We start from the raw sequence: 55496 nt of genomic DNA, 5'->3' as shown, positions 1-55496 counted from the left end.
AGCGCTTCGCCGGGCACCCCGACGTCGAGCCGGTCCGGCTGACGGACGGCACACGCGTGTGGCGCACGGGACGGGACGAGGAAGCGGCCCGGATCACCGTCCGGGGCACCGGGGCCGACCTGCTGGGCTGGCTCGCCGGGCGACGCACGGGATCCGCGCTGACCGTCGAGGGCGGCGCCCTCCCGAAGCTTCCGCCGCTCTAGCCGCCATGGGGGCGGCCGGACTTCTCCGGCGTCGGGGCCGCTTGCCGTGAGCCCCCGCTATAGGCTGCCGCCATGACGTACAGCGGACAGGTGACGGTCGGTGGCCCCGCCGACGTGCACGAGCTCAAGGACCTGATGATCACCAAGATCGCGGTCGGTCCGATGGACAACAACGCCTATCTGCTGCGCTGCCGGGCCACGGACGAGCAACTGCTGATCGACGCCGCCAACGAGGCGGACACCCTGCTGGGCACGATCGGTGACGACGGCATCGCGTCCGTCGTCACCACCCACCAGCACGGGGACCACTGGCAGGCCCTCGCCGCCGTCGTGGACGCCACCGGCGCGCGCACCTACGCCGGACGCGAGGACGCCGACGGCATCCCGGTCCCCACCGACGTCCTCGTCGACGACGGCGACGTCATCCGGGTGGGGCGCGTGGAGCTCACCGCGCGCCACCTGGCCGGGCACACGCCGGGTTCGATCGCCCTCGTCTACGACGACCCGCACGGGCATCCCCATGTGTTCACCGGCGACTGCCTCTTCCCGGGCGGTGTGGGCAACACCCGCAAGGACCCGGAGGCGTTCGCCAGCCTGATCCACGACGTCGAGACCAAGATCTTCGACGTGCTGCCCGACGAGACCTGGGTCTACCCGGGGCACGGGAACGACACCTCGCTGGGCGCAGAGCGTCCTCATCTGCCGGAGTGGCGCGCCCGCGGCTGGTGACGCACGGCCCAGGCGTTCACCGCGCCACGGTGTGCGCCCCTTGCGCGCGCCCCGTGTGAACGCCGCGCACGCGGTGGAGCCACGCGTGCGCTCCCGGCGCACGACGGCGCGCGGTCCACTGGAGTCAGCCCCGCGCAGGATGACGGCTCCTGAGCGGAACGGGCCGCCGGTCTTTCCATCCCCGCCCTCGGCCGGCGGCCCCGGCGAGCCGCCCTGTCAGGTGCCCGCCCTGCCCTCCCCCACCAGCGCCGCGACGCGCTCCACGCCGAACGCGTACCCCTGCACACCGCACCCCGCGATGACGCCGTCGGCCCGCAGGGAGACGTAGGAGTGGTGCCGGAACGACTCCCTGCGGTGGATGTTGGAGATGTGGACCTCCAGCACGGGCAGCCCGTCGCAGGCGTTGAGGGCGTCCAGGATCGCCACGGAGGTGTGCGAGTAGGCGCCCGGGTTGATCACGATCCCGCAGTGGCCGAGCCGTGCCTCATGGATCCAGTCGACCAGCTCGCCCTCGTGGTTGGACTGCCGGAAGTCGACGGTGCCGCCGTGCGCGGCCGCCGTCCTGGCGCACAGGGCCTCCACGTCCGCGAGGGTCTCGGAGCCGTAGATCTCCGGCTGACGCTGCCCGAGCAGGTTCAGGTTGGGGCCGTTCAGGATCATGACGGGGGCGTCGGCGAGGGTGCGGGGCACGTTTCCTCCGGTCTGTTCGGGGTCGTGCGGTGCGGGAGCCACCGCTGCTCGGACCCCGGTTTATCACGGTGCGGCCCGCGCGCCCGCCCCTCTACCCTCTGGGCATGACCATGATCGCGTACCCTCCGAAGCCCTCCCCGGGCGACCGTGTCGCCGTCATCTCGCCCGGAGCCGGTCTGCCCGGCCTCTTCCCTCAGCCCTTCGAACTGGGACTGAAGCGGCTGCGCGAGGACTTCGGGCTCGTACCGGTCGAGTATCCGGCGACCCGCACGATGGGGTCCACGCCGAAGGAGCGGGCGGACGACATCCACGCCGCCTTCGCCGACCCGGACATCAAGGCGGTCATCGCGTCCATCGGCGGCGACGACCAGATCACCGTGCTGCCGTACCTGGACCGGGAGTTGATCCGGTCGAACCCGAAGCCGTTCTTCGGGATGAGCGACAACACGAACCTGTTGATGTTCCTGCGCAACACCGGCATCGTCGCCTACCACGGCACGAGCGTGATGGTCGAGCTCGGCCGCCCCGGAGCCATGAACCCGCGCACCGCCGACTCCCTGAGGGCCGCGCTGTTCACCTCGGGCGAGTACACCCTCATCCCTGCCGAGCGCTGGAACGACGTCAACCGCGACTGGGCCGATCCCGCGACCTTCGAGTCGGAGGCGGAACTGCGGCCCGCCGGCCCCTGGAGCTGGGTCAACGCCGACCGCGTGGTGGAGGGCCGCACCTGGGGCGGCTGTCTGGAGATCCTCGGCTGGCTGCTGATGGCCGACCGCGAGATCGCCCACGACCTGACCGAGTACGACGGCGGGGTCCTGCTGCTGGAGACGAGCGAGGAGATGCCGACCGGCGAGGAGGTCTTCCGTACCCTGCGGAACATGGGCGAGCGCGGGCTGCTGCAGCGCTTCTCTGCGCTGCTCATGGGCCGGGCGAAGACCTGGTCCTTCGAGCGTCCCAACTCCCCGCGGGAGGCCGCCCGGTACGCCGCCGCGCAGCGCGCGGCCGTCGAGCGCGCGATGCGGGCGTACGCCCCCGACACGACGATCGTCTTCGACGTCGACTTCGGGCACACCGACCCGCAGCTCGTGATCCCCTACGGCGGCACCGTGCGCGTCGACGGTCCCGCCCGGCGCATCACCGTCACGTACTGATCACCCCCGGAGCGCCCGCGCGCCCCCGTAACCGGCGATCACGCTGGGTAGTTGATCCGGTATGCGCGATGCACGCACCGTAAGGGCGCCCTCCATGCTGCGGCTGGCCGGCGCTTCGCTCGCCGGGACGGCCATCGAGTTCTACGACTTCTTCGTCTACGGGACCGCGGCCGCCCTCGTGCTGGGGCCGTTGTTCTTCCCCACGTTCTCGCCTCTGGCGGGGACGCTGGCCGCGTTCGCGACCTTCGGCGTGGGGTTCGTGGCGCGCCCGCTGGGGTCGGTGCTGTTCGGGCACATCGGGGACCGGCGGGGGCGGCGGCCGGTCCTCGTGGCGTCGCTGCTGCTGACCGGGGCGGCCACGGTCGCGGTCGGCTGTGTGCCCACGTACGGGACGATCGGTGTCGCCGCGCCGCTGCTGCTGCTCGTGCTGCGCTTCCTGCAGGGGCTGGGGCTCGGCGGCGAGTGGGGCGGGGCGGTGCTGCTGGCCGTGGAGCACGCTCCGGCCCACCGGCGCGCGCTGTGGTCGAGCTTCCCCCAGGTCGGTCCCGCGCTCGGCTTCCTGCTGGCCAACGGGGTGGTGCTGGGGCTGTCGGCCGGGCTGTCCGAGGAGCAGTTCGCGGCGTGGGGGTGGCGGGTGCCGTTCTGGGCGGCCGGGGTGCTCGCCGTGGCGGGGCTGTGGCTGCGGTCGTCGCTCGCCGAGAGCCCGCGATTCCTGGAGATCGACGACCACGCGCGCGTGCCGCTCGTCGAGGTGCTGCGGGACCACTGGCGGCTTCTGCTGCTGACGGCCGGGGCGCTGTCGGTCGGGTACGCGATCTTCTACGCGGTGACGACCTGGTCGCTCTCCTACGGCACGGAACGGCTCGGGGCGAGCCGCACCGTCATGCTGACGTGTGTGATGGGCGCGGTGGTGGTGAAGGCCGCGCTCACCCCGGTGATGGCGCTCCTCGGCGATCGGTACGGGCGCCGGCCCCTGTGCCTGTCCGGATGCGCGGCGGCCGCCCTGTGGATGCTGCCGATGGTGGCCCTGCTCGCGACGGGCCGGCCCCTGCCGATGTTCTTGGGGTTCACCGGCGCGCTGATCGCGTTCATCACCATGTTCGCGGTGATCGCCGCGTATCTGCCGGAGCTGTACGAGCCCCGGGTGCGCTGCACGGGTGCCGCGGTCGGATACAACCTCGGCGGGGTCCTGGGCGGCGCTCTCACCCCCATCGTGGCCACCGCGCTCGCGGGGCAGGGCGGCAGGGTGCCCTGGGGCGTGGGGGCGTATCTGACGGGGATCGCGCTGCTCAGCCTGGGCTGCTTCGCGCTGCTCCCCGAGACCCGCCCGGTGGTGGCGGTGACGACGGCGGCGGAGCCCGCCACCGGATGACGGGGGCCGGTGGCCGAGCCCGCCACCGGTTGGGGAGCCGGTGGCGGGCCGCGCGGCCGGCGCGGGCTCAGGGGTTGATCGCGAGTTCCAGATACGCCGCGAACAGGACCAGGTGGACGCCGCCCTGGAGCGGGGTCGCCCGCCCCGGGACCACCGTCAGCGAGCTCACCACCACCGTCAGGGCGAGCAGCACCATGTGGGTGGGGCCTAGTCCGAGGACGAGCGGGCCGGAGAGCCAGAGGGAGGCGAGCGCCACCGCCGGGATGGTGAGGCCGATGCTGGCCATCGCCGATCCCAGTGCCAGGTTCAGGCTGGTCTGCACACGGTCCCGGCGCGCGGCGCGCAGGGCGGCGATCGTCTCGGGGAGCAGCACCAGCAGGGCGATGACGACACCGACGACGGCGTGGTGCAGCCCGGCCGCCTCGACACCGGACTCGATGGTGGGCGACACGCCCTTGGCGAGGCCGACGACGCCGACGAGGGCCATGCCGAGCAGTCCGAGGCTGGTCAGCGCGGCGCGCTTGGAGGGCGCGTCGGCATGGGCGTCGGAGGTGATCACCTCCCCTTTCCGGCTGACGGGCAGGAAGTAGTCGCGGTGCCGGACGGTCTGGGTCGTCACGAACAGGCCGTAGAGGATCAGGGACGAGACCGCGGCGAACGACAGCTGCACCGTGGAGAACTCGGCGCCGGGCTTGCTGGTGGTGAAGGTGGGCAGCACCAGGCTCAGGGTGGCGAGTGTGGCGACGGTCGCCAGGGCGGCGCCGGTGCCCTCGGCGTTGAAGACCGCCGTGCGGTGCCGCAGGGACGCGACCAGCAGAGACAGACCGACGATGCCGTTGCAGGTGATCATCACGGCTGCGAAGACGGTGTCCCTGGCCAGGGTGGAGCTCTTGTCGCCGCCGTCGATCATCAGGGTCACGATGAGGGCGACCTCGATGATCGTGACAGCGACGGCGAGGACGAGGGAACCGAAGGGTTCACCCACCCGGTGGGCGACCACCTCGGCGTGGTGCACGGCGGCGAGGACGGCGCCGGCCAGGACCAGCGTGACCACCGCGACCAGCGCACCGGGCAGGGACCGCCCCCAGGTGAGGACCAGCAGCACGACCGCGAGCACCGGCACGACGGTCGTCCACCGGGTCGCGAGCGGTCTGAGCCGATCGATCATGGAGCGATCGTCGCAAAGGCTGTTCGGGTTCGCATTGTCTGTGTGGTGCTCGGGCGGCCCCGCGGGTCCCTCGTGGACCGGGGGGCTCGACTGTCCGGTGTCATGGTGCGAGATCGGTCATCTCCTGTACGTCGCGGTCGGGGGCTTTCGCCCCGGTGGGCGGTCGCCCGTACGCCGGGAGCGGCGCCCGGCGCTGTGCCGGGCACCGCTCCCGGTGTCGGTCCTTCGGCGTCCTGCCGCCGGGCGGCGGTCAGACGTCGACGCGGTCCTTGGGAGTGCCTTCGCCGCCCGGCTCCACGGCGCCGGCCGCCGCCTGCTTCCGGGAGGCCCGGAGGCTGGTGATCGTGGTGACGATCAGGACGGAGCAGATCACGCCGAGCGAGACGGGGATGCTGATCTCGGGCACGTGGACCCCCGACTCGTGCAGGGCGTGCAGCACCAGCTTCACGCCGATGAAGCCGAGGATGATCGACAGGCCGTAGCTCAGGTGGACCAGCTTGCGCAACAGGCCGCCGATGAGGAAGTACAGCTGCCGGAGGCCCATCAGCGCGAAGGCGTTGGCCGTGAAGACGATGTAGGGGTCCTGGGTGAGGCCGAAGATCGCGGGGATGGAGTCCAGGGCGAAGAGCACGTCGGTCGTGCCGATCGCGAGCATCACGACCAGCATCGGGGTCATGACCCGCTTGCCGTTCTCCTGGATCCACAGCTTGGTGCCGTGGTAGCGGTCGGCGACGCCGAACCTGCGCTCGGCGGCCTTGAGCAGCTTGTTCTCCTCGAACTCCTCGTCCTCCTGGTCGGCGCGGGCCTCCTGGATGAGCTTCCAGGCCGTCCAGATGAGGAAGGCGCCGAAGAGGTAGAACACCCAAGCGAAGCTGGCGAGGATCGCGGCGCCGGCGGCGATGAAGATCGCCCGCAGCACCAGGGCTATGAGGACGCCGACGAGCAGGACGCGCTGCTGGTACTGCGACGGCACCGCGAACTTCGCCATGATCAGGACGAAGACGAAGAGGTTGTCGACGCTCAGCGATTTCTCGGTGATGAAGCCGGCGAAGAACTCTCCGCCGGCCTGTCCACCGCCGAAGAGCAGCAGGCCGACTCCGAAGAGGCCGGCCAGGGCGATCCAGACGACCGTCCAGATTCCGGCTTCCTTGATCGACACGTCATGCGGCTTGCGGCCGATGAAGAAGTCGACGGCGATGAGGGCGGCGAGGCCCACGATGGTCAGGACCCACAGGGTCGTTGAGACTTCCACTGCGCCTCCGGCAGTCGTAACGGCAGATTTCAGCGTCGTCGCGCGCCGGAGGTCTCTTCCACCCACGATGGGCCGACGCCCCGGGATCTGGCCTGATCCGTATTGACGGGTACGCCGCAGCAGACAGGGAGTACTCCCCTCCGTGGGATCAACAGTAACCAATCACCAAGGGAAGGTAAAGCGCTCAGCAAAAAAATCACCAAGTGCGCAGGTCAGGAACCCTTTACCAATGCTTGGCCCGGGCCTCGGCGACCTTGGTGAGCACCTGCTGGAGCACCTGGCTGCCGGGCGGCACGAGCGGAGGCTCGTAGGTCCAGGCGTGCCCGACCCAGGGGTCGGCCAGGTGATCGTCGGGTACCGGGGTCAGGCGCAGCAGCGCCCGCCACAGCGGGTCGAGGAGCGGCCCGTAGGCCGAGGCGTCCTCACGGTCGGCCACCATCATCAGATGGACGCCGACGGCCGGGCCCTCGTCGGCGAGGTAGCGCAGCTGGTTCACGGCACGGTCGTCGAAACCGTGCGGGAAGTCGTTGACGATCAGCAGTTGCTGGGAGGTGTCGAAGCCGGGCGGGAGGGACTCGGGCGCCCCGCCGCGCAGCGCCATCTGCACGAGGTCCACGCGCTGGGTGAGGCGGGCCAGGACGTCCGCCATCCCGGCGGCGCCCGTGGCGGGCGGGCCCGCGAGCACGCCCGTCCGCACCAGCGGGTCGAGGGCCTGGGCGCCCGAACCCGCCGGGTCGATCACGTGCACGGTGAACTCGCCCGCCGGATAGACCGCCAGGAGCCGGGCCGCGTGCGCCACGGCCGTCTCCATCGCGAGGCGGCGCATGTCGTGAGCGTCGGTGAAGGAGCCGTCGAGCGACGCGCCGCGTCCGCTGTCGATCCACAGGCCGCGCTCCAGCGGCAACCGGATCAGCATCGGGATGCGCAGGTCGGCGCACTCGGGCAGATGGAGGTCGCCCAGGCGCAGGGCCATGGGGATCTCCATCGGGACGCGGTAGCCGTGCCAGGCGGGGTTGTCCCAGCGCGCGAACGCGGGCGGCAGCGCGGGCTCGACCACCTCGGACTCGGCGGTCAGCTGGGCCACGTCCCGGTCGAGAGCCGCCTGGGCCTGGTTGACCAGCTCGGTGTGCCGGGCCTGTGCCGCCTCACGGGCCGCGTCGCCCTGACCGCCGATCCTGCTGCGGGGGTCCGACAGGACCTGGTCGAGTTCCTTCTCCATGCGTGACTCGGCGAAGTCGACCGCGCTGCGGTAGGCGGCGGTCGTACGGGCCAGGTCCTCGAACATCCCCCAGACCTGGTTGTAGAGCCGCTCGTCCATGGACCAGCCGGTGGCGTCACCGGCGACGGGCTGCGCCGGCCTGCCGGGCTCGGCCGGGGGCGCGGTGGGCGGCGGTGGCGGCGGAGCGGAGGTCTGCCGGCGCGGGTGGCTGTAGTCGATGCCGCCGCCGGAGGTGGGTGCGGTCGGTTGGACGCCCTCACCGCCCTGGTACGGGGGCTGCGGCGCGGGCTGGCCCGGTATCCCCGGCGTCTGCGTGCCGTACGGCGACCCCGGCACCGGGCCGGACCCCCCGGCGGTGGAGGCGGACCCGCTGGTGGTGGAGGTCGGGCCGCCCTGGTCCGGGCCGAGGGCCGGAGCGGCCGGCTGCCGGGAGCGGTCGCCGTCCGGGCGGGGCGGGGGTGCCGGTACCGAGCGCGCCAGCCCTTGGGCCACCGCCTCGTGGATGCCGCCGGCGAGTTGGCGGGCCTCCGCCAGGCCCTGGTCGGTGAAGAGGTCGGCGAGACCGCCCGCGTAACCCTGGCCGATGGCCCGGACCTTCCAGGCGCCCTGGCGGCGGTAGAGCTCCAGCGCGATCACGGCCGACTCGGAGTCCAGGCCGGCCACGGTGTAGCTGGCGATCCCGGTGCCGTCCAGGCCGGTGACCGCGACGAAGGGGGCGGGGACGGCGCCGAAGCGCGCCGGTCCCCCGGCGCCGGTCGGCAGGGCGAGCAGCACACTGATGCGGTGGACGGCTTCGGGCATGGCGTCCAGGTCCACCGCGAGACGGTGATCGGCGGCCGCCTGCCGGGAGACCTCCAGGCCGGGCAGGGTGGGTGTGCCGGGATGGGCCACCCACTCCACCCCGTGGATCTTGCCAAGCTCGTCGCCGAGCGTGGCAGCCGCCACCATCGGCGTGCCGGCCGAGACCCTGATCTCCAGACGGGACTGGGGAAGCGGGTGGTTCTGCCCCCGCACCAGCTCGGCCGTCATGCCCTCGTCCCCCTGTGTCGCTTGTCGTGTCGTGTGCTGCTCGCCGCGTGGGCCTACAGGTGCGGCAGGATCGCCGGCATCAGGTCCTGGAAGGTGCGGCCGTTGGCCGGGGTACCGAGCGCGGTCATCGTCCAGCCCGTGCCCGAGCGGTGGACCTTCGCCATGATCTGGGCCGTGTAGGCGCCGCCGCCCGCGAGCGTGTAGCGGGCCAGCTCCTGGCCGTTGGTCTCGTCCACGATGCGGCAGAACGCGTTCTGCACCTCCTGGAACGTCTGGCCCGTGAAGGAGTTCACGGTGAAGACGATCTGGTCGATGTGGACCGGTACCCGCGCGAGGTCGACGAGGATGGCCTCGTCGTCGCCGCCCTGGCCGACACCGCCGACGAGGTTGTCGCCGGTGTGGCGGACCGAACCGTCGTCGCTCACCAGGTGACGGAAGAAGACGACGTCGACCGGCTGCTTGTCCGCGAAGAGAACCGCGGAGGCGTCGAGGTCGATCTCCCGCGTGCGCGAACCGAACAGGCCGCGCCGGGGAGCCGCCTGCCAGCCGAGACCCATGCGCACCGCGGTCAGGCTGCCCCCGTCGTTCTTCTGCAGACTGATGGCCTGACCCTTGGTCATGTTGACGGTCACGTGCTGATTCCCCTCTCGAACAGTCCCCTGTTGCCCGCGGGCTCCGCGGATGACGAGAACCCTACGCAGGGGCACTGACAGTGACGTACCCCGGTCCCCACTTTGTGTCGGTCTTGCAACACTGCGCGTACGCGCGGGACGGGTCGTGGGCTCAGGATGTGGGCCGGTCAGGCGATTCCGGCCTCCTTCATCTGACGCAGCTCCTTCTTCATCTCGGACACCTCGTCACGCAGGCGGGCCGCGATCTCGAACTGGAGATCCGCGGCCGCGGCGCGCATACGCTCCGTCAGATCCTCGATCTGCTGGGCGAGTTCGGCCGCCGGCTGGTCGGTCGGGACCGTCTCCTTGGCCTTGGACCTGCCCATGGCCGGCTTCGCGGCCTGCGCGGCCTTGCCGCCGAGCGACGGCACCGGCGCCTTGGTGCCCCGGCCGTCCTTCTTGGCGCGGTAGCCGGTGCCGAGCAACTGCTCGGTGTCGACGTCCTCGCGGGCGATCTGCGCGACGATGTCGTTGATCTTCTTGCGCAGCGGCTGCGGGTCGATGCCGTTCGCCTCGTTGTACGCGACCTGCTTCTCACGACGGCGGTTGGTCTCGTCGATGGCCTTCTCCATCGCCGGGGTGATCTTGTCCGCGTACATATGGACCTCGCCGGAGACGTTGCGCGCGGCGCGGCCGATGGTCTGGATGAGGGACGTGCCGGAGCGCAGGAAGCCCTCCTTGTCCGCGTCGAGGATCGCCACCAGGGACACCTCGGGCAGGTCGAGGCCCTCACGCAGCAGGTTGATGCCGACGAGGACGTCGAACTCGCCGGCGCGCAGCTCGCGCAGCAGCTCGACGCGGCGCAGCGTGTCGACGTCGCTGTGCAGGTAGCGGACCTGGATGCCGAGTTCCAGGAAGTAGTCCGTGAGGTCCTCGGCCATCTTCTTGGTGAGCGTCGTGACCAGGACGCGCTCGTCCTTCTCGACGCGGACGCGGATCTCGTGCACCAGGTCGTCGATCTGGCCCTCGGTGGGCTTGACGACGACCTGCGGGTCGACGAGGCCGGTGGGGCGGATGATCTGCTCGACGTGGCCGTCGGAGCGGGACAGCTCGTAGGTGCCGGGGGTCGCCGACAGGTAGACGGCCTGGCCGATGCGCTCCTGGAACTCCTCCCACTTCAGCGGCCGGTTGTCCAGGGCGGAGGGCAGGCGGAAGCCGTGGTCGACGAGGGTGCGCTTGCGGGAGGCGTCGCCCTCGTACATGGCCCCGATCTGCGGCACGGTGACGTGCGACTCGTCGATGACGAGCAGGAAGTCGTCCGGGAAGTAGTCCAGCAGCGTGTTCGGCGGGGAGCCGGGCTCGCGGCCGTCGAAGTGCATCGAGTAGTTCTCGACGCCGGAGCAGGTGCCGATCTGGCGGAGCATCTCCAGGTCGTACGTGGTCCGCATGCGCAGCCGCTGGGCCTCCAGGAGCTTGCCCTGCTTCTCCAGCTCGGCGAGGCGCTCGCCGAGCTCCTTCTCGATGTCGTTGACGGCGCGCTCCATGCGCTCCGGGCCCGCGACGTAGTGGGAGGCCGGGAACACGTACAGCTGCTGGTCGTCGCTGATGATCTCGCCGGTGAGCGGGTGCAGCGTGGACAGCGCCTCGATCTCGTCGCCGAACATCTCGATGCGTACGGCCAGCTCCTCGTAGACCGGGAAGATCTCGATGGTGTCGCCGCGGACGCGGAAGGTGCCGCGGGTGAACGCGAGGTCGTTGCGGGTGTACTGGATGTCGACGAAGCGGCGCAGCAGCTCGTCCCGGTCGATCTCCTCGCCGACCCTGAGCGGGACCATGCGGTCCACGTACTCCTGCGGTGTGCCGAGGCCGTAGATGCAGGAGACCGAGGCGACCACGATGACGTCGCGGCGGGTGAGCAGCGAGTTCGTCGCGGAGTGGCGCAGCCGCTCGACCTCCTCGTTGATCGAGGAGTCCTTCTCGATGTAGGTGTCCGACTGCGGAACGTACGCCTCGGGCTGGTAGTAGTCGTAGTACGAGACGAAGTACTCGACGGCGTTGTTCGGCAGGAGTTCGCGGAACTCGTTCGCCAGCTGGGCGGCCAGCGTCTTGTTCGGCGCCATCACCAGGGTGGGGCGCTGGAGCTTCTCGATCATCCACGCGGTGGTCGCGGACTTGCCGGTGCCGGTCGCGCCGAGCAGGACGACGTCCTTCTCCCCGGCCTGGATGCGCCGGGCGAGCTCGGCGATGGCCGCGGGCTGGTCGCCGTTGGGCTGGTAGGGGCTGACGACCTCGAAAGGCGCCACCGTGCGTTCGATGCTGGAAACGGGCCGCATGCCATCAACCGTACGACCCGCCACTGACAACGCGGCCCGGTCAGTGGTTCTGGGGGGTCCGGGCGGCTCGGTGGGCGGTCCGGCGGGCGGTGGGCGCCGGGTGGCGGAGCCGGCGCGGGACGGCGGTATGGGCCGGTACGCCGGGCTTCTCCTCGGCGGGAGCTTCCTCGGGCTGACCCACGACCCCGGTGGGCCCGAAGAGCATGACGGCTCCCGCGAGGAGCAGGAAGGCGAGCGGGCCGACCAGCATCGGAGCGAGCAGGGAGGCGGGTGAGTCGCCGGCCGTGGCGCCGCCCCCGGTGCCGTGCAGATGGACGCTGAGGGCGGCCATGCCCATGTAGTGCATGCCGCAGGCGGCGAGGCCCATGATCAGGCTGGCGCCGACACTCCAGAGCACTCCCCTGACCTGTCCGGCGGCCCAGAGGGCCGCGGTGGCGGCGAGCATCGCTATCACGACGGAGGCGGCCACGGTGAGCGTGTTGTACTCGAGCCTGCCGTCGAGGCGCATGCCCGCCATGCCGAGGTAGTGCATGGACGCGATGCCCAGGCCGGTGATGGTGCCGCCGGTGAACAGGGCCGTCCCGCGCGCGCCGCGGCTGCCGACGATGAAGATGCCGATGCCCACCATGACGATGGCGAGGGCGAGGCTCGCGAACGTGATGGGCTTGTCGTAGTGGATCGGCGTCTCGTCGACCGTGAAGCCCATCATGGCGATGAAGTGCATGGTCCAGATGCCCGACCCGATGGCTGTCGAGCCGAGGGCCAGCCAGGCGGGGCGCCGGGAGCGCGCGACGAGCATCGATCGTGTGGTGCAGCGCAGCCCGAGCGCGCCTCCGAGGCAGGCCATGAGGTAGGCCACCAGCGGTGTGACGATCCCGTAGCTGAAACCGTCGACCGTCCCCTGCATACGAGGCTGCCCTTCCGCCTGTTTACATCCCGGAATGTTCGATCGTGCGCCCCCTCCCGGGACCGCCCGAGCGGACCAGGGTTGAGGCAGAGAGTAACCCCCACCGCAAGGCTCGAACGATTCTCCTGCAAAGAAACACGGGCTTGCCCCAGATGTGCGGCACGAGTGAGCGGACGGGGCAACTCCGGGCGGACGACGGCCCACCCGCACTCCTTCGTCGTTGACCCTGTGCTGTCAGAGTTGAGCTGACCGTGATCTTCGACACGAGGAGTACGTATGCACGCGCGCGCTGTTGCCGCCACGACGGCCGCACTGCTGGGAACGGCCGCTCTGCTGTTCCCCGCTCCCGCCGCCGGCGCGGGCGTCCGGGCCGAGCGGCCGACGGTCATCGCCCACCGAGGAGCCTCCTCGTATGCGCCCGAGAACACGCTGGCCGCCGTCGACAAGGCCGCCGTCCTCGGCATCGAGTGGGTCGAGAACGACGTGCAGCGCACCAAGGACGGCGAGCTCGTCGTGATCCACGACGACAACCTGAGACGCACGACGGACGTCGAGGAGGTCTTCCCCGGCCGCTCCCCGTGGAAGGTGAAGGACTTCACGGCGGCGGAGATCGCCCGGCTGGACGCGGGCGGCTGGTTCGGACCGGAGTTCGCCGGCGCGCGCGTGCCGACCCTGAGGCAGTTCGTGGACCGGGTGGAGTCGCACCGGCAGAAGCTGCTGCTGGAGATCAAGAACCCCGAGCTGTACCCGGGCATCGAGCAGCAGATCCTGAAGACGCTGGACGCCGAGGGCTGGCTCGACGCCTCGCACCTGGCCGGCCGGCTGATCGTGCAGAGCTTCGGCGCCGACAGCGTCCGCGCCGTCCACGAGCTGCAGCCGGCGGTGAAGACCGGCTTCCTCGGCACGCCGTCGGTGGCGGACCTGTCGCGGTACGCGGGCTTCGCCGACCAGATCAACCCGTCGTACACCACGGTCTCCCCCGGCTACGTCTCCTCCGTCCACGAGTTCGACGGACCGCACGGCGCGCCGCTGGAGGTGTTCACGTGGACCGTGAACGACGCGGACACGGCCCGGCAGGTCGCCGGGTACGGGGTCGACGGCATCATCACCAACAGCCCGGACGTGGTGCGGGACGCGCTCCCGGCCGGCTGAGCGGCCCTCAAGGGCGCGTTGTCAGTGGCGGCCCGTACGGTGAAGCACATGGACAGCCACGGGCAGGACGAGCAGCGGGTGGTGTGGGCCGTCGTCGGCACCGCCATCGGTCCGCTGATGCTGGCCGCCACACGGGACGGCCTGGTCAGCGTCGTGTTCCACGCCACGCCGGAGATACGCGAGAAGACGCTGGAGCGGCTGGCCGCGCGGCTGGGCGCCGATCCGGTGGAGGACCCCGGGTCCACCCTGCTCGCCGAGCCGATACGTCAGACGGAGGAGTACTTCGCGGGGACGCGCAAGGACTTCGATCTGCCGCTGGACTGGTCGTTGATCTCGGGCTTCAACCGGCAGGTCCTGCGTGAGCTGGCCTCGTCGGTGCCGTTCGGGGCGGTCGTCGGGTACGGCGATCTGGCGGGACGCGTCGGGCAGCCCGGCGCGGCCCAGGCGGTCGGCATGGCGATGGGCGCCAACCCGCTCCCCGTCGTGGTGCCGTGCCACCGCGTCGTGGAGAGCGGCGGCGGCATCGGAGGCTTCGGGGGCGGTCGGGAGACCAAACGGAAGCTGCTGGCGCTGGAAGGGGTCCTGCCGGAGCCGCTGTTCTGACCGGACCTGTGCGCGGGCCGCTTTGTGCGGGGCCGCTTGCGCGGTACGCGGGCCGCGTCGGCTGCGGTACGCGGGCCGCATCGTGGGCTGCGGTACGCGGGCCGCGTCGTGCGGCGGCTCCGGCCGGAGGTAATCGGTTGGGCCGGCGCGCCGGAGGGGGGAGACTGCGCCCGTGACGACGACATCTTTCACCCGCCCGTACGCGGCCGGTCCGGTGTGTCGCCTTGCGCCGTCCGGCTGGACGTACGCAGGGTCCGGGCAGGCGTCATGACGAGTGTGGAGCGCGGCGCGTCCGTGCCGGTGACGCCCCAGGACCTCGCGGCGCTGCGGCGCCGGACCTCGGCCGTGCTGATCGCGACGCAGATCCTGGGCGGCCTCGGCGTCGCCACCGGCATCGCGCTCGCCGCGGTCCTCGCCAAGGAGGTCAGCGGCACCGAGTCGCTGTCGGGACTCGCGCCCACGGCGACCGTCGCGGGCACGGCGGTGCTGTCGATGCCGCTGGCCGCGCTGATGACCGCGCGGGGGCGCCGTCCGGGACTCGTCCTGGCCTATCTGATCGGCGCCCTGGGCGCCGGGGTCAGCGTGGTCGCGGCCCGGGCCGGAAGCTTCCCGCTGCTCCTGTGCGGGCTGGCGGCGTTCGGCGCGGCGTCGTCGGCGAACCTCCAGGCCAGGTTCGCGGCCGCCGACCTGGCCGAGCCCGAGCAGCGCGCGCGTGCGATCTCGCTGGTGGTGTGGGCGACCACCATCGGCGCGGTGATCGGGCCGAACATCGCGGCCCCCGCCGGTCGCAGCGTCACCGGCCTCGGTATACCCGCGGCGGCCGGCCCGTTCCTGTGGGCGGCGGGGATCTTTCTGCTGTCCGCGGTCGTGGTGGCCGTACTGCTGCGCCCGGACCCGCTGCTCACGGCGCGTGCCCTCGCGCCGGCCGAGGAGCGGACGCCCGAGGGGCGCTCCCTGCGCGCGGGCGTGGCCGCCGTGGCCGCCTCGCCGCGGGCCCGGCTGGCGATCGTGGCCGTCGCCGTGGCGCACACCGCGATGGTGTCGGTCATGTCGATGACCCCGGTCGATTTGGAGCATCACGGCGCCGGCATCGAACTGATCGGGTTGGTCATCAGCGGGCACATCGCGGGCATGTACGCCTTCGCCCCGCTGATGGGCCGGCTGTCGGACCGTCTGGGGCGGCTGTCGGGGATCGGACTGGCCGTGGGGCTGCTGGCGTGCGCGGTGTTCCTCGCCGGCACGGCGGGCGGCCGGCACGGGCAGACGGCGGCCGGCCTGTTCGTGCTGGGCCTCGGCTGGTCCGCCGGTCTCGTCTCGGGCTCGGCGCTGCTCACGGACTCGGTGCCGCAGGCCGCGCGAGCCGCCGCGCAGGGTCTGTCGGACCTGGTCATGAACGCCTCGGCGGGCATCGGCGGCGCGGCCGCGGGTCTCGTCGTCGCCACCGCCAGCTACGCCTGGCTGAACCTCTTCGCCGCCTGCCTGCTGCTGCCGCTGGCCGCGCTCGCCCTCTTCACCCGGAGCGGACGGACGGGAGCCGTCGCGGGCGACCGGCAGGCGTGACCCGTCCTCGAACAGGGCTCTTCTCGGGCCGTCATGGACCGCTGCGGCCGGTGGCCGCGCGACGGCTGGCCGGACGGCGTGAGCGGTAGCAGACTCGGATGTGCGCGCAGCCGCTGGTATCCGACTGGCTTCTGGAGGAGACGGGAGCCGAAAGGACGGAGATCACGCATGAGCGGAAACAGGGCAGTGGCGTATCTGAAGCCGGGCGCGGTCGAGGTCAGGACCATCGACTACCCGACGCTCGAACTCAAGGACGGTCCGGGAGTCCATCCGGACAACGTCGGCCGTATGTGCCGGCACGGGGTGATCCTCAAAGTTCTCGCGACCAACATCTGCGGAAGCGACCAGCACATGGTGCGCGGACGGACGACCGCGCCGGCGGGGCTGGTCCTGGGACACGAGATCACCGGGGAGATCGTCGAGCGGGGCCCCGACGTCGAGTTCCTCGACGTGGGCGACATCGTCTCGGTGCCGTTCAACATCGCCTGCGGGCGCTGCCGCAACTGCAAGGAGCGCAAAACGGGCATCTGCCTCAATGTGAACCCGGCTCGGCCGGGCGCCGCCTACGGCTATGTCGACATGGGCGGCTGGGTCGGCGGGCAGGCCGAGTTCGTCATGGTCCCCTACGCCGACTTCAACGCGCTGAAGTTCCCCGACCGGGACCAGGCGCGCGAGAAGCTGCTGGACCTGACCATGCTGTCGGACATCTTCCCGACGGGCTTCCACGGTGTGGTCAGTTCGGGTGCCGGGGTCGGGTCGACGGTGTACGTGGCCGGCGCGGGCCCGGTGGGGCTGGCGGCAGCCGCCTCGGCGCAGCTGCTGGGGGCCGCCGCGGTCATCGTCGGCGACCTGAACGCCGAACGTCTCGCGCAGGCGCGCAGCTTCGGGTGCGAGACGGTCGACGTCTCGCAGGGCAGCGTCGAGGACCAGATCGCGCAGATCCTCGGGGAGCCCGAGGTGGACGCCGCGGTCGACGCGGTCGGCTTCGAGGCCCGGGCCCACGGCAAGGACGCCGGGGAGGCGCCCGCCACGGTCCTCAACTCGCTGATGGGTCTCACACGCGCGGGCGGTGCCCTCGGCATCCCCGGGCTGTACGTCACGGACGACCCGGGCGGCGTCGACCAGGACGCGCAGACCGGCACCCTGAAGGTGCGCCTCGGTCTGGGCTGGGCCAAGAGCCACACCTTGACGACCGGGCAGTGCCCGGTCATGAAGTACCACCGTGGCCTGATGATGGCGATCCTGCACGAGCGGGTCCACATCGCGAAGGCGGTCAACGCCACCGTGATCGGCCTGGAGGACGCGCCGGCCGGCTACGCCGACTTCGACCAGGGAGCGAGCCGCAAGTACGTGCTCAACCCGCACGGAGCGCTGGAGGGCGTGCAGCCGGTCTGACGCCGGAGCGGGAGGGGGCCACGCGCGCGTGGCCCCCTTTCGCGATCGCCGGGTCAGTCGTAGTGCCGGGCCTCGAACACGTTGCCGTCGGGGTCGCGGAAGTAGAAGCTGCGTGTGGCGTTCCCGCGGGCGCCGAAGGAGTCGCGCGAGATGTCCGACACGGGTGTGCCGCTCTCCTCCAGGCGGGCCCGCAAGGTGTCGAAGTCCTCGCCGGGCAGGGCGAGGCAGACGTGGTTGACGGGGTGGCCGGCGCTCCCCGCGGCGCCGGGCAGCATCTTCATCCGCTCGGCCATGGTGAGCGGCATGAGGTCGATGATCGTCTCGTCGTTGAGGCGGACGGAGGGGAACGGCACCGTCCCCTCGGTGAACTCGGTGAGCCGGACGGGCTCCATGCCGACTGTCTTCTGGTAGAAGCCGGCGGCCGTGACCGGGTCGCGGACCCACAGGACGACATGGTCCAGACGTGCGGTGTTGTCCTTCATGCACTCCAGGCTGGTGTCGTCCCCCACAGGCCGCAAGGGTTTGACCGGCCGCGTGTGTCGCCAGGGATGAGGGTGTACCGACAGACAGGAGGCAGTCGCGTGGTGCTGGTGGTGTCGGAGGAAGTGCGGGAGGCGGTCGACGCGCGTCGCCCGGTGGTGGCCCTGGAATCCACGATCATCGCGCACGGGCTGCCCCGTCCGCGCAACCTCCAGGTGGCGCTGGAACTGGAGGACGTCGTACGGCGGGTGGGTGCGGTACCCGCGACGATCGCCGTGCTGGACGGACGGCCGCACGTCGGCCTCGACAAGCAGCAGTTGGAGCGGATCGCCAACGAGGACGGCATCCGGAAGCTGGGGCACCGGGATCTGCCGCTCGCGGTGGCGGCCGGGGCGAGCGGTGCGACGACGGTGTCGGCCACGGCGCAGCTGGCGGCGCTGGCCGGTGTGCGGGTGTTCGCGACGGGCGGTCTGGGGGGCGTGCACCGGGAGTGGACGGTGACGCAGGACGAGTCGGCCGACCTGGGGCTGCTGGCACGGACCCGGATCACGGTGGTGTGCGCGGGCGTGAAGTCGATCCTGGACGTCCCGGCCACCCTGCAGCGGCTGGAGACCCTGGGGGTGGCGGTGGCCGGTTACGGCACCGAGCGCTTCCCCGGCTTCTACCTGTCCGACTCGGGACACCCGGTGGACTGGACGCTGCGCTCACCGAGGGAGGTGGCCGAGGTGATGCGTGCCCAGGACGATCTCGACGGGCCCGCGTCGGCGCTGATCGTCGCCAATCCGGTGCCGGAGGAGGAGCAGCTCGATCCGGACCTGCACGCGCGTGTGCTGGCCGAAGCGCTGCACGCGTGCGAGGAGCGCGGCGTGACCGGCCAGGCCGTCACCCCGTTCCTGCTGGACCACCTGGTACGGCACACCGACGGCGCCTCCCTGAGCGCCAACCTGGCGGCGGTGCGCGGCAACGTGCGGCTGGCGGGGCGGATCGCGGCGGCCTGGACCGGGGTGTGAGCGCGGGGGCGGCACACGACCCGGTGTCCTCGCCGGGTGCCCTCCTGGTCGTCGGGGACGTGGTGACGGACGTCGTCGCCCGTCACCACGGACCGCTCGCCTCCGGCACGGACACGGCGGCGGTCATCCGGACCGTGCCGGGCGGCGCGGGCGCCAACGTGGCCTGCTGGGCGGCGTACCGGGGCTGCGCGGACGTACGGCTGCTGGGCCGGGTCGGGGCGGACGCGGCGGCCTGGCACGAGCGGGAGCTGGTGGCCGGCGGGGTACGGCCGCTGCTCGTCGTCGATCCGAAGGCGCCGACCGGGACGGTGATCTGCCTGGTCGACGGGGGTGCCGCCGCCGAGCGGACGTTCCTGACCGACAGCGGCGCCTCCCTGCGACTGGACCCTGGGGACTGGTCGGAGGATCTGCTCGACGGGGTCGGCCATCTGCACCTGTCGGGGTACCTGCTGTTCTCGGAGCCGAGCCGGGCGCTGGTGGCGGCGGCTCTGCGGTCGGCACGCGCGCGGGGCGTACGGGTGAGTCTGGACCCGGCGTCGGCCGGGTTCCTGGTGCGCCTGGGCGCCGACCGCTTCCTGAAGGCGGTGGCGGGAGTGGACGTCCTGCTGCCCAGCCGTGGCGAGGCCCGCCTGCTGACGGGGACGGCCGACGCGGAGCGGGCTGCGGCCGAACTGAGCCTCCGGGTGCCGCTGGTGGTCGCCAAGCAGGGCGCGGACGGGGCGCTGGTGGCCCGGGACGGGGCCGTGTGCGCGCGAGTTCCGGCGGAACCGGCGGTGGCGCGGGACACGACGGGGGCGGGGGACGCCTTCACGGGCGCCTTCCTGGCCGCGCTGCTGCGGGACGCCGGGCCCGAGGAGGCGGCGCGGGAGGGATGCCGGGCCGGTGCGGTGGCCGTGGGACGGGTGGGCGGCAGACCCCCTTCGGCGACATGAGGTCCGGCAGGTGAGGTCTGGTGGATGAGCTCCGGCGCGCGGGTCAGCCGCCGGTCTCCTCCGGCGCCTTGCGTCCCCACGCCGAGATCATCGGGGCGGTGGCCAGGTCCATGCCGCCGGCGGCCACGTCGGCGAGGTGGCGGTCGATCTCCGCGTCGGTGGCGATGCCTTCGGCGACCAGCCGGCCGCGGATCTGCCGGACGGTGGCGGACTCCAGAGCGGCGCAGGCGGACGAGGCGAGCGGGAAGTACGCGTCGGCCTCCACCCGCTGCAGCCCGGCCTCGCGCAGCAGGCGCGGCAGCCGGCGGCCGTAGGAGAGGTCGGCGCCGCGTTCGGCCAGCAGGGTGCGGAACCCGTTGCGCAGCCGGTTCGCGAGCTGCTGCTCGGGGCCGTGGTCCTCCGGGCAGAGCAACGGCTGCAGGGCCGGATCGGCGTCCTCGATCAGCAGACGGCCGCCGGGGCGCAGGGCGCCGATCATCGACTTCAACGCCTTGTCCCGGTCCGGCACATGGACGAGGACGAGCCGGGCGTGCACCAGGTCGAAGCCCTCCCCCGGGGCTTCGTCGGCGGCGACGTCGTGGACGCGGACCTCGACCGGCGGGCGGGCGGCGGGGGTGAGCCGTGAGGTGTCGATGTCGGTGGCGACGACACGCCCGGTGGGGCCGACCTTCTTGGCCAGCCAGGACACCACCGAGGTGCCTCCGGCGCCGACCTCCCAGCAGTGCCAGCCGGGGCCGGTGCCGAGCCGTTCCAGGTGCCGGAACGTCGTGGGGTCGAAGAGTGCGGCGAAGGCGTCGAAGCGCTCGGCTGCCTCGTCCTGCCGGTTGTCCAGGAGGTATCCGTCGGTTCGCGTCATGCGCCGATCATCCCAGTTGCCACCCTTGTCCGAAGAGGCCGACGCTCGGCCCCGGCGCGCCGATTTCCACCTTTCGCACGGACGCTTTCCACCTTTCCCACGGCTGCCGGACACGGGTGCGCTCGCGTCGTCCACAGGCGGGAACCAAGCGGAACGCGCTGTTCCCACAGGCTTACCCGCGTCTCACCCTCTCCTGGCAGACTGGCGGCCACGACGCACCCCGCGGCGGGAACACCGCCCGGCGGCCGTCGAGATGACGTGCGCAGGAGATCCGACACAGGGGGGTCCAGATGTCCATGGCAGGGAATCTGCGCAAGGTCACCGGCCTTTCGAAGGTCGGCGGCCTGCGCAAGGTGGCACGGCTGGCACGGCGGCGTCCGCGCGTCGACCTGAGCCATCCGGCCAGATCCCCGCTGGGCTCCTCGGTGGTGAACTGCGTGACCTATCAGGACGGTGCGCGGGTCCCGGTGAGCGGGGACGTGGCCGACGCCCTGCAGCGGGTGCGCAAGCGCCGCGGCGGATTCGTCTGGCTGGGTCTCCACGAGCCCACGGACGACGAGTTCGCCGGCATCGCGGAGCTGTTCGACCTGCATCCGCTGGCGGTCGAGGACGCGGTGGAGGCGCATCAGCGGCCGAAGCTGGAGCGGTACGACGACACGCTGTTCGCCGTGTTCAAGACGGTCTGCTATATCGAGCACGAGGAGCTCACGTCGACCAGCGAGGTGGTGGATACGGGCGAGATCATGGTGTTCACCGGCCACGACTTCGTGATCACCGTGCGGCACGGGCGGCACGGCTCGCTCGGTCCGTTGCGCGAGGAGCTGGAGTCGGACGCCGAGCAGCTCACGAAAGGGCCGGCCGTGGTGCTGCACGCGATCGCGGACCACGTGGTGGACGACTATCTGAGCGTCATCGACTCGGTGCAGGAGGACATCGACGAGGTCGAGACGGACGTCTTCGCGGAGAACGGCGCACGGGCCGATCCGGGCCGGATCTACCAGCTCAAGCGTGAACTTCTCGAGCTGAAGCGGGCCGTGGTGCCGCTCAGCCGTCCGCTGGAGGAACTGGCCACCGCGCCGATCCGGGTGGTGGCCCCGGAGATACAGGCGTACTTCCGGGACGTCGCCGACCACCTGCTGCGGGTCAAGGAGCAGCTGTTCGCCTTCGACGAGCTGCTGAACTCGATCCTCCAGGCGCACCTGGCGCAGGTCACCGTCGCCCAGAACGAGGACATGCGGAAGATCACGGCGTGGGCCGCGATCATCGCTGTGCCGACGATGGTGTGCGGGGTGTACGGGATGAACTTCGAGCACATGCCGGAGCTGCGGTGGACGTTCGGCTACCCGCTCGTGCTCGCCGTCATATCCGTCGCGTGCGTGGTCCTGCACCGCGGGTTCCGGCGCAACGGCTGGCTCTGAGCGGCGGCACGCCCCCGTCCGGCACAGCCGGCCGGCGGAGGCGTCCAGGAGGTGACCCCGTGGGTCCGCGGGGGTCAGTGCGTCAGTGCCTCAGTGCGTCATCGTCTCCCCGCTGCGGGCGTAGACGCTCTCGGCCCAGTGACCGATGTCGCCCTCGGGCAGGTTCCGGGCCAGGTCGGCCTCGCTGATCATGCCGACGAGGCGCTTGTCCTCGATGACCGGGAGCCGGCGGATCTGGTGGTCCGTCATCTCGCGGAGGACGTCGCTGATGTCGGCGTCCGACGGGATCCAGCGCGGGGTTCCCTGGGCCATGTCACCGGCGGTGACCTTGCTCGGGTCGTGGCCCATGGCCACACAGCCGACGACGATGTCGCGGTCGGTGAGGATGCCGCAGAGCCGTTCGTTCTGGTCGCTGATGGGCAGGGCTCCGACGCCCAGGTCGCGCATCATCTGGGCGGCCCGGTCCAGGGTCTCGTGAGCCGGGATCCACTGGGCGCCGCGGTGCATGATGTCTCCGGCAGTGGTCATGGATTACCTCCCGTTGCCGGACGGCCGGCGCGGCGCGGGACGCACCGCTAGTCCCGGCGGCATCAATTCTCTCCGGCCCCGCGGACCCACGCACCCGGAGCGCCTGGAGCGCCCGGAGCGCCCGGCGCCGCTTCCGGGGCCGCGGCGGGCGGGTACACGCGGTCAGCCGTTCCAGGCGGGGTGGCGGGGATCGTCGGCGCGGACCAGGACGTCGGCCGTGCCGGCCGGGTCGGTCTCGCGGTCGTAGCGCTCGAAGGCCGGCAGGGTCCACCGGCCGGACTCGGGGGTGCGGCGGCGCAGGGCGCCGGAGGAGAGGAGGACGTGGACGGTCAGGTCGAAGGGGAACCAGTGCCGCAGGAGGAGGGGGCCGTGGAGCAGCAGCACGCCGCCGGGCGGGAGCAGGGTGTAGGCGCTGCGGGTCGCCCGGTCGGTGACCGGGTCCCACAGGTCGGGCAGCACGCGGCCGTCGCCGCCGGGTTCGAGGGGGCCGAAGACCTCGCGCCACAGGGCGCCGGTGTCGAACCAGCCGTCGTAGTAGGCGTCCACGTCCTGGTGCCCGTACTCCAGGCGGACCGAGGCGGGCCGCAGGAAGCCCTCCACGCCGACGGTGAGGGCGGGACGGCCGCGGACCTGCAGTGCCTGGGCGACCCGCTCGGCCAGCTCTCCTGGGCGGGCCGCCGGGGAGCCGTCGAGGGCCACCCTCGGCCGGGCGCCGCCGTCGGCCGGCTTCAGGTCGAGAAGCCGTTCGGCCAGCCGGTCGGCGAGCCGCTCCCAGGTGATCGCTTCGAGTCGCACAGAGCCCATGATGCGGCAGCGGGTGACCACAGGGCCCGGCGCCCCCGACGCCGTGGGGGACGCGGTCGGCCGGGACGTTCCCCGGCCGTGCGGCGCGGGGATGAACCGGGCATGGCAGCTCCCCCGGCCACCCCCTCGTCCCGCACCGGGCCTGTCGTCGTGCAGCCGCTCCGGAGGCGGCACTGCGCGGCGTGCCGTGCGGGGCCGTTGCGGATGCTCGTGCTGGAGGACGGGGCGCCGCGGTGCCTCGAGTGTGCCGACCTCGGGCATCTGGTGTTCCTGCCGCGCGGTGACACCGCGCTGACGCGCCGGTCGCGGGAGGAGAGCGCGCTGTCGGCGGTGGTGGTCCGGTTCAACCGGCGCAGGGGGCGGTACGAGCGGCAGGGCGTCCTGGTCGAGGAGGCGGGGCTCGCCCGGGCGGAGCGGCGCTGCCTCGCGGACACGGAGGCCCGGCGGCGCCGCCGGGCACGGGACGCACGGCGGCGCGAACGGGAGGACGCGCGGTTCGCGGAGGCCTTCGCGGCGGAGATACGACGGCTGTTCCCGGGGTGTCCGCCGGACCGGGCCCGGGACATCGCCGGGCACGCCTCGGTGCGGGGCAGCGGGCGGGTGGGCCGCAGCGCGGCGGGGCGTGCCCTGTCCGAGAGCGCCGTGACCTCGGCGGTCGCGGCGGCCGTACGGCACCTGGACACCCCGTACGACGACCTGCTGATGAGCGGACTGCCCCGGCACCAGGCGCGGCGGAGGATCGCGGCGACGGTGGAGACGGTGTTGCGGGGGTGGCGGAGGGAGGGAACGGGTGCTCCGGGCGCCGCCATGCCGGACCCACCGGGCGCATCCGGCATGGCGTACCCGGACGGCGCCGTCCGCCTCTGACGCCCCGGGCACGGGACCGGCGACCCTCGCCCCCTTGGACGCTCACGTATGTGATCAGGTCGCTCGGCCATGGGCACCGTATGCGCACAAGGCCTTTCCTGGTGGTGACCTGGTGGTGACCGGTGGGGCCGGGCACGATCCCGGTGGGACACGGGGAGTTGACGTTGGACATGATGGATGGGCCGTATTTCGTACTCGTCGTGATCGGTGTGGTCGGGACCGGCCTGGTGGCGGGCGTCTTCTGCGCCTTCTCGACCTTCGTGATGCCCGCGCTCGCCGCCCTGCCCCCGGCGCAGGGCGTGGCCGCGATGAGGGCGGTGAACAGGGCCGCGCTGCTGCCGGCGTTCATGCTGCTGTTCCTGGGGTCGGCGGTGCTGTGCGCGGTGATAGCCGTGGTGACCTTCGTGCTCTGGCCGGACGGGGTGACCGTGGAGTTGCTGCTGGGCAGCGGGCTGTATCTGTTCGGTTCGTTCGGGGTGACGATGGTGGCGAACGTGCCCCGGAACGAGGCGCTGGCGAAGCTGGAGCCGGGCACGCGGGAGGCCGGCGCGTACTGGCCGGCGTACGTACGTGAGTGGTCGGGGTGGAACCATGTGCGCACGGTGGCCTCGGCGGCCGCGATGGTGTCGTACGCGCTGGCGCTGAGCTGATCCACCGCCCCAGCGGGCGGGCGGGCTCACCGCCGGGGACGGGCGGCCGGGCCGCGGGGCGACCGGGCGACCGGGCGACCGAAAAGGCCTCGGGAAAGCGCTGTCCGCCACCCTGCGCACGTGCCGGGCGGGACGTATCGTGGCGGCAAGGGTGCCGCCCGACGACGCACGGCACACGGACGCGACACGCGGACGTGATCCGCGGACGCGACATACGCGCGCGAGGAAGACGGCCATGGCCGATCCCAAGGGTTTCCTGAACACCCCCCGTCAGGACTGGCCCCGCCGGCCGGTCGGGGAACGGGTGCGGGACTGGGACGAGGTGTACGTCCCGGGGGCGCTGCTGCCGATCATCAGCAAGCAGGCAGACCGCTGCATGGACTGCGGCATCCCCTTCTGCCACGACGCCTGCCCGCTGGGCAATCTGATCCCCGAGTGGAACGACCTGGTCTCGCGTGAGGACTGGCGGGACGCGGCGAACCGGTTGCACGCGACGAACAACTTCCCCGAGTTCACCGGGCGGCTGTGCCCGGCGCCCTGTGAGGCGGGGTGCGTGCTGGCGATCAATCAGCCCGCCGTCACCATCAAGAACGTCGAGTGCGCGATCGCCGACAGGGCCTGGCAGGACGGCCTCACGCCGCCGCGCCCACCGGACCGGCTGTCGGGGCGGACGGTCGCGGTGATCGGGTCGGGGCCCACCGGCCTCGCCGCGGCGCAGCAGCTGACCCGCGCGGGGCACACGGTCGCCGTGTACGAGAAGGACGACCGGATCGGCGGGCTGATGCGGTACGGCATCCCCGAGTTCAAGATGGAGAAGCACCATCTGGAGCGGCGGATCGAGCAGATGCGTGCGGAGGGGACCCGGTTCCGGACGTCCACGGCGGTCGGGCGGGACATCGGGGCCGCCGAGCTGAGGTCCCGCTACGACGCCGTGGTGCTCGCCACGGGGGCCACGGCCTGGCGCGAACTTCCGGTTGCTGGGCGTGAGTTGCGCGGCGTCGAGCAGGCCATGGCGTATCTGCCGCTGGCGAACCGGGTGTGTGAGGGGGACCTGGAGTCGTCCCCGATGTCCGCCGCCGGGAAGCACGTCGTCATCGTCGGCGGCGGCGACACCGGGGCCGATTGTCTCGGCACCGCCGTCCGGGAGGGCGCCGCGTCCGTGACGCAGCTGGACATCTACGCCCAGCCGGGCGCCGACCGGGACGACGACGCCGAGCCCTGGCCGACGTATCCGAAGATCTACCGGCTGTCGGCGGCCCACGAGGAGGCGCGGGACCTGAGGTCGGCTCCGGCGGCGGACGCCGACGCCCGGCTGTTCGCCGCGTCCACGCTCCGCTTCTCCGGCGACAACGCGGGGCATGTGAGCCGGCTGCACCTGGTCGAGGTGGACGCCCTGCGCCAGCCGGTGCCCGGCACCGAGCGGACCCTGCCCGCCGACCTGGTGCTGCTCGCCCTCGGCTTCTCCGGCCCGGACCGTGCGGACGGGCTGGTCGACCAGCTCGGGCTGGAGATGGAGCCGCGCGGCACCATCACCCGGGACGCCGGGTTCGCGACGAACGTGCCCGGTGTGTTCGCCGCCGGGGACGCCGCCCGGGGGCAGTCGCTCATCGTGTGGGCGATCGCCGAGGGGCGGGCGGTGGCGGCGGCCGTCGACGAGTATCTGACGGGCAGTTCGCGCCTGCCGGCGCCGATATCGCCGTACGACCGGCCGATGACGGTGTAGGTGCGGGGCCCGTCTAGCGGCCGGCCGGGCGCCGCTCGTCCGTGCCCGCGACCTTGCCCGTCGCGAGGGCCACCCTGTTCCAGGTGTTGATGGTCATGATCAGGGCCAGGAGCTGGGCCAGTTCGCCCTCGTCGAAGTGGGCCGCGGCGTCGGCGTAGACGTCGTCCGGTACACCGCCGCCGGACACCAGGGTCACGGCCTCGGTGAGGGCCAGGGCTGCCTGTTCCCGCTCGCTGAAGAAGTGCCGGGCCTCGCGCCAGACGGGGACCATGTGCAGCCGGTCCTCGCTCTCCCCGGCCTTGCGGGCGTCGTTCGTGTGCATGTGCAGGCAGTAGGCGCAGTGGTTGAGGTGCGAGGCGCGGATCTGGACGAGCTCGACGAGGGCGGGGTCGAGGCCGTTCCGGGCGGCGGCGTCGAGGCCGACGATCGCGCGGAAGACCTTGGGAGCGGCCTTCGCGAAGTCCAGGCGGGTCCGCGTGGCCTCGGCCGCCGCCACCGCCGCGTCGATGTCCGGGACGGTCCCGGCCTCCAGGCCGGTGCCGCCCCAAGTTCCGTTGTCCGTGCTGGTGTTCGTCGTCATGTGCTCCAACCTACGGCGCCCGGCGACCGGCTGTAGGGTGCAATTCCATGGCGGAATCATGGGTCAATTCGGCCGAGCGGATCGGGGCCGACCTGCATCTGGATCTGGCGGCGCACGACGGTGCGGGAGGCCGCCGGGCCGCGCTCGCGCGGGCGCTGCGCGAGGCCGTGCGCGCCGGGCGGCTGGCGCCGGGCACCCGGCTGCCGCCGTACCGTTCGCTCGCCGCCGACCTCGGGGTCGCCCGGAACACCGTGGCGGACGCGTACGCGGAACTGGTGGCCGAGGGCTGGCTCACCGCCCGGCAGGGCTCGGGGACCCGGGTGGCCGAGCGGGCCCGCCCCGCCCGGCGGACGGAGCGCCCGTCCCGCGGGGCGCCGGCCCCGGCCCGTGGCCCCCGGCACGACCTGCGGCAGGGCACCCCGGACGCGTCGGCGTTCCCCCGCGCGGCCTGGCTGGCCTCCTGTCGGCGGGCCCTGAACCGGGCGCCGAACGAGGTCTTCGGGCCCGGCGACCCGGCCGGGCGGATCGAGCTGCGGGAAGCGCTGACCGAGTATCTGGCGCGTGCGCGGGGTGTGCGCACCCGGCCGGACCGCATCGTGATCTGCTCCGGGTTCGCCCACGCGCTGCGGCTGCTGTTCGGGCAGGACCGCGGCGCGCCCGGCGGGGTCCTGCGCGGGCCGCTGGCCGTGGAGGGGTACGGGCTGGAGTTCCATCGGGAGCTGCTCGCCGCCGTGGGCGTGCGGACCGTGCCGCTCCCTCTCGACGAGGACGGCGCCCGCGTCGATCTGCTGGCACGCGAGCGGGCCGTGCTGCTGACGCCGGCGCACCAGTTCCCGACCGGCGGGCCGCTGCACGCGGAGCGCCGGGCCGCCGTGACCGACTGGGCCCGCGCGCGGGGAGCGGTGGTGATCGAGGACGACTACGACGGGGAGTTCCGCTACGACCGCAAGCCCGTCGGGGCCGTGCAGGGCCTCGACCCCGAGCATGTGGTCTTCGTCGGCTCGGTCAGCAAGAGCCTGTCCCCGGCGGTGCGGCTGGGCTGGATGGTGCTGCCGGAGCGGCTCGTCGGGGGCGTGCTCGCGGCCAAGGGCGAGCGGGAGGCGTCGGCGAGCGTCCTGGACCAGCTGAGCCTCGCCGACCTGATCGCCTCGGGGGCCTACGACCGGCATGTACGGCGGATGCGGCAGCGGTACCGGAGCCGGCGCGACCGCCTCGTGGCCGCGCTCGCCGCGCACGCGCCGCACGTCGAGGTCACGGGCGTCGCCGCCGGACTGCACGCGGTGCTGAGGTTGCCGCCCGGCACCGAGCGGTCCACGGTGAAGGCGGCGACCTGGCAGGGCGTCGCGCTGGACGGCCTCGCCGCCTTCCGGCACCCGGCGGCGACGCAGACGGCCACGGCGGCGACGCAGACGGCCATGCCGGCTCGGGACGGCCTCGTCGTCGGCTACGCCACGCCCCCGGAGCACGCCTACGAGGCGGCCCTGGAGGCCCTGTGCCAGGTGCTCCCCCCGGCACCGGACGCCTGACCAGCCCGAGGACGGGGGCAGACCTACCCGCCGGAGGACGGAGGGCCGACCGACCCGCCGATGGACGGACCCCGGCTGACTGACCCGCCCGAGGACGGAGGGCCGACCGACCCGCCGATCGACAGACGACGGGTGACCCGCCGGAAGACGGCCGACACACCTCGTATCGAGCGGGCTCTTCGAACGGTCCGAGAAACGGACCGCCACCCCCCCGGCTGGCCCCCCGGCGGATCATGCCGTGCTTCTGGCGCCGACAGGCCGGCTCCGACGTGTCTACGGCTTGCGCCCCACCGCCCCGTACCCGGGGATGACCCCGTCGTCCTGTCCGGGGACGGGGTCGCCCAGCTCCGGGTGCCACTGGTGCGGCACCCGTACGCCCGGCTCGACGAGTTCCAGTCCGTCGAAGAACCGGGTGAACTCCTCTCGGGAGCGCAGGGCCAGGGTGACGCCCGCCGCGCGGAGCTTTCCGGCGGCGACCTCCGACTCCTCGGGGGTGAAGTCGGCGGTCGCGTGGGTCATCACCAGGTAGCTGCCCGAGGGGAGTTCGGACAGCAGGCGGGAGACCAGCTCGTGCGCGCCGTCCTCGTCGGGGACGAAGTGCAGCAGCGCGATGAGCGAGAGGGCCACCGGCCGGTCGAGGTCCAGGACCTCGCGGGCACCTTCCACGATGGCGTCCGGGTCGCGCACGTCAGCCTGGAGGTACTGCGTGACGCCCTCGTCGGTTCCGCGCAGCAGGGCCTCCGCGTGCGCCAGCACGATGGGGTCGTTGTCGCAGTAGACGACGCGTGCGTCGGGCACGATCCGCTGGGCGATCTGGTGGAGGTTCGGCTCGGTCGGGATGCCCGTGCCGACGTCCAGGAACTGGCGCACCCCGTGCTGCGCGAGCCAGGTCACGGACCGGTGCATGAAGGCGCGGTTGACCCGTGCCATGACCGGCACCCGCGGGTCCAGGGCCAGCATCTGCCGGCCCATGGACTCGTCCACGGGGTAGTTGTCCTTCCCACCGAGATACCAGTCGTACATCCGCGCGGGATGCGGCGTGCTCGTGTCGATCTCGGCGGGGTGCGGCCCGGTCATGGCGAGCTCCCTGGGTTCGTCGGCAGTACGTCATCAACTCAGCACCAATTTAGGGGAATTGCAGGTACACAACAGGTGAGCAACGGGTCGTGCGGAACGTCAGGAGAGCAGGAAGTCCGCCCTTCCCGCCTTGGCGCCCTCGATGAACGCCGTCATCTCGTCCGTCGTGTAGATCAGCGCCGGCCCGTCCGGGTCGGTGGACTGCCGGACGGCGATGCGTCCGTCGGCGAGCTTCATCGCCTCCAGGCAGTTGCCGCCGTTGCCCCCGCTCCAGGGTTTGTGCCAGCCCTCCGTGCCCAAGTCCCGCGCGGGCATGCCGTTGTAGACGGGTATGCGCGGCTTGATGCGATCCATTCACAGCTCCTTGCGGAGATCCCGCAGGATCTCCTTCGTGCGATGTGCCGTAGCGGCCTGTGCCGCCATGCGGTCCACGACCTCGAGGTGGGTCGCCACCTCGTTGCGCGCGTCGAGGTAGACCGCGCCGGTCAGGTACTCGCTGTAGACCATGTCCGGGAGTTCCGGCACGGCGAATCGGAACAGCACGAAGGGGCCGAACGTGCCGGGATGCACCCCGTTGGCGAACGGGGCGATCTGCAGGGTCACGTTGGGCAGCTTCGTGACGTCGAGCAGTTTGTCGATCTGGGCGCGCATCACCTCCGGACCGCCGACGTGGCGGCGCAGCACGGTCTCGTCCATCACCGCCCAGATGCGGGGCGCGTCCTCGCGGGTGAGCAGGCGCTGGCGCCGCATCCTGAGGGCGACGTGGCGCTCGATGTCGTCGGGGCTGGTCTGGCCGATGGCGCCCGAGCGCAGCACACCACGCGCGTAGTCCTCGGTCTGGAGCAGTCCGGGGACGAAGTGCGGTTCGTAGGACCGGATGAGCGCCGCCGCCCCCTCCAGGCTGACGTACATGGAGAACCAGCCCGGCAGGATGTCGTGGAACCGCTGCCACCAGCCGGGCTTGTTCGCCTCCTCGGCGAGGTGCACGAAGGCGTCGGCCTCCGCGTCGGAGACGCCGTACGCCTTCAGTAGCAGCTGAAGGTACGGGATCTTGAGCGAGACCTCGGCCATCTCCATACGGCGGACCGTCGCGGGCGCGACCCGCAGGATGCGGGCGGCCTCCTCCCGCTTGAGACCGGCGCTTTCGCGCAGATCGAGCAGGCGCCGGCCGAGAACGACCTGGCCCACCGTGGGCGCGGACCGCGGCTCGCTCACGTCCACCTCCAGACCCGGGTTCGGCCCCTGGGGGCCGGCTCATCCACTACTGACCGACTCGCTCCCGGCGGCGGGAGCGGGCCCGCCGCGCGGGGCGGGGGTGCTGGTCACCGACAGGACGACGGCGCCATTCGAAGACCTGTTCGAAGATCTGGTGGATCTTCGGTGATCCCAACTGGCGCCGCTCGACATGCTGTTGCGAGCAGTGTGCCACGCCCTTCCAGAGAGTCATACGGCACTCTGCAATTTTCAGAGTGACACTTGCCAAGTGTTCACGGCGGGGCGATAGTGGCAAGCGTGATTCCGTCCCCGCCCTTAGGAACAGACGCCACTGTGGTCCCCCACGGCCTCGGTGCCGACGGGGCTCCCCCCGCCCGTACGGACTCCGCCGCGGGGAAGGGAGTCGGCCCCCAGCGCAGGGCCGGTGAGCGCCGGTTCCGGTTCGAACTGGCCGCGCACCCGGGTTCGGCCGCCCAGGCAAGACGCCTGACCACGGCGCGGCTGAGCGGGTGGTCGGTGTGCGAGGACACCTGCGAGACGGCGGCCCTGGTCGTGTCGGAGCTGGTCACCAACGCGATCGTGCACACCGCCAGCGAGCACATCGTGTGCGAGCTGCACGACGGCGCCGACCTCGTCCGCATAGCCGTGCGCGACGAGGGGTGCGCGGCCGGTGAGCCCCACTCGTCGCCCGCGCGTCAGGAGGAGGAGCACGGCAGGGGGCTGCTCCTCATAGACGCGCTGTGCCATGCGTGGGGGGCTCACGAACACGGTTCCGGACTGATCGTGTGGGCCGAGCTGCCGCGCACCGCGGCCGGAGCCCCGGCGGGCGACGAGGAGCCGCGAGCCGACCTCGGCTGGGGTTCCCGGCCCAAGCCGGGACCGTCCGGCGGGACGGACGACGAGGACGACGCACGGGGACGGCACGACGGGACGGGAACGGGGGCCGCATGGCTGTGATCGGACTGTCCGGCAGCGGTCAGGCGCTGAGCCTGGACTCACTCGTCCGCTTCCGCCGCGGCATGCGCACGACGGCCGCGCCACGCCGCCTGCCCCTTCCCGAGGGCATGACCGCTCCCCTGGGCTGCGACGCGGTGGCGGTCCCCGCCCGCATCGGCCCCCTGGTGCTGCCCCGGCTGCCGCGCGTGGGGTGTGTGTACGCCGACGAGTCGCACTGGTGGTGGATCGTCCCCTCCGACTCGGACTACGCCCTGGAATGGCCGGAGTCCGTCCGCTACTCGACGGGCGCGGTCGTCCCCGACACGCCCCGGCTGATCCATCTGCCGGACGGCACGGTGCCGTACACCCCGCCCATCCCGCTGTATCTGGCGCTGTGCCGGGTGATCGGCACGACGCCGAGCTGGTCCCGCCAGCTCAGCGCGTGAGCCCCACCGGACCGGACCGCCCGTACGCCCGCGCGCATCCGCCCGCCCGGCCCGCGCCCTCCCGCCGCGCACGTCCGCCCCGCCATAGTGGGCGCTCCGTCGCGACGGGTCCGGGGGAGGGCGTGACGTGGGGAAGAAGCACGGGGACGAGGACGCAGGGGTGTCGGAGTCGGAGCGGCTGCTGTTCGGCGGACCTCTGCGGTACGACACCGGCTGGAGCCAGCACCACGACGCCTTCCTGGAGCTGAACCTGCGGGCCATGGTGCGGCGGCTGCCGTCCCTGCTGGCCACCAGCTTCCGGCTCGCCTGGCAGGCCGACCGGCGGGCCGCCCGGACCGTGCTGGCCGCGGAGATCGTCCGGGGCCTCGCCCAGGCCGTCGCGCTGCTGGCCGTGAACAGCGTGCTGGGGCGGCTCATCGGCGGCGGGACCATCGACGAGCGGCTGCGGGACGCCGCTCCGGCACTCGTCGCCATGGCCGCCGTCATGGTCGTCTCGACGCTGCTGCGCGCCGCCTCGACGTACGCCACCGGGCGGCTGGAGCCCAAGGTGGAGCGGGTGGCGACCGAGCTGTACCTGGAGCGGGCGGCGGCCGTGGAGCTGGCCGCGATCGAGGACCACGCCTTCCACAAGCTGCTGGACACCGCGCAGTACGGGGCCGCGTCCGCCCGCCGCATGATCGCGTACAGCACCCGGGTCGTGAACGCGGCCATCTCGCTGACCGCCGCCGCCGGCGTCCTCACCGTGCTGCACCTGGCGCTGCTGCCGCTCCTCGCCACCATGACCCTGCCCAGCGCCTGGAGCGCCCTGACCAACGCCCGGCGCCGCTACGAGTCCTTCCACACCTGGGTGCAGCACGCCCGCGCCGGCCAGCTGATCAGCGGGCTGCTGACCGAGCCGGCCGCCGCGCCGGAGATCCGCGTCCACGGCGTGGCCCCGTTCCTGCTGCGGCATTACCGGGCGATGTCCGAGACCGCCGAGGCCGAGCAGGCGCGGCTGGCCCGGCTGGCGGCGCGCACCGGGCTGATCGCGGCGGCCTGGACGGGGCTCGCGACCGTCGCGACCTACGCGACGCTCGGCGGGCTGCTGCTCGCCGGGGCCATGGCGCTCTCGGTCGCCGGTACGGCGGTCATCGCGATCCGGACCGGCTCCTCCAGCCTGGACAGCCTCGTCCTGGAGGTCAACGCGCTCCACGAGGAGGCCCTCTTCGTCGGCGATCTCCAGCGGCTGTACGCGGAAGCCGCCGAGCGGGCCATCCCGGAGGGCGGGGAGCCGCTGCCCGAGGACCCGCGGGAGGTCCGCTTCGAGCACGTCACCTTCTCCTACCCCGGCGAGTCGTCCCGCCCCGCCCTGGACGACGTCACGCTCACCCTGCCGCTGGGCCGGATCGTCGCGCTCGTCGGGGAGAACGGCTCGGGCAAGACGACGCTGGTCAAGCTGCTCGCGGGCCTCTACACCCCGGACCGGGGCCGCATCCTGTGGGACGACGTCGACGCCTCCGCCGCCGACCGGCACCAGCTCGCCGAGCGCATCGCGATGGTGGCCCAGGACTTCAAGCGCTGGCCGTTCACCGCCCGGGTCAACGTGGCCGTCGGCCGTTCGTCCGCGCCGCTGACCGAGGAGCGGCTGGCCGGCGCGCTCGACCAGGCCGGGGCGCAGGACGTGGTGGCGGACCTGCCGCGCGGCCTGGACACCCTGCTCGCGCGGCACTTCAGCGGCGGTCACGAGCTGTCCGGCGGCCAGTGGCAGCGGCTCGGGATCGCCCGGGCCGCCTACCGGCGCGGACGCATCCTCATCGTGGACGAGCCGACGGCCGCCCTGGACGCACGGGCGGAGCTGGAGGTCTTCGAGAAGATCCGCGCCCTGGCCTCGGCCGGTCAGACCGTCGTCCTCATCACGCACCGGCTGGCGTCCGTCCGCCACGCCGACCTGGTGCACGTCCTCGACCAGGGCCGGCTCGTGGAGTCCGGCACCCCGGAGGAGCTGCTGGCCACCGGCGGCCTGTACGCGGAGCTGTACGCGCTCCAGGCGGACCAGTTCACGGCCCGGGTGCCCGCGCCGGAGCCGCGCTGACCCGGCGCCCGGCCGGCTCTCAGGCCGTGGCGTCCGCCGTCGCGTCGCCGCGGACGATCACCAGGAAGGCGTCCGTGGCCAGGTCCATCACGACCTCGGCCGGCAGGCCCTCCATGCGCCGCGCGTGCGCGAACTCCTCGGCCGGCCACGATCCGCGCGGCCCGCCCGCGGGAAAGCGTTCGAGCACCGTCCGCCCGTTCACCATCCTGCACCTCCAGTGGCGTCGTACTTGTAGGAGTTAACGCCCGTGGGGTGCGGATCGCCTCGGCCGGTGACGGTACTGAGACGTACTTGACACCCGTTCACCGCTGTCCGTGAACGGGTGGGCACGGTGCATCATCCGGGGCGACGGTCCGTGTCAGTCATCGTACTCGTCGTGATAGCGGACCGGCTCGCCGCCCGCGGGCGCGCCGAAGACGGACGCGCGCCCCGCGGGCTCCTCCCACTCCTCCTGACGGCCCAGCGCGGTGAGGTCCAGGAACCCGGTGGTCGAGCCGAGCCCGTCGAGACCCCGCTCGTACGCCGAGTAGGTGTGGAAGACGCGGTCCCGGTCCCGCAGGAAGCAGCTCAGGCCGGGCCGCTCCACCAGCTCGCCGTCGCGTTCGAGGGTCACCTCGAAGTCGTGGTTGAAGCCGGTGCCGCAGGACGAGTACCAGGGGACCGCCCAGCCCATCCGCGCCTTGAACGGCAGGAGGCGCGTCAGCGGCGCCCGGGAGACGGCGGCGAAGGTCGTGCCGCGCGCGTGCAGATGCGCGAGCTGGCCGATCTGGTCGAGGAAGGCCGAGCAGCTGCGGCAGCCCCCGTCCCACTCGGGCGCGAACATGAAGTGGTACACGACGAGCTGGTGCCGGCCCTCGAACAGGTCGAGCAGGGTGGCCTTGCCGTCGCCGCCCTCGAACACGTACTCCTCGGTGATCTCGACCATCGGCAGGGCGCGCCGCTCGGCGTTGAGCGCGTCCCGCGCACGGGTCGCCGCCTTCTCCTTGACCAGCAGTTCCTCGCGCGCCGCGCGCCACTGCTCACGCGAAACGATCTCCGGAAGCGACATCGGCGCCCCTTCTGTGCAACGGTCCGTCCTCAGGGGTGACCGGGGCCGTCGCCGGAACTCATCGCCCCGCCGTGAAATTTCTCGGCGGGACCCCTGCTACGTGTCGTACTCCTGGATGCGCCGACCGTACCCGCGTTCCAGGAGGGCGGGCAGTCGCTCCCCCAACTCCCCTACGACGGACGGCACGTCGATCGTCAGGAGCTCGCGGTCGCGCATCAGCACCCGGCCGTCCACGATCGTGGTGCGCACGTCGGAGGAGCGTGCGCTGTGCACGAGGGTGGCGGCCAGGTCGTGCACCGGCTGGGTGTGCGGGCCGCCGAGGTCGACCAGCACGATGTCGGCACGCCGGCCCGGCGCGATGCTGCCGACGGTGTCGCCGAGGCCGACGGCCCGCGCGCTCTGCAACGTGGCGTGGTGCAGGGCCTGACGGGCGGTCAGCCAGCGCGGGTCGCCGGTCGTGGACTTCTGCACGAGGGCGGTCAGCGCCATCGACTCCCACACGTCGAGGGAGTTGTTGGAGGCGGCGCCGTCGGTGGCCAGCCCGACGGGGACGCCGATCTCGCGCAGCGCCCGGACCGGCGTCGTGGTGGGCCAGCCGAACTTGAGGTAGCCGCGCGGCGCGGTGGCGACGGCGACCCGGCCACCGGCGTCACGCAGCGCGGGCAGGTCCTCGTCGAGGATGCCGGTGCCGTGCGCGATGAGGACGTCGGTGTCGAGGAGGCCGGTGCGGCGGAGCACCTCGACGGGGGTGACGCCGTGCCGGGCCAGGCTGGCGCTGGTCTGGTCGCGGTTCTCGGCGGCGTGCAGATGGACGGGCAGGCCGTGCTCGCGGGCGAGTCCGGCGGTGGCCGCGAGGTCGGCGTCGTCCACGGTGTAGGGCGCGTGCGGGGCCAGGGCGGTGGTGATCCGGCCTCCCGCGCCCCCGCGGTGCGCCAGCGCGAACTCCAGCGATCTCTCCCGTCCCCGGGGGCCCTGCGAGGAGAAGAACGCCTCGCCGAGATGGGCCCTGATCCCGCACTCCTCGACGACGGCGGCGACGGCGTCCATGGAGAAGTAGTGGTCGGCGAAGCAGGTGACCCCGGCCCGGATCATCTCGGCGCAGGCCAGCCGTGCCCCCAACTCCACGTCCCGCGCGGTGAGGTTGGACTCGACGGGCCACACGACGTCGTTGAACCAGGCGTCGGTCGGCAGGTCCTCGGCGACCCCGCGCAGGGCGACCATGGAGGCGTGGGTGTGGCAGTTGATCAGTCCGGGCAGGGCGATCTGGCCGTGGGCGTCGATGCGTTCGCGGGCGGGCACCCCGCCGGCCTCCGCCCCGCTGACGACCGCCTCGACGATCCCGTCCCGCACGATGACGGAGGCGTCCTCGGCGAAACCGATCTCCTCCTGCTCGTCGTGCGTGAGCACCGTGCACCGGGTGATGACGAGATCGGCGGGAGGAGGCGTCATGGTGTCACGGTACGGCCCCGTGGTGTCCCGCGTGGCCGTTGTCGCGTCAGCCGGCGAGCGCGGACACCGTGGCGGCCTCCGGGACGCGCAACCCGGTGCGGTGCCGTTCCCCGGCGAGGGCGTCGAGGAGTTCGGTGAGCCGTGCGGTGTGCCGGGACGTGAGCCGGCCGGTGTCGTCGAGGTGCACGGCGCACGCCGTGGTGGCGTCGACGAGCTGTTCGAGGGTGGCGACGATCTGGTCGGCGCCCCGCGCGTGGCGGGCGAGCGCGGGCAGTTCCGCCGCGGCGAGGGCGACGGCGCCCCGCGCCTCCGCGAGCGTCCGGTAGGCCTCGCGGCGCAACGTCCAGCGCACGGCCCGCGGTTCGGATGCTCTCCCGGTCGCGCGGGCGCCGGACTCGTCCAGCACATGGGTGAGGTACGCGGAGACGGCGTCCCCGGCCGCGGTGAGCCGGGCCCGCACTCCCCCGCCCCGCTGCCCGGGCACCGGCAGATGGCCGGCGACGAGCACGATCGCGCACGCCAGCAGGGTCTCCCCGATCCGCCCGACGGAAGCCTGCGGTTCGCCGCCCACCATGACCAGGGCGAGCACGAGCACGGTGACGACGGCGGTCTGCGCGGCGAAGTGCCGGGTGGCCACGGGGATCAGGGCCCCGCTGACCGCCACGAGCGCGACGAGCCCCTCCGGCCGGGGCAGTACGGCCGCGAAGCCGGCGAAGACCAGCGCGCCCAGGACCGTCCCGGCCGCCCGGCACAGCACACGGGAGACGAGCGGCCCCAGGTCCGGCTTGACGAGGAAGACGACGGTGGCCGGCAGCCAGTACCAGTGGGCGTGCTGCCCGTACCAGCGGGCGTGGTGCAGCGCCTGGGCGATGCCCGCGCCGGCACCGAAGCAGAGCGCGACGCGCAGCCCGTACTCCCGTCCGCCGGCCCCGAGCACGGCCCGGACGCGGTCGCGCACGGTACGGCGGCGGGCGTGCAGGTTCCGGTTCTCCCGGCCCCGGTCGAACGCCTCGGCGGCGTGCAGCAGCGCGTCGTCGAGGGCGCGCAGGGCGGGCCCCGACCGGGAGGGCGCGGGCAGCGGCCCGGTGTGGGTGCCGCCGCGCACGGCGACGGCGAGGCGCCGGGGTCCCTCGGCGGCCCGGGCGGGTACGGCCTCCCCGGCCCAGGCGAGCGCGGTCGCGGCCTCGGCCAGCGGCAGGGCGGCCGCGTACTGGGCGTGCAGCCGCCGCTCTGCCGACGAGGAGGCGTAGCGCCGCAGCCGGGGCCCCGTCAGGGCGTCCTGGGCATGGTCGAGGGCGGCGGTCAGAGCGGCCCGGCGTGCGATGGCCCGCTCGGTGCCGGCGGCGTCCAGGAGCGCGGCGACCGCGTCGTACACGTCGGCGACGGCGGCCCGCTCCCCGTCGAACCGGAAGTCGCCCGCGAGGGAACCCGGGGTCGGCAGCGCCAGCCGCAGCGCGAGCAGCCAGGCCGCGCCGGCGAGGAACGCCAGCGCCCGCTGCCCGGCGCTCTCGGGCAGCGGCATCCCGGCGCCGACGGCCGTGGCGACGAGCACCTGGGTGCCGGCGGCGGACGCGACGGGCCCGATCGCGCACACCCCTCCGGCGACCAGCCCGAGCACGGTGAGCGCCAGGGTGAGCGGTACGGCCCCCAGGTGGTCCCCGGCATACGTCCCGCCGAACACCCCGGCCGCCCCCGCCAGCGCGGGCACCCCGATCCGGTGCACGGACGAACGGCGGCTGCCGGGGCGGTCGTTGATCCCGGCGAGCATGGCGGCGATGGCGGCGACGACCCCGAGGGTGGCCCGGCCGGCGAGCACCGCCGCGAGCAGGAGGGGCCCGGCGGACAGCGCGCCCCGGACGACCGCGTTCCATGGCACCGGGCCGTGCTGGGCGCGCAGGGCGTGGGCGAGCCAGGGCGGAAGCGGACGGACCGGGCGCGCGGGGCGGGACACAGGGCTCCTGTCGGGCGAGGGCGGGGGTGCCTTCGGGCGACGGTGGCCGGGCTGCGTACTGGGTCTCCACGGTACAGGCGGTTCGTGTGGCCAGGGGGGCGTCGGTGTTTCGGCCGTGTGACGGTGCGGCAGGTCAGAGCGCGGCGAAGAGGGTCTCCGCCTCGGTGACGGCCCGCAGCAGCGCCTCCGGCCGGGGTTCCAGTCCCGCGAGGACGGCGTCCACCGTCCGTAGTCCGGCCCGCTCCAGCAGCCGCTTCTCGTTGGTCACCCACTCCCCCCGCCCCGCCAGCACGGCGTGCCCGGTCTGCACGGCTGCCGTGGCGACGGCGCCCGCCACCTCCGTGAGCCGGCCGGCCGGGGCGTGGTGGGCCCGGGCGTAGCCGAGGGTGGCCCGGGCGGTGCCGTGCCAGCGCTCGCTCGCCGTGCGCCGCAGCTCCTGCGGATAGCCGTCCGGGCGGGGCAGCTTCCCGCGCAGCACCCGGTTGATCGCCAGCTCGGCGACCACGAGGTAGCTGGGGATGCCCGCGAGGTGGAACAGCAGCGGCTCCACCCGGAACCGTCCCCGCTCCGCCTCCGCCAGCTCCCGCTCGACCACGCCGAGGTCGCGGTAGTGCACGTCGACCCGCCGTCCGTCGACGGTCAGCCACGCTCCTCCGTTGAAGACGCCCCCGCCCCAGCCCCCGACCTCGGACACCTCGCCCTCCCAGCCGACCGCGCGCAGGTCGTCCGGGTCGAAGGGGCCCCGGTAGTAGACGGCCAGGTCCCAGTCGCTGTCGGGGCGGTGGGTGCCCTGCGCCCGGGAGCCGCCGAGCGCGACGGCCCGGACCGTGGGCAGGGCGGCCAGACGGTCCGCGAGGGTGTCGAGGAAGGCGCTGTCGTCGGGGGCGGTGGCCATGCCGGAAGCGTACGGAGGCGCGCGGCGCGTCGCCACGGTGAATCGGGCGCGGGCGGACCGGCGGAAATTCGGATGCGCGTGGCCGTGCGGGTGCGCATGATCGGCGAGTTGGGCATCTCACGGCTCACGACGTCTCAGCATCCAGGAGCAGTCTTCATGATCCGCCGCGTCACCTCCCCCGCCCTGTTCCCACCGCCCACGTACTCCCATGCCTCCGTCGTGGAGGCCGGCACGCGGATCGCGTTCCTCGCGGGGGCCGTGCCGCTCGACGCGGAGGGCGGGCTGGTCGGCGAGGGCGATCCGGTACGGCAGGCCGAGCAGGTCGTTTCCAATCTGGAGGAGCAGTTGCGGGCCGCCGGCAGCGATCTGGCCCATGTGCTGTCGACCGAGGTGTACGTGGTGAGCGGTGACACCGCCGTGCTCTCCGCGGTGTGGGAGGTCGTCGAGGCGTCCGGGCTGAGCGCGGGGCCGCACGCGTCGACGCTGCTCGGGGTGGCCTGCCTGGGCTACTCGGGCCAGCTGGTGGAGATCACGGCCACGGCCGCCGTTCCGGACCCGGAGGGACGGTCCTGAGCGCCGTCGCCCTGCGCCGCGCCACCGCGGCCGACGCGCGGGCCGTAGCCGACGTGTGGCTGCGCTCCTTCACGGCCGCCCTGCCGTCCGTCGTCCGTCCGCACTCCGACGACGAGGTGCGGGCGTACTTCGGCGAGGTCGTGCTGCCGTCGCAGGAGACGTGGGTCGCCGACGGCGACGGCCGGGTCGTCGGGCTGATGGTCCTCGACGGCGACCAGCTGGCCCAGTTGTACCTGGACCCCGAGTGGCGGGGCCGAGGGGTGGGCGACCGGTTCGTGGGCCTCGCCAAGCGGCGCCGCCCGGAAGGGCTGAGCCTGTGGACCTTCCAGGTCAACGGGCCCGCCCACCGCTTCTACGCCCGGCACGGCTTCGTCGCCGCCGAGTCCACCGACGGCAGCGGCAACGAGGAGCGCGAGCCGGACGTGCGGTACGTCTGGCGTCCTGGTCGCGCCTGAGCGGGCGTGTCACCTCGTCAGGCCCGCCGCCCCCGCGGCCGTCGTCAGTACGTCCCGCAGCATGGCGGGGGTGAGCCGGCCGGTGAAGGTGTTGCGCTGGCTCACGTGGAAGCAGCCGAAGACGTCGAGCCCGTCGAGCGCGACCCGGGTGCCGTGCGCGAAGGGCGGCCGGGGCCGGGGCACGGCCCAGCCGGCCTCGCGCAGCGCGGGCAGCGTCGCCTGCCAGCCGAAGGCCCCCAGGACGACGAGGGCGCGCACCGTGGGCCGCAGCAGCCCCAGCTCCCGCACGAGCCACGCCCGGCATGTCTCCCGCTCACCGGGGGTGGGCCGGTTGGCGGGCGGGGCGCAGTGCACGGGGGCGGTGACGCGGACGCCGTACAGCTCCTGGCCGTCGTCGGCGGCGACCGAGGTGGGCTGCGAGGCCAGGCCCACGTCGTACAGGGCTTGGTACAGCACGTCCCCGGAGCGGTCACCGGTGAACATCCGGCCGGTGCGGTTGCCGCCGTGCGCCGCCGGGGCGAGCCCGACGATCAGCAGCCGGGCGTCGGGCGGGCCGAAGCCGGGCACCGGGCGGCCCCAGTAGGTCTGGTCGGCGAAGGCGGCGCGCTTGGTGCGGGCCACCTCCTCACGCCAGTCGACCAGCCGCGGGCAGGCCCGGCAGCCGGTGATCCGCCGGTCGAGATCATCGAGCGCGTCCACCCCTCCACCGTACGGGCGCGCCGGGCGGGAGGACCGGGCGGAACGCCGTCACCGGCCCGGCCCGGGGACTAAGGTCGAGGCATGCCTTCCGAGGACACCCAGGACATCGAGGAGACGCGCGGCGCGACAGCCGGACCGGGCACCGACGCGGCGGAAGCGGACCCGAAGACCGCCGCCGCCGTGGCCGCGGCCGAGGCCGCCGTCCCGCAGAACGGCGAGCCCGTGCGGGTCGACAGCTGGATCTGGGCTGTGCGGCTGGTGAAGACCCGCTCCGTGGGCGCCACCGCCTGCAAGGGCGGGCACGTGCGCGTGAACGGCCAGAACGTGAAGCCGTCGCACCTGCTGCGCGTCGGCGACGAGGTCCGGCTGCGGCAGGAGCACCGGGAGCGGGTCGTCGTCGTCAAGCGGCTCATCCGCAAGCGGGTCGGCGCTCCCGTCGCGGCCCAGTGCTACGTCGACAACTCCCCGCCCCCGCCGCCGCGCGAGGCCGTCGCCCCGGCCGGCATCCGGGACCGGGGCGCGGGCCGCCCCACCAAGCGGGACCGCCGGGAACTGGAGCGGCTGCGCGGCCTGATGGGCGGCGGCAGCGGCCCGGGGCAGCCGCGCGGACGCTGACGTCCGGGGCGCTTGGGGCGTTTCGAAGGGGGCGCCTTTTCGCCCGGAGGGCGGGGCCGCGAGCCGGACGGACAGCCTTTAGGCCGTGTCCGACCTAGGCGCCCCGGCGGGCCAGTCGCCGCAGTTCCGTGAGAGAGCCGCGCCGCACCCAGGCGATCAGTGCCAGGGGCACGATGAGGATGAGCGGGGTCGCCGCGTTCTCCCCGCCCAGCGCGGTGACCGAGACGACGAACGCCCCCACCATGAGCGCGCTCAGCGCGATCGCCGCGACCGACTGGAGCACGGGGATCAACAGCGCGACGGCACCGGCGAGTTCGAGTACGCCGATGGTGTACATCCCGGTGCTCCCCCAGCCGAGCCGGTCGAAGGCCTCCGCGGCCGAGTCGTGGGCGATCAGCTTGGGCAGCGCGCTCGCGACCCCGTAGAAGAGGGCGAGCAGGATCTGCAGGCCGCGCAGCACGATCCGGGCGCCACGCCCCCGCGGGGCCGTGGACCGGGCGGGGACGGTGCGGGAGGCGGTGATCTCGGACATGGGTCTCTCCTGGGTCTGCGGTCCGTGGTGCGGTCGCGGAGGTAGACCGGGCGACACCCGGGAACTCATCGGCCGCCGTGGGCCGGCCCTGGGTACCCGGGTCCGAGGGATGCTGGAGGAGAGGTGGTTCCGATGCGTACGGGAAGTGAGCCGACGACCGCGCGCAGTCCGCTGCGGATCCGCTTCTGGCTGTGCGTGTGGGGCGTGGCCTGGGCCGTCTTCGGCGCGGTCGCCTTCGCGATCGCCGGACGCCCCGGCTGGGCCGCGGCCTGCGGGGTGCTGTGGCTGGTGATCACCTTCGACATGATCATGGTCGTCCGGCACATCCGGCAGGGGCCCCACTACCAGCCCGGCCGCGACGTACCACCGTACGCGCCCTACGAGGGGCCGGGCCGACCGCCCGCCCGGCCGCACGGACCGGGTCCACGCGACCCCCACGGCCCGCCGCCCCCGCGCCACGAGAAGCCGTAGGCCCTCAGTCGTCGAAGCGGGCGGCCTTCACGAACTCGGGGTTCGGGTCGAGCGCCGCCGCCAGCCGGAAGTGGCGGGTCGCCTGGTCCCGGCGGCCCTGCCGCTCGTAGGTGCGGGCGAGCGCGAAGTGCGCGAACGCGTTGTCCGGCTCGCGCTCCAGGACGATGGTGAACTCCAGCTCGGCGGGCCGCAGCTGCGCTGCCGCGAAGAACGCCCGCGCGCGCAGCAGACGGGCCGCCGTGTTCTCCGGGTGCGCGGCGATGACGCCGTCGAGCAGCTTGACCGCGCCGCGCGGATCACGCGCGTCGAGCAGCTGCTCGGCGGCGCGGAAGTCGATGACATGGGTCTCCGGAGTACGTCCGGAGGAACCGCTGGTCTGGGGCACGGCAGAGTCCTTCCCTCGCTGGGAGGGTTCAACGCCCGGACGGCGGGCCCCTATTCCGGCCGGCGCCGCGTCGCGTGCGCCGATCACTCAGGCCGTGGCGCTGCCCGGCGTACGAGCTCCTCCCAGACGTCCTTCACGCGCCGCCGGAGTTCCTCCAGCGGTACGTCGTTGTCGATGACGATGTCCGCGATCGCGCGGCGCTGCTCCCGCGTGGCCTGCGCGGCCATCCGGGCGCGGGCGTCCTCCTCGGTCATGCCGCGCAGCCGGACCAGCCGGTCCAGCTGGGTGGCGGGCCCGGCGTCCACGACGATCACGAGGTCGTACAGCGGGGCGAGGCCGTTCTCGGTGAGGAGGGGGACGTCGTGCACGACGACGGCGTCGGCGGCGGCCGCCTCCTCCAGCTCGCGCGAACGCGCCCCGACCAGCGGGTGCACGATCGAGTTCAGCACGGCCAGCCGCTCGGGGTCGGCGAAGACGATGGCGCCCAGCTTGGGCCGGTCGAGACTGCCGTCCGCCGCGAGGACGTCATCGCCGAACGCCTCGACGACGGCGGCCAGCCCGGGGGTGCCTGGGGCGACGACCTCGCGGGCGATGCGGTCCGCGTCGATCAGGACGGCCCCGTGCTCCACGAGCAGCCGGGACACCTCGCTCTTGCCGGCACCGATGCCGCCGGTCAGGCCCACCTTCAACATGGCCGTCAGCCTAGGCGCTTCCTGGCCGGCGGTCAGCCGTCGCCTTCCCGTTCGGCCAGGAAGCGCTCGAACTCGCGGCCGATCTCGTCGGCGGAGGGGATGTCCACCGGCTCGGCGAGCATGTTGCCCCGGGTCTCGGCGCCCGCGACCGCGTCGTACTGGTGCTCGAGGCCCTCGACGAGGTTGGTGAGCTCCTCGTCGCCCTCGCGGATCTGCCGGTCGATCTCGTTCTGGGTGCGGTGGGCCTCGGTGCGCAGCGCGTGCGCGACGCCCGGCAGGACCAGCCCGGTGGCCGCGGTGACCGCCTCCAGGACGGTGAGCGCGGCGTCCGGGTACGGCGAGCGGGCGATGTAGTGGGGGACGTGCGCGGCGACCCCGAGCACGTCGTGCCCGGCCTCCATCAGCCGGTACTCGACCAGCGCCTCGGCGCTGCCGGGCACCTGCGCCTCGTCGAACGGGCTGCTGTGGCCGGGGACCAGGTCGGTGCGGTTGCCGTGCGGGGTGAGGCCGACGGGGCGGGTGTGCGGGACGCCCATGGGGATGCCGTGGAAGTTCACCGACAGACGCACGCCGAGCCGTTCGACGATCTCCTTCACGGCGGCCGCGAACCGCTCCCACTCGACGTCGGGCTCGGGGCCGGACAGCAGCAGGAAGGGGGCGCCGGTGGCGTCCTGGACGAGCCGCACCTCGATGGAGGGCACCTCGTACCCGGCCCAGCGGTCGCGCCGGAACGTCAGCAGCGGGCGACGGGCCCGGTAGTCCACGAGCCGGTCGTGGTCGAAGCGGGCGACGACCTGGTGGGGCAGGGAGTCCAGGACGCGCTCGACGATCTGGTCACCGGTCTCTCCCGCGTCGATGTAGCCGTCGAAGTGGTAGAGCATGACAAGGCCGGCCGACTCCTGGGCGAGCGCCATGTCGACGACGGCCAGGCCCTTCGGCTCCCACGTGTACAAATCCTGCGGATCAAGCACAGTGACCGCTCCTCCTCGTGTCCGTACGTGGCAACGCCCCTACGGGCGGCGGCATTCCCCGGACGGAGGAGTTCTTGATCGTTTCGTGCCCGGCGGGTGCCCGAACGACCGGTGACCGGGAAGGTCGGTGCCCGGGAACGGCCGAAGGGCCGCACCTCGGAAGGTACGGCCCCTCGGTCAAGGGCTGGGTCAGCCGGCGAGCGTCAGCTCTGGCCGCCCGCCAGCTTCTCGCGCAGAGCGGCGAGCGCCTCGTCCGAGGCCAGCGCGCCGCTGTTGTCGGCACCCTCGGAGGAGTACGAACCGCCACCGGACGCGGCCGGAGCGGCGGCCTCGCCACCCTCGGCAGCGGCCTTCTCGTCCGCCTCGCGGGACTTGATGACCTGCGCCTGGTGCTGCTCGAAGCGCTGCTGGGCCTCGGCGTACTGCGTCTCCCAGGCCTCGCGCTGGGTCTCGTAGCCCTCGAGCCAGTCGTTGGTCTCGGGGTCGAAGCCCTCGGGGTAGATGTAGTTGCCCTGGTCGTCGTACGACGCGGCCATGCCGTACAGGGTCGGGTCGAACTCGACCGAGGCCGGGTCGGCACCGAAGGACTCGTTGGCCTGCTTCAGCGAGAGGCTGATGCGGCGGCGCTCGAGGTCGATGTCGATGACCTTGACGAAGATCTCGTCGTTGACCTGGACGACCTGCTCCGGGATCTCCACGTGGCGCTCGGCCAGCTCGGAGATGTGGACCAGGCCCTCGATGCCCTCGTCGACGCGCACGAACGCACCGAACGGAACGAGCTTCGTGACCTTACCGGGGACGACCTGCCCGATCTGGTGCGTGCGGGCGAACTGCTGCCACGGGTCTTCCTGCGTCGCCTTCAGCGACAGGGAGACACGCTCGCGGTCCATGTCGACGTCGAGGACCTCGACGGTGACTTCCTGACCGACCTCGACGACCTCGGACGGGTGGTCGATGTGCTTCCAGGACAGCTCGGAGACGTGGACCAGACCGTCGACGCCACCGAGGTCCACGAACGCACCGAAGTTGACGATCGAGGAGACGACGCCGGAGCGGACCTGACCCTTCTGCAGGGTCGTGAGGAACGTCTGGCGCACCTCGGACTGGGTCTGCTCGAGCCAGGCGCGGCGGGACAGGACCACGTTGTTGCGGTTCTTGTCCAGCTCGATGATCTTCGCCTCGAGCTCCTTGCCCACGTAGGGCTGGAGGTCGCGGACACGGCGCATCTCGACGAGGGAGGCCGGCAGGAAGCCACGGAGGCCGATGTCGAGGATGAGACCACCCTTGACGACCTCGATGACGGTACCGGTGACGATGCCGTCCTCTTCCTTGATCTTCTCGATGGTGCCCCAGGCGCGCTCGTACTGGGCGCGCTTCTTCGAGAGGATCAGGCGGCCTTCCTTGTCCTCCTTCTGGAGAACAAGGGCCTCGATCTCGTCGCCGACCTTGACGACCTCGTTCGGGTCGACGTCGTGCTTGATCGAGAGCTCGCGGCTCGGGATGACACCTTCGGTCTTGTAACCGATGTCGAGCAGGACCTCGTCCCGGTCGACCTTCACGATGACGCCGTCGACGATGTCGCCGTCGTTGAAGTACTTGATCGTCTCGTCGATCGCGGCGAGGAAGGCTTCCTCGTTACCGATGTCGTTGACCGCAACCTGCGGGGTGGTGGCGGTGGTCTCGGTGCTGCTCGTCATGTGGGAAAGGGCTCCGGTACGGACATTGAGTCGTAGGTACTGCTACGCCGGGAGCCCGTATCGCTCTGATGAAGCCGGACAGCCAAGGAAGCGCCGAACGGGAAAAACCCTATGGCGCCTCGACAACCGAGGGGACATACAACAGATGCGAGCGCAGCCTGCTACGTCTGAGGTGCGCAGGCCCGCAGCGCAACTTGTAGCATACGGGGGCAGCCGGGCAGGGTCAATGCGCGAAGCCGCACACCCGGGGCGGATCGCCGCATACCCGGCACGAAACCTGTCTCCACAGGCCACACGCGCCTGGGAAACACCCCTCGCGTGACAGCGCCGGGAGGGGCCGCGCCATTCAGGTGACGGAAGAGTACGACGAGGGAGCCGATCATCCAAGAGCCCGTATCGCCCGACATTCCGTCCGGCACCTCCCCCGAGTCGCGGGAACCGCGGGAAGCCCGGGAACTCCCGGAACCCGAGGCGACCCGGCGCGCGGCCGGCACCGCGGAGAGCTCCCGCGCCAACCGGGGCTGGTGGGACCGCAACGCGGACGAGTACCAGATCGAGCACGGCACCTTCCTCGGGGACGACCGCTTCGTCTGGGGACCCGAGGGCCTGGACGAGGTGGAGGCCGAGCTCCTCGGCCCGCCCGAGGCGCTGAAGAACAAGGACGTCCTGGAGATCGGGGCGGGCGCGGCGCAGTGTTCGCGCTGGCTGGCCGCGCAGGGCGCCCGCCCGGTCGCCCTGGACATCTCCCACCGCCAGCTCCAGCACGCGCTGCGCATCGGGAGCGCGTTCCCGCTGGTGTGCGCCGACGCCGGGGCGCTGCCCTTCGCCGACGGCTCGTTCGACCTGGCGTGCTCGGCCTACGGGGCGCTGCCGTTCGTCGCCGACCCGGTGGTGGTGCTGCGGGAGCTGCGCCGGGTGCTGCGGCCCGGCGGCCGGTTCGTGTTCTCCGTGACCCACCCCATCCGCTGGGCGTTCCCGGACGAGCCCGGCCCGGAGGGGCTCTCGGTCTCGGCCTCCTACTTCGACCGCACCCCGTACGTGGAGCAGGACGAGGAGGGGCGCGCGGTCTACGTGGAGCACCACCGCACGGTCGGCGACCGGGTGCGGGACGTGGTGGCGGCCGGGTTCCGGCTGGTGGACCTGGTGGAGCCGGAGTGGCCGGCCTGGAACAGCTCGGAGTGGGGCGGCTGGTCCCCGCTGCGCGGCAGCCTGATCCCGGGCACGGCGATCTTCGTGTGCGAGCGGAACTGACGCGGCCGCCCACGGCGGGGCCGGTCGCGGGGCGTACGACACTGGGGGCGTGATCCGCTACGACGCCCTGGACGCGCTGCCGGTGCGCGGCGCCCTGCCCGCCCTGACCGACGCCCTGGAAGGGCCCGGCACCGCGGTGCTGGTCGCCCCGCCCGGCACCGGCAAGACCACGCTGGTGCCGCTCGCCCTCGCGGGCCTGCTCGGCGAGGAGCCGGGGCGGCGGGTCGTGGTCGCCGAGCCGCGCCGGATCGCCGCGCGGGCCGCCGCCCGGCGCATGGCGTGGCTGCTGGGCGAGCGGCCGGGTGAGAGCGTCGGGCACACCGTGCGCGGGGAGCGGGTCGTCGGCCCCCGTACCCGGGTGGAGGTCGTCACGACCGGGGTGCTGCTCCAGCGGCTCCAGCGCGACCCGGAGCTGGCGGGCGTGGACGTGGTGGTGCTCGACGAGTGCCACGAGCGGCATCTGGACGCGGACACCGCGGCGGCCTTCCTGTGGGACGTCCGCGAGACCCTGCGGCCCGAGCTGCGGCTGGTGGCCGCGTCGGCGACGACGGACGCGGACGGCTGGGCCCGGCTGCTGGGCGGCGCGCCGGTCGTCGTGGCCGAGGGCGCCGCGTACCCGGTGGAGACGGTGTGGGCGCCGCCCGCGCGTCCGGTACGGCCGCCGCACGGGACGCGGGTCGATCCGGCGCTGCTCGCGCACGTGGCCTCGGTGGTGCGGCGGGCGCTGGCCGAGCGGCCGGGCGACGTGCTGTGTTTCCTGCCGGGGGTCGGCGAGATCGCGCGGGTCGCCGGGCAGCTGGGCGGTCTCGGGGACGTCGAGGTGCTCCAGGTGCACGGGCGGGCGCCGGCCGCCGTGCAGGACGCGGTGCTGTCGGGGGGCGACCGGCGCAGGGTGGTGCTGGCGACGTCGGTGGCGGAGTCCTCTCTGACGGTTCCCGGGGTGCGGGTCGTCGTCGACTCCGGGCTGGCGCGCGAGCCTCGTGTCGATCACGCGCGCGGGCTGAGCGCGCTGACGACGGTACGGGCCTCGCAGGCGGCCGGGCGGCAGCGCGCGGGCCGGGCCGGGCGGGAGGCGCCGGGGACGGTGTACCGCTGCTGGGCCGAGGCCGAGGACGCGCGGCTGCCCCGTTTCCCGGCGCCGGAGATCAAGGTGGCCGATCTGACGGCCTTCGCACTGCAGGCGGCATGCTGGGGCGACCCGGACGCCGACGGGCTGGCCCTGCTGGACGCGCCCCCGGCCGGGGCGATGGCGGCGGCGCGGAGCGTGCTGACGGCCGTCGGCGCGGTGGACGCCGACGGGCGGGCGACGGAGCGGGGCGCCTCCCTGACCCGTCTCGGGCTGCATCCCCGGCTGGGCCGGGCCCTGCTGGACGGCCCCGGCGCCGCCGCCGAGGTGGTGGCGCTGCTCAGCGAGGAGCCCCCGCGGGAGTACGGCGACGATCTCGCGGCGGCGCTGCGGACGGCCCGGCGGGGCGGCGACGCCTATGCCGGGCGCTGGCGGGCGGAGGTGCGGCGGCTGCGGGCGGGCGCCGGGACCCGAGGCGGCCCGGACACCCCGGACGACCGCACGGTCGGGCTCGTCGCCGCGCTGGCGTTCCCCGAGCGGGTCGCGAAGGCGGACGGCGGCTCCTATCTGATGGCGTCCGGCACGCGCGCGGAGCTCGCCGAGGGCAGCCCGCTGCGGGGCGCCCCGTGGATCGCGGTGGCGGTCGCGGACCGGCCGGTGGGGCGCGGGCACGCGCGTGTGCGGCTCGCCGCCGCCGTGGACGAGGACACGGCCCGCTCGGCGGCGGCCTCCCTGTACCGGGAGGGCGAGGAGGTGCACTGGGCCGACGGGGACGTGGTGGCCAGGCGGGTCGAGCGGCTCGGCGCGATCGAGCTGGCGGAACGCCCGCTGCCCGGCGCCGGCCCCGCTCTCGTCCGGGCCGCTCTACTCGACGGGCTGCGGCGGGAGGGGTGGGGGCTGCTGCGCTGGTCCCCGGACGGCCTGGTGCTGCGGCAGCGGCTGGCGTTCCTGCGGCTGCACCGGGGCGACCCGTGGCCCGACGTGTCCGACGAGGCGCTGCACGCGCGCGTGGACGAGTGGCTGGAGCCCGAGCTGGGCCGCGCCCGGCGGCGGGCGGACCTGGGGCGGATCGACGCCGGGCAGGCGCTGGCACGGCTGCTGCCGTGGGCCGCGGGCGAGGCGGGGCGGCTGGACGAGCTGGCCCCGGAGCGGGTCACCGTGCCGAGCGGCTCCCGGATCCGCGTCGACTACACCGATCCGGAACGGCCCGTCCTCGCCGTCAAGCTGCAGGAGATGTTCGGGCTGGACACGTCCCCGGCGGTGGCCGGGGTGCCGCTCCTGGTCCATCTGCTCTCCCCCGCCGGGCGCCCCGCGGCCGTCACCGCCGATCTCGCCTCGTTCTGGCGGGACGGCTACCGGGGCGTCCGGGCGGAGCTGCGCGGCCGCTATCCGAAGCATCCGTGGCCGGAGGACCCGGCGTCCGCCGAGCCGACCCGGCACACCAACGCGCGGCTCAGGCGGTGACGGGTTCGCCCTCGGTGTCCCGCGCCGTCTCCGGGCCGTCGGGCCGGCGGCCGCGCACCTCCAGCCAGAGCGCCAGGGCGAGCAGCGGCACGCCGAGGAGGAGCAGGCCCCAGGGCAGGTACGACGTCATCAGCAGGACGAGCGTGCGGTTGTCCTTGACCAGGTCGACGGTGTGCTCGATGTAGTCCTCGCGCATCTTGACGTGCCCGGCGAACGCGGTGACCTTGTCGCGGCCGCCGAGCAGGGTGCCGCCGCGCAGCTCCTCCTTGTGGATCTCCTCGCCGTAGACGGGGGCACCGGTGAGGGGCTCCACCCAGAACTTGCGGACGGTGGTGTACCAGCGGGTCGTGCCGGTTCCGGCCAGCGACTCGGGGGTGACGCCCTCGACGGGCAGGGACTTGGGGAACGGCACCTTCGTCCAGGGGATGACCTGCTCGAAGTAGTAGACCTCGACGCCCCGGAAGTCCTGGGTGCCCTTGTAGTGGATGGGGGCGGTGAGGCGGGCCTGCGCGTCGAAGTACGCGTAGTCCCGCTTCTCGGTGAGGAAGGGCCACTTGAACTCGATGCCGTCGCGGCGCACGGGGTCGCCGTCGACGGACTCGCCGGGGGCGTGGACGGGTTCCTGGGTGTGCGCGTCGAAGATGTAGCGCTCGGGGATGCGAGATACCGTCTCGCCGTCCGGCCCGACGACGTACGACAGGCCGTCCCAGACCACGACGTCCCGGTCCGTGGTCCGCTCGATGCGCTCGGAGGCCGCCACGTCGCCCTTGAGGGTCTGCACGATGGTGATCTTGTCGACCTTCCGGGCCCGCATGGTGCCGTAGTCGAGGAGGGTGGCGTCCTTCGCCTCCAGAACCATGTCCTGGTACTGGTTGGCGGGGACCTTGGCCAGGCGCGGGAAGGCGTACCAGCGCAGCAGCGGGGACAGCGCCGCGCAGAGGACGGCGAGGGCGAGCAGGATCAGGCCGGCCGTGCGGCGCATGGCGGCCTCCCTTCCGGGCGGGCGGTCACGGATGGGCGGGCACGGTGGTCAGCAGCGGCTTCGGGGAGGTGCCGCCGGAGGGCGTGCCGACGGCGGTGAGCGCGAGGGCCAGGGCGACGGCGGCGGCGAGTCCGGCCGCGGCGGCGATCAGAGCGCGCATACGTGCCTCCCGGGGACCCGGAGCTGATGCATCGTCAGATCCGGCACCGTAGCAACGGACGGCCGGGATGAGAACACGTCGCGCACATGCTGAAGGGGCGCCCGGCGGCCGGACGCCCCTGCCCTGTGTTGCCGTACCGGCTAGGCGGACGGCGAGGCGCTCTCCTCGGGCTCCTCCGACGGGGTCGGCTCCGGTGACGTCTCGGCGGCGGCGACCTTCAGCTCGACCGTCAGGGTCGCCCCGCCCGCCGTGGCGATCCGCAGCAGGAAGGTGCCGGTGGTGTCGTCGGCGTAGAGCTTCGGCAGCTCCAGCAGGCCCTTGTCGTCGGTCTTCAGACCGGTCAGGGTGCGGACCGGCTTGCCGTCGGCGTCCTTGAAGTAGGGGCCCTTGTCGTTCTCCGCCGGGTCGTCGGCCGCCGTGATCAGGGTGGCGGTGGCGGCGACCTTGTCCGCGACGGCACCCTTGTAGGTGGCCTTCACCTCGACCCGCTCGGCGAACTCGCCGCCGGGTACGCAGGTCAGCGCGGCGTCTGTGGTGCGGACCAGGGTGTCGGCGGCGCGCTCGGTGACGGTGGCCGTGTAGTCGAGGCCGGCAACGGTACGGCCGCCGACGGTGGCCCGGACCGTGAACTCGCCGGTGTCCTCGCCCGCGCGGAGCGCCGGGGCGACCGCCTTGCCGGTGCTGTCGGTGAGGACGGCGGCGTACTTCTCACCGGTGCTGAAGGTGGCGTCCGTGTCGCCGGTGATGGTGAAGCGGACGCGGACCTTGGCGACGGCCTTGCCGGACTCGGTCTCGGCGCGGGCGCTGATCCGCTCGGTGAAGGTGCCGCCCGCCATCGCGGTGAGCTTCGCGGTGCCGGCGTCCTCCAGGTGGTCCACCGTGTCGGTGGGGGTGGGCGTCGTGCCGGGCGGGGTCGGCTTGGGGCTGCCGGAGCCGCCGTCGCCCGGCTCGGAACCGCCGGGCTTCGCGGGCGTCGTGGGCTTCGCCGGGGAGGAGGGGCCGGCCGGCGCCGACGGCGAGGCGGGCTGCGTGGGCGACGGCGTCGGGTTGGCACCGACCGCGTCGTCGCTGCGGTCGGTCGGGAGGGTGCCCGTGCCGTCCGGGATCTCGTGGGTGCCCTTGCGGTAGTAGTCCAGCCACCGGCGGACGAGCTGGAGGTAGTCCTGGGAGTTGTTGTAGCTCAGGATGGCGCGGTCGAGGTCACCCGGTTCGGCCAGGTTCCAGCCGAACCGGCACAGGTAGTGGCCGGCGGCGAGGGCCGCGTCGTAGACGTTGTTCGGGTCCTTGCGGCCGTCGCCGTTGCCGTCGCGGCCCGCCCACGCCCAGGTGGAGGGGATGAACTGCATCGGGCCCACGGCACGGTCGTACCGGCTGTCGCCGTCGTAGGCGCCGTCGTCGGTGTCGCTGATGTTCGCGAAGCCGACGCCGTTGAGCTGCGGGCCGAGGATCTTGGACAGGGTGGTGCCGTTCGCGTCGACCCGGCCGCCGCGGGCCTGGCCCGACTCGACCTTGCCGATGGCGGCGAGCAGCTCCCAGGGCAGGTTGCAGCCCGGCTTGGACGCCCGCAGCGAGGCCGCCGCCTTCTTGTAGGCGTCGAGGACGGTCGCCGGTATGCCCGCCTCGCCGGCCGCCGGGGTGACCGTGGTGCCCGCCGACGGGGCCGGGTTGGGGCTCTTGAGCGGCGGAAGGTCCGTGTAGTAGGGCGAGTTGCCGGTCGCGCTGTCGGCGGCGGGGGCGTCCGGGGACGGCTGGGTGCCGGTGGTCACCTTTCTGCCGGCGCCGTCGGTCGTCACTCCCGGTGCCTGGGACGCGGCCAGTGCCGCGACCACGACCGCGGCGACCGTGGTGTTCACCGCCCCCTTGCGGAGCCTGCCGAATTCCGCCGCCATGTGGTGGACCCCTCCCGTGGACGCTCTGACGCCCGTGTCGGTCTGCCGGACCCGCCGTGCCGGGCCCGCCCCTGTAGTGACGATCGACCCGCCACGACAGTTGCCCTCGCGGCGAGAGTTACGTCGCCGTTCATCTGTTCGTACGCGGGTCCCGGCACTGTGACCCAGGCGACCCTACGACAACTTCCCTTACACGCACACCCGTTGGTGCCCGATATTTCCCGGTTGGCCACACGTCGTTCGCGGGTCCGGCGGTCCCGCATACTGGCTCCGCCGACGAGGGGGGCCGGACCGGTCCCGTCAAGACCGCATCCGAGGAGCCCCGTTGCCGTTCACGCTCAGCCACGCGGCCGCCGTCCTGCCCGCCCTGCGCACCGGGGGGACCGGCCGGGCCGGACTCGTGCCCGCGGTTCTGGTGGCCGGTTCCTTCGCTCCCGACATGACCTATTACGCGGCGAGTGTCCTGTCCGGGGCCATGGAGTTCGGGGACGTCACGCACTCCGTGCCGGGCGTCCTCACCGTCGACGTCGCCATCGCCTGGGCGCTGGTGGGGGTGTGGCTGCTGCTGCGCGAGCCGCTGGTGGCGCTGCTGCCGGCCCGCCTCCAGGCACGGCCGGCCGCGCTGCTGCGGTGCGGGGCGCCCCGCGCGCGGGTGACGCCGGGGCTCGTCGCGCGCTGGTACGTCTCCGCCGTCCTGGGCGGGCTCACCCATGTGGTGTGGGACGCGTTCACGCATCTCGACCGGTGGGGGATGCGGGTGTTCCCGGTGCTGGGCGAGGAGATCGCGGGGTCGCCGCTGTACTGGTACCTGCAGTACGGGGGGTCGGCCGTCGCGGCCGTCGTCATCGCGGTGTTCGTGACGGTGGCGCTGCGGCGTGCGCGGGTGGCGGAGCCGGGGGGGCCGGTCGCGGGGGTGCCTGTCGCGGGGGTGCCGGTGCTGTCCGTGCGGGACCGGTGGTCGGCCCTCGTGGTCGTCGGCGGGTGCGCGGCCGTGGCGGCGTTCCAGCGGGCGTCCCGCTGGTGGGAGTACTGGGGGGCCACCGCGAAGTACTGGGAGCTGATCCCGACGCTGTGCTTCGGCGCGGGCGCCGGACTGGTGGCGGGGCTGGTCCTGTACGGCGCCGCCGTCAGGCTGTGGCGTCCGGTCCCGGTCCCTGGCAGTACGGGGACGGGTGGTGCCGAGCGGGAACGGAGCCGGCCGGGGGTGCGGTGACTTCGTCCTTGCCGGGCGCGGTCGGGATCAGGGTCAGCGCCAGGGCCCAGTAGGAGCGGGCGAGTTCGGTCCAGTCGCGGAGCCGTCGGGTCAGACGGCGGCGGACGGCCGTCAGGGTGCGCCGCGCCGTGCCGATGAGTTCGGCGGGGATGCGGGCGGTGCTCGCGGTGGGGGCGAGGGCGGGGCCCTGCGGGGGTGTGGGGGGCAGGGGCCAGTCGGTGTCGGTGTCGGCCGGGGCTCTGGCCGTCCGGCGGTTGAGCGTGTGTATACCCATGTCGGCATCCTTACGGGCTTGGGATGTCGGGGGCGTTTTGGCGGGGGCCACGTGGGTGACGGTTCCCTGCGGCTTGGGGGCGCCTCTTCGTGTGCCGGGTGCGGTGCGTTTCGCGGGTGCGGCGTGTTTCGCGGGGGCGGCGTGTTTGGGGGGTGCGGCGGGTTTTGGGGGGGGGGGAGGGGGGGGCCCTGGGGGGGTGTGGGGGGCAGGGGCCAGTCGGTGTCGGTTTCGGCCGGGGCTCTGGCCGTCCGGCGGTTGAGCGTGTGTATAC

The 55496-nt window shown here is 73.1% G+C and carries 55 protein-coding genes (1 of these 55 running past the window's edge); 25 read left to right on the top strand and 30 right to left on the bottom strand.

All coding sequences use genetic code 11. The features are described 5' to 3' along the window. Positions 1 to 203, top strand: the final stretch of a protein-coding gene (locus ADL34_RS07605) for a maleylpyruvate isomerase family mycothiol-dependent enzyme (RefSeq protein ID WP_062674670.1). Its footprint begins 484 nt before the window's first position; 203 of the gene's 687 nt are visible here — the last part of the coding sequence; its start codon lies beyond the left edge, outside the window; its stop codon occupies positions 201 to 203. 72 nt (positions 204 to 275) lie between these two features. Further along, the gene (locus tag ADL34_RS07600) at positions 276 to 932 is read left to right on the top strand and encodes an MBL fold metallo-hydrolase (RefSeq protein ID WP_062674672.1); all 657 of its coding nucleotides are present in this window, start codon (positions 276 to 278) and stop codon (positions 930 to 932) included. A gap of 216 nt (positions 933 to 1148) precedes the next feature. Here ADL34_RS07600 and aroQ read toward each other — a convergent pair whose 3' ends face one another. Continuing rightward, on the bottom strand, positions 1149 to 1622 hold the full coding sequence (aroQ, locus tag ADL34_RS07595; protein WP_062674674.1) for a type II 3-dehydroquinate dehydratase: 474 nt from the start codon (positions 1620 to 1622) through the stop codon (positions 1149 to 1151). 104 nt (positions 1623 to 1726) lie between these two features. Between aroQ and ADL34_RS07590 the strand changes: the two genes are divergently transcribed. Then, positions 1727 to 2773 carry a S66 family peptidase gene (locus ADL34_RS07590; RefSeq protein ID WP_062674677.1) on the top strand — a complete coding sequence of 349 codons (1047 nt, stop codon included), beginning with the start codon at positions 1727 to 1729 and terminating at the stop codon, positions 2771 to 2773. A 94-nt stretch (positions 2774 to 2867) separates the two neighbouring features. Beyond that, the gene (locus ADL34_RS07585; RefSeq protein ID WP_062674679.1) at positions 2868 to 4145 is read left to right on the top strand and encodes an MFS transporter; all 1278 of its coding nucleotides are present in this window, start codon (positions 2868 to 2870) and stop codon (positions 4143 to 4145) included. A 67-nt stretch (positions 4146 to 4212) separates the two neighbouring features. On the opposite strand, the gene ADL34_RS07580 is transcribed toward ADL34_RS07585, so the two are convergent. The 6 genes from ADL34_RS07580 to ADL34_RS07555 all read right to left on the bottom strand — a co-directional run bounded on the left by ADL34_RS07580 (position 4213) and on the right by ADL34_RS07555 (position 12664). Beyond that, positions 4213 to 5313: a calcium:proton antiporter gene (locus tag ADL34_RS07580; RefSeq protein ID WP_062674681.1), complete on the bottom strand. Its 1101-nt coding sequence runs from the start codon at positions 5311 to 5313 to the stop codon at positions 4213 to 4215. 250 nt (positions 5314 to 5563) lie between these two features. After that, positions 5564 to 6565 carry a TerC family protein gene (locus ADL34_RS07575; protein ID WP_062674683.1) on the bottom strand — a complete coding sequence of 334 codons (1002 nt, stop codon included), beginning with the start codon at positions 6563 to 6565 and terminating at the stop codon, positions 5564 to 5566. 223 nt (positions 6566 to 6788) lie between these two features. Further along, on the bottom strand, positions 6789 to 8813 hold the full coding sequence (locus ADL34_RS07570) for a TerD family protein (protein WP_062674685.1): 2025 nt from the start codon (positions 8811 to 8813) through the stop codon (positions 6789 to 6791). Positions 8814 to 8866: 53 nt separating this feature from the next. Further along, positions 8867 to 9445 carry a TerD family protein gene (locus ADL34_RS07565; RefSeq protein WP_062674687.1) on the bottom strand — a complete coding sequence of 193 codons (579 nt, stop codon included), beginning with the start codon at positions 9443 to 9445 and terminating at the stop codon, positions 8867 to 8869. Positions 9446 to 9612: 167 nt separating this feature from the next. After that, on the bottom strand, positions 9613 to 11757 hold the full coding sequence (uvrB, locus tag ADL34_RS07560) for an excinuclease ABC subunit UvrB (protein ID WP_062674689.1): 2145 nt from the start codon (positions 11755 to 11757) through the stop codon (positions 9613 to 9615). A 40-nt stretch (positions 11758 to 11797) separates the two neighbouring features. After that, a complete protein-coding gene (locus ADL34_RS07555) occupies positions 11798 to 12664 on the bottom strand; it encodes an MHYT domain-containing protein (RefSeq protein WP_062674691.1) in 867 nt (288 codons plus the stop codon). A 276-nt stretch (positions 12665 to 12940) separates the two neighbouring features. On the opposite strand from ADL34_RS07555, the gene ADL34_RS07550 reads away from it, so the two are divergent. From ADL34_RS07550 to fdhA, 4 genes are all read left to right on the top strand, one after another. Beyond that, positions 12941 to 13816, top strand: a complete 876-nt coding sequence (locus ADL34_RS07550) for a glycerophosphodiester phosphodiesterase (protein ID WP_062674693.1) — start codon at positions 12941 to 12943, stop codon at positions 13814 to 13816. 48 nt (positions 13817 to 13864) lie between these two features. Continuing rightward, positions 13865 to 14419: a methylated-DNA--[protein]-cysteine S-methyltransferase gene (locus tag ADL34_RS07545; protein WP_062674696.1), complete on the top strand. Its 555-nt coding sequence runs from the start codon at positions 13865 to 13867 to the stop codon at positions 14417 to 14419. A gap of 267 nt (positions 14420 to 14686) precedes the next feature. Continuing rightward, a complete protein-coding gene (locus ADL34_RS07540; protein WP_062674698.1) occupies positions 14687 to 15979 on the top strand; it encodes an MFS transporter in 1293 nt (430 codons plus the stop codon). Positions 15980 to 16147: 168 nt separating this feature from the next. Then, positions 16148 to 17374, top strand: a complete 1227-nt coding sequence (gene fdhA / locus ADL34_RS07535; protein ID WP_062674700.1) for a formaldehyde dehydrogenase, glutathione-independent — start codon at positions 16148 to 16150, stop codon at positions 17372 to 17374. A 53-nt stretch (positions 17375 to 17427) separates the two neighbouring features. Here the strand turns inward: fdhA and ADL34_RS07530 are convergent, their stop codons facing one another. Next, positions 17428 to 17856 (bottom strand): VOC family protein, encoded by a 429-nt coding sequence (locus ADL34_RS07530; protein ID WP_062674703.1) that lies wholly within the window; start codon positions 17854 to 17856, stop codon positions 17428 to 17430. Positions 17857 to 17955: 99 nt separating this feature from the next. Between ADL34_RS07530 and ADL34_RS07525 the strand changes: the two genes are divergently transcribed. Next, positions 17956 to 18864 carry a pseudouridine-5'-phosphate glycosidase gene (locus ADL34_RS07525; RefSeq protein WP_199835535.1) on the top strand — a complete coding sequence of 303 codons (909 nt, stop codon included), beginning with the start codon at positions 17956 to 17958 and terminating at the stop codon, positions 18862 to 18864. Beyond that, positions 18861 to 19796, top strand: coding sequence for a carbohydrate kinase family protein (locus ADL34_RS07520; protein WP_062674705.1), 936 nt, complete (start codon positions 18861 to 18863; stop codon positions 19794 to 19796). The genes ADL34_RS07525 and ADL34_RS07520 overlap by 4 nt, the downstream gene beginning before the upstream one ends. A gap of 43 nt (positions 19797 to 19839) precedes the next feature. On the opposite strand, the gene ADL34_RS07515 is transcribed toward ADL34_RS07520, so the two are convergent. After that, entirely contained in the window at positions 19840 to 20652 is an 813-nt protein-coding gene (locus tag ADL34_RS07515) for a methyltransferase domain-containing protein (RefSeq protein ID WP_062674707.1), read from the bottom strand. A gap of 290 nt (positions 20653 to 20942) precedes the next feature. Between ADL34_RS07515 and ADL34_RS07510 the strand changes: the two genes are divergently transcribed. Then, positions 20943 to 22070, top strand: coding sequence for a magnesium and cobalt transport protein CorA (locus ADL34_RS07510; RefSeq protein WP_062674709.1), 1128 nt, complete (start codon positions 20943 to 20945; stop codon positions 22068 to 22070). 90 nt (positions 22071 to 22160) lie between these two features. Here ADL34_RS07510 and ADL34_RS07505 read toward each other — a convergent pair whose 3' ends face one another. Both ADL34_RS07505 and ADL34_RS07500 read right to left on the bottom strand, forming a co-directional pair. Then, positions 22161 to 22598 carry a CBS domain-containing protein gene (locus tag ADL34_RS07505; RefSeq protein WP_062674711.1) on the bottom strand — a complete coding sequence of 146 codons (438 nt, stop codon included), beginning with the start codon at positions 22596 to 22598 and terminating at the stop codon, positions 22161 to 22163. 162 nt (positions 22599 to 22760) lie between these two features. Further along, positions 22761 to 23393, bottom strand: a complete 633-nt coding sequence (locus ADL34_RS07500) for a hypothetical protein (RefSeq protein WP_062674794.1) — start codon at positions 23391 to 23393, stop codon at positions 22761 to 22763. 111 nt (positions 23394 to 23504) lie between these two features. Here ADL34_RS07500 and ADL34_RS07495 point away from each other — a divergent pair, with 111 nt between their 5' ends. The 3 genes from ADL34_RS07495 to ADL34_RS07485 all read left to right on the top strand — a co-directional run bounded on the left by ADL34_RS07495 (position 23505) and on the right by ADL34_RS07485 (position 26642). After that, on the top strand, positions 23505 to 24269 hold the full coding sequence (locus tag ADL34_RS07495; protein ID WP_079034505.1) for a DUF2293 domain-containing protein: 765 nt from the start codon (positions 23505 to 23507) through the stop codon (positions 24267 to 24269). A 170-nt stretch (positions 24270 to 24439) separates the two neighbouring features. Beyond that, the gene (locus ADL34_RS07490) at positions 24440 to 24919 is read left to right on the top strand and encodes a DUF1772 domain-containing protein (protein ID WP_062674715.1); all 480 of its coding nucleotides are present in this window, start codon (positions 24440 to 24442) and stop codon (positions 24917 to 24919) included. A gap of 235 nt (positions 24920 to 25154) precedes the next feature. Continuing rightward, complete coding sequence (locus ADL34_RS07485) at positions 25155 to 26642, top strand: glutamate synthase subunit beta (RefSeq protein ID WP_062674717.1); 1488 nt, start codon at positions 25155 to 25157, stop codon at positions 26640 to 26642. Positions 26643 to 26655: 13 nt separating this feature from the next. On the opposite strand, the gene ADL34_RS07480 is transcribed toward ADL34_RS07485, so the two are convergent. Further along, positions 26656 to 27222 carry a carboxymuconolactone decarboxylase family protein gene (locus ADL34_RS07480; RefSeq protein WP_062674719.1) on the bottom strand — a complete coding sequence of 189 codons (567 nt, stop codon included), beginning with the start codon at positions 27220 to 27222 and terminating at the stop codon, positions 26656 to 26658. A gap of 47 nt (positions 27223 to 27269) precedes the next feature. Between ADL34_RS07480 and ADL34_RS07475 the strand changes: the two genes are divergently transcribed. Next, positions 27270 to 28748, top strand: coding sequence for a PLP-dependent aminotransferase family protein (locus ADL34_RS07475; RefSeq protein WP_062674721.1), 1479 nt, complete (start codon positions 27270 to 27272; stop codon positions 28746 to 28748). Positions 28749 to 29021: 273 nt separating this feature from the next. On the opposite strand, the gene ADL34_RS07470 is transcribed toward ADL34_RS07475, so the two are convergent. The 3 genes from ADL34_RS07470 to ADL34_RS07460 all read right to left on the bottom strand — a co-directional run bounded on the left by ADL34_RS07470 (position 29022) and on the right by ADL34_RS07460 (position 31040). Beyond that, positions 29022 to 29825: an SAM-dependent methyltransferase gene (locus ADL34_RS07470; RefSeq protein WP_062674723.1), complete on the bottom strand. Its 804-nt coding sequence runs from the start codon at positions 29823 to 29825 to the stop codon at positions 29022 to 29024. 99 nt (positions 29826 to 29924) lie between these two features. Continuing rightward, positions 29925 to 30179 (bottom strand): DUF397 domain-containing protein, encoded by a 255-nt coding sequence (locus ADL34_RS07465; RefSeq protein ID WP_062674724.1) that lies wholly within the window; start codon positions 30177 to 30179, stop codon positions 29925 to 29927. Next, a complete protein-coding gene (locus ADL34_RS07460; protein WP_062674795.1) occupies positions 30180 to 31040 on the bottom strand; it encodes a helix-turn-helix domain-containing protein in 861 nt (286 codons plus the stop codon). 288 nt (positions 31041 to 31328) lie between these two features. On the opposite strand from ADL34_RS07460, the gene ADL34_RS07455 reads away from it, so the two are divergent. From ADL34_RS07455 to ADL34_RS07445, 3 genes are all read left to right on the top strand, one after another. Beyond that, the gene (locus ADL34_RS07455; protein WP_062674726.1) at positions 31329 to 31997 is read left to right on the top strand and encodes an ATP-binding protein; all 669 of its coding nucleotides are present in this window, start codon (positions 31329 to 31331) and stop codon (positions 31995 to 31997) included. Then, positions 31988 to 32422, top strand: coding sequence for a hypothetical protein (locus ADL34_RS07450; RefSeq protein WP_062674728.1), 435 nt, complete (start codon positions 31988 to 31990; stop codon positions 32420 to 32422). Before ADL34_RS07455 ends, ADL34_RS07450 begins: the two co-directional genes overlap by 10 nt. A 127-nt stretch (positions 32423 to 32549) precedes the next feature. After that, a complete protein-coding gene (locus ADL34_RS07445) occupies positions 32550 to 34493 on the top strand; it encodes an ABC transporter ATP-binding protein (RefSeq protein WP_062674730.1) in 1944 nt (647 codons plus the stop codon). A gap of 19 nt (positions 34494 to 34512) precedes the next feature. Here ADL34_RS07445 and ADL34_RS07440 read toward each other — a convergent pair whose 3' ends face one another. The 5 genes from ADL34_RS07440 to ADL34_RS07420 form a co-directional block, all read right to left on the bottom strand. Then, positions 34513 to 34698: a hypothetical protein gene (locus tag ADL34_RS07440; protein WP_062674732.1), complete on the bottom strand. Its 186-nt coding sequence runs from the start codon at positions 34696 to 34698 to the stop codon at positions 34513 to 34515. A gap of 153 nt (positions 34699 to 34851) precedes the next feature. Next, positions 34852 to 35541 (bottom strand): DUF899 domain-containing protein, encoded by a 690-nt coding sequence (locus ADL34_RS07435; RefSeq protein WP_062674734.1) that lies wholly within the window; start codon positions 35539 to 35541, stop codon positions 34852 to 34854. Positions 35542 to 35637: 96 nt separating this feature from the next. Continuing rightward, a complete protein-coding gene (locus ADL34_RS07430) occupies positions 35638 to 36990 on the bottom strand; it encodes an amidohydrolase (protein ID WP_062674736.1) in 1353 nt (450 codons plus the stop codon). Between the two features lie 46 nt (positions 36991 to 37036). Next, complete coding sequence (locus ADL34_RS07425) at positions 37037 to 38941, bottom strand: FUSC family protein (protein WP_062674738.1); 1905 nt, start codon at positions 38939 to 38941, stop codon at positions 37037 to 37039. 133 nt (positions 38942 to 39074) lie between these two features. After that, positions 39075 to 39836: a nucleotidyltransferase domain-containing protein gene (locus ADL34_RS07420; RefSeq protein WP_062674739.1), complete on the bottom strand. Its 762-nt coding sequence runs from the start codon at positions 39834 to 39836 to the stop codon at positions 39075 to 39077. Between the two features lie 156 nt (positions 39837 to 39992). Between ADL34_RS07420 and ADL34_RS07415 the strand changes: the two genes are divergently transcribed. Both ADL34_RS07415 and ADL34_RS07410 read left to right on the top strand, forming a co-directional pair. After that, positions 39993 to 40409, top strand: a complete 417-nt coding sequence (locus ADL34_RS07415; protein ID WP_062674741.1) for a RidA family protein — start codon at positions 39993 to 39995, stop codon at positions 40407 to 40409. Then, positions 40406 to 40864 (top strand): GNAT family N-acetyltransferase, encoded by a 459-nt coding sequence (locus ADL34_RS07410; RefSeq protein WP_062674796.1) that lies wholly within the window; start codon positions 40406 to 40408, stop codon positions 40862 to 40864. The genes ADL34_RS07415 and ADL34_RS07410 overlap by 4 nt, the downstream gene beginning before the upstream one ends. A gap of 9 nt (positions 40865 to 40873) precedes the next feature. Here ADL34_RS07410 and ADL34_RS07405 read toward each other — a convergent pair whose 3' ends face one another. Continuing rightward, positions 40874 to 41563 (bottom strand): uracil-DNA glycosylase, encoded by a 690-nt coding sequence (locus tag ADL34_RS07405; protein ID WP_062674743.1) that lies wholly within the window; start codon positions 41561 to 41563, stop codon positions 40874 to 40876. An 81-nt stretch (positions 41564 to 41644) separates the two neighbouring features. Here ADL34_RS07405 and ADL34_RS07400 point away from each other — a divergent pair, with 81 nt between their 5' ends. Beyond that, positions 41645 to 42178 (top strand): RNA-binding S4 domain-containing protein, encoded by a 534-nt coding sequence (locus tag ADL34_RS07400; protein WP_079034506.1) that lies wholly within the window; start codon positions 41645 to 41647, stop codon positions 42176 to 42178. Positions 42179 to 42272: 94 nt separating this feature from the next. Here the strand turns inward: ADL34_RS07400 and ADL34_RS07395 are convergent, their stop codons facing one another. Further along, complete coding sequence (locus ADL34_RS07395) at positions 42273 to 42710, bottom strand: DoxX family protein (RefSeq protein WP_062674745.1); 438 nt, start codon at positions 42708 to 42710, stop codon at positions 42273 to 42275. 132 nt (positions 42711 to 42842) lie between these two features. Here ADL34_RS07395 and ADL34_RS07390 point away from each other — a divergent pair, with 132 nt between their 5' ends. Continuing rightward, positions 42843 to 43181, top strand: a complete 339-nt coding sequence (locus ADL34_RS07390) for a DUF6343 family protein (protein WP_079034507.1) — start codon at positions 42843 to 42845, stop codon at positions 43179 to 43181. A 4-nt stretch (positions 43182 to 43185) separates the two neighbouring features. Here the strand turns inward: ADL34_RS07390 and ADL34_RS07385 are convergent, their stop codons facing one another. From ADL34_RS07385 to rpsA, 4 genes are all read right to left on the bottom strand, one after another. Beyond that, positions 43186 to 43566: a tetratricopeptide repeat protein gene (locus ADL34_RS07385; RefSeq protein WP_062674748.1), complete on the bottom strand. Its 381-nt coding sequence runs from the start codon at positions 43564 to 43566 to the stop codon at positions 43186 to 43188. A gap of 83 nt (positions 43567 to 43649) precedes the next feature. Beyond that, positions 43650 to 44258, bottom strand: a complete 609-nt coding sequence (gene coaE / locus ADL34_RS07380) for a dephospho-CoA kinase (protein WP_062674750.1) — start codon at positions 44256 to 44258, stop codon at positions 43650 to 43652. 32 nt (positions 44259 to 44290) lie between these two features. Beyond that, positions 44291 to 45229, bottom strand: coding sequence for a PAC2 family protein (locus ADL34_RS07375; protein ID WP_062674752.1), 939 nt, complete (start codon positions 45227 to 45229; stop codon positions 44291 to 44293). Between the two features lie 203 nt (positions 45230 to 45432). Continuing rightward, a complete protein-coding gene (gene rpsA / locus ADL34_RS07370) occupies positions 45433 to 46926 on the bottom strand; it encodes a 30S ribosomal protein S1 (RefSeq protein ID WP_062674754.1) in 1494 nt (497 codons plus the stop codon). 405 nt (positions 46927 to 47331) lie between these two features. On the opposite strand from rpsA, the gene ADL34_RS07365 reads away from it, so the two are divergent. Next, complete coding sequence (locus ADL34_RS07365) at positions 47332 to 48177, top strand: class I SAM-dependent methyltransferase (RefSeq protein WP_062674756.1); 846 nt, start codon at positions 47332 to 47334, stop codon at positions 48175 to 48177. Between the two features lie 49 nt (positions 48178 to 48226). After that, positions 48227 to 50707, top strand: coding sequence for an ATP-dependent helicase HrpB (gene hrpB / locus ADL34_RS07360; RefSeq protein ID WP_062674758.1), 2481 nt, complete (start codon positions 48227 to 48229; stop codon positions 50705 to 50707). Here hrpB and ADL34_RS07355 read toward each other — a convergent pair. The 3 genes from ADL34_RS07355 to ADL34_RS07350 all read right to left on the bottom strand — a co-directional run bounded on the left by ADL34_RS07355 (position 50697) and on the right by ADL34_RS07350 (position 53738). Then, positions 50697 to 51689 (bottom strand): DUF3068 domain-containing protein, encoded by a 993-nt coding sequence (locus ADL34_RS07355; protein ID WP_062674760.1) that lies wholly within the window; start codon positions 51687 to 51689, stop codon positions 50697 to 50699. The two genes, hrpB and ADL34_RS07355, sit on opposite strands and share 11 nt — an antisense overlap. Positions 51690 to 51714: 25 nt before the next feature. Then, the gene (locus ADL34_RS35545) at positions 51715 to 51849 is read right to left on the bottom strand and encodes an SPW_0924 family protein (RefSeq protein WP_107115774.1); all 135 of its coding nucleotides are present in this window, start codon (positions 51847 to 51849) and stop codon (positions 51715 to 51717) included. A gap of 140 nt (positions 51850 to 51989) precedes the next feature. Continuing rightward, a complete protein-coding gene (locus tag ADL34_RS07350; protein WP_062674761.1) occupies positions 51990 to 53738 on the bottom strand; it encodes a lytic murein transglycosylase in 1749 nt (582 codons plus the stop codon). Positions 53739 to 54063: 325 nt separating this feature from the next. On the opposite strand from ADL34_RS07350, the gene ADL34_RS07345 reads away from it, so the two are divergent. Further along, on the top strand, positions 54064 to 54951 hold the full coding sequence (locus ADL34_RS07345) for a DUF4184 family protein (RefSeq protein WP_062674763.1): 888 nt from the start codon (positions 54064 to 54066) through the stop codon (positions 54949 to 54951). Here the strand turns inward: ADL34_RS07345 and ADL34_RS07340 are convergent. Beyond that, positions 54866 to 55225, bottom strand: a complete 360-nt coding sequence (locus ADL34_RS07340; protein ID WP_062674765.1) for a hypothetical protein — start codon at positions 55223 to 55225, stop codon at positions 54866 to 54868. The two genes, ADL34_RS07345 and ADL34_RS07340, sit on opposite strands and share 86 nt — an antisense overlap. Positions 55226 to 55496 lie beyond the last annotated feature (271 nt).

The sequence above is a fragment of the Streptomyces sp. NRRL WC-3605 genome (assembly GCF_001509795.1).
GTDB lineage: Bacteria > Actinomycetota > Actinomycetes > Streptomycetales > Streptomycetaceae > Streptomyces > Streptomyces viridochromogenes.
This window is presented reverse-complemented; position numbering and strand designations above follow the sequence as displayed.

Excerpts from the sequence above, each read along its gene's own strand:
- ADL34_RS07350 (WP_062674761.1), bottom strand. The coding sequence starts at position 53,738 with ATGGCGGCGGAATTCGGCAGGCTCCGCAAGGGGGCGGTGAACACCACG.
- ADL34_RS07400 (WP_079034506.1), top strand. The coding sequence starts at position 41,645 with ATGCCTTCCGAGGACACCCAGGACATCGAGGAGACGCGCGGCGCGACA.
- ADL34_RS07475 (WP_062674721.1), top strand. The coding sequence starts at position 27,270 with ATGGCGGAATCATGGGTCAATTCGGCCGAGCGGATCGGGGCCGACCTG.
- ADL34_RS07340 (WP_062674765.1), bottom strand. The coding sequence starts at position 55,225 with ATGGGTATACACACGCTCAACCGCCGGACGGCCAGAGCCCCGGCCGAC.
- ADL34_RS07415 (WP_062674741.1), top strand. The coding sequence starts at position 39,993 with ATGATCCGCCGCGTCACCTCCCCCGCCCTGTTCCCACCGCCCACGTAC.
- ADL34_RS07570 (WP_062674685.1), bottom strand. The coding sequence starts at position 8,813 with ATGACGGCCGAGCTGGTGCGGGGGCAGAACCACCCGCTTCCCCAGTCC.
- ADL34_RS07470 (WP_062674723.1), bottom strand. The coding sequence starts at position 29,825 with ATGACCGGGCCGCACCCCGCCGAGATCGACACGAGCACGCCGCATCCC.
- ADL34_RS07550 (WP_062674693.1), top strand. The coding sequence starts at position 12,941 with ATGCACGCGCGCGCTGTTGCCGCCACGACGGCCGCACTGCTGGGAACG.
- ADL34_RS07590 (WP_062674677.1), top strand. The coding sequence starts at position 1,727 with ATGACCATGATCGCGTACCCTCCGAAGCCCTCCCCGGGCGACCGTGTC.
- ADL34_RS07420 (WP_062674739.1), bottom strand. The coding sequence starts at position 39,836 with ATGGCCACCGCCCCCGACGACAGCGCCTTCCTCGACACCCTCGCGGAC.
- ADL34_RS07495 (WP_079034505.1), top strand. The coding sequence starts at position 23,505 with ATGGCAGCTCCCCCGGCCACCCCCTCGTCCCGCACCGGGCCTGTCGTC.
- ADL34_RS07395 (WP_062674745.1), bottom strand. The coding sequence starts at position 42,710 with ATGTCCGAGATCACCGCCTCCCGCACCGTCCCCGCCCGGTCCACGGCC.
- ADL34_RS07390 (WP_079034507.1), top strand. The coding sequence starts at position 42,843 with ATGCGTACGGGAAGTGAGCCGACGACCGCGCGCAGTCCGCTGCGGATC.
- ADL34_RS07440 (WP_062674732.1), bottom strand. The coding sequence starts at position 34,698 with ATGGTGAACGGGCGGACGGTGCTCGAACGCTTTCCCGCGGGCGGGCCG.
- ADL34_RS07485 (WP_062674717.1), top strand. The coding sequence starts at position 25,155 with ATGGCCGATCCCAAGGGTTTCCTGAACACCCCCCGTCAGGACTGGCCC.
- ADL34_RS07430 (WP_062674736.1), bottom strand. The coding sequence starts at position 36,990 with ATGACGCCTCCTCCCGCCGATCTCGTCATCACCCGGTGCACGGTGCTC.
- ADL34_RS07490 (WP_062674715.1), top strand. The coding sequence starts at position 24,440 with ATGATGGATGGGCCGTATTTCGTACTCGTCGTGATCGGTGTGGTCGGG.
- coaE (WP_062674750.1), bottom strand. The coding sequence starts at position 44,258 with ATGTTGAAGGTGGGCCTGACCGGCGGCATCGGTGCCGGCAAGAGCGAG.
- ADL34_RS07450 (WP_062674728.1), top strand. The coding sequence starts at position 31,988 with ATGGCTGTGATCGGACTGTCCGGCAGCGGTCAGGCGCTGAGCCTGGAC.
- ADL34_RS07585 (WP_062674679.1), top strand. The coding sequence starts at position 2,868 with ATGCTGCGGCTGGCCGGCGCTTCGCTCGCCGGGACGGCCATCGAGTTC.
- ADL34_RS07355 (WP_062674760.1), bottom strand. The coding sequence starts at position 51,689 with ATGCGCCGCACGGCCGGCCTGATCCTGCTCGCCCTCGCCGTCCTCTGC.
- ADL34_RS07530 (WP_062674703.1), bottom strand. The coding sequence starts at position 17,856 with ATGAAGGACAACACCGCACGTCTGGACCATGTCGTCCTGTGGGTCCGC.
- ADL34_RS07435 (WP_062674734.1), bottom strand. The coding sequence starts at position 35,541 with ATGTCGCTTCCGGAGATCGTTTCGCGTGAGCAGTGGCGCGCGGCGCGC.
- ADL34_RS07505 (WP_062674711.1), bottom strand. The coding sequence starts at position 22,598 with ATGACCACTGCCGGAGACATCATGCACCGCGGCGCCCAGTGGATCCCG.
- ADL34_RS35545 (WP_107115774.1), bottom strand. The coding sequence starts at position 51,849 with ATGCGCGCTCTGATCGCCGCCGCGGCCGGACTCGCCGCCGCCGTCGCC.
- ADL34_RS07515 (WP_062674707.1), bottom strand. The coding sequence starts at position 20,652 with ATGACGCGAACCGACGGATACCTCCTGGACAACCGGCAGGACGAGGCA.
- ADL34_RS07545 (WP_062674696.1), top strand. The coding sequence starts at position 13,865 with ATGGACAGCCACGGGCAGGACGAGCAGCGGGTGGTGTGGGCCGTCGTC.
- ADL34_RS07465 (WP_062674724.1), bottom strand. The coding sequence starts at position 30,179 with ATGGATCGCATCAAGCCGCGCATACCCGTCTACAACGGCATGCCCGCG.
- rpsA (WP_062674754.1), bottom strand. The coding sequence starts at position 46,926 with ATGACGAGCAGCACCGAGACCACCGCCACCACCCCGCAGGTTGCGGTC.
- ADL34_RS07510 (WP_062674709.1), top strand. The coding sequence starts at position 20,943 with ATGTCCATGGCAGGGAATCTGCGCAAGGTCACCGGCCTTTCGAAGGTC.
- uvrB (WP_062674689.1), bottom strand. The coding sequence starts at position 11,757 with ATGCGGCCCGTTTCCAGCATCGAACGCACGGTGGCGCCTTTCGAGGTC.
- fdhA (WP_062674700.1), top strand. The coding sequence starts at position 16,148 with ATGAGCGGAAACAGGGCAGTGGCGTATCTGAAGCCGGGCGCGGTCGAG.
- ADL34_RS07555 (WP_062674691.1), bottom strand. The coding sequence starts at position 12,664 with ATGCAGGGGACGGTCGACGGTTTCAGCTACGGGATCGTCACACCGCTG.
- ADL34_RS07480 (WP_062674719.1), bottom strand. The coding sequence starts at position 27,222 with ATGACGACGAACACCAGCACGGACAACGGAACTTGGGGCGGCACCGGC.
- ADL34_RS07600 (WP_062674672.1), top strand. The coding sequence starts at position 276 with ATGACGTACAGCGGACAGGTGACGGTCGGTGGCCCCGCCGACGTGCAC.
- ADL34_RS07580 (WP_062674681.1), bottom strand. The coding sequence starts at position 5,313 with ATGATCGATCGGCTCAGACCGCTCGCGACCCGGTGGACGACCGTCGTG.
- ADL34_RS07540 (WP_062674698.1), top strand. The coding sequence starts at position 14,687 with ATGACGAGTGTGGAGCGCGGCGCGTCCGTGCCGGTGACGCCCCAGGAC.